This is a genomic window from Actinomycetospora endophytica (genome assembly GCF_021026375.1).
GTDB classification, from domain to species: Bacteria; Actinomycetota; Actinomycetes; order Mycobacteriales; family Pseudonocardiaceae; genus Actinomycetospora; species Actinomycetospora endophytica.
In genome coordinates, this window is the sequence record NZ_JAJNDB010000003.1 from 1 (window position 1) to 57,671 (window position 57,671).

The 57,671-nt window shown below is 74.2% G+C and carries 43 protein-coding genes, 1 tRNA gene and 1 rRNA gene (1 of these 45 running past the window's edge); 25 read left to right on the forward strand and 20 right to left on the reverse strand.

Annotated features, from left to right (window positions below):
* Positions 1-158 precede the first annotated feature (158 nt).
* Positions 159-275 (forward strand): 5S ribosomal RNA (rrf, locus tag LQ327_RS15360).
* A 387-nt stretch (positions 276-662) separates the two neighbouring features.
* On the opposite strand, the gene LQ327_RS15365 is transcribed toward rrf, so the two are convergent.
* Positions 663-1,643, reverse strand: a complete 981-nt coding sequence (locus LQ327_RS15365; protein ID WP_230735135.1) for a hypothetical protein — start codon at positions 1,641-1,643, stop codon at positions 663-665.
* Here LQ327_RS15365 and LQ327_RS15370 point away from each other — a divergent pair.
* The 11 genes from LQ327_RS15370 (at position 1,572) to xerD (ending at position 13,681) form a co-directional block, all read left to right on the forward strand.
* The gene (locus tag LQ327_RS15370) at positions 1,572-2,630 is read left to right on the forward strand and encodes a hypothetical protein (RefSeq protein WP_230735137.1); all 1,059 of its coding nucleotides are present in this window, start codon (positions 1,572-1,574) and stop codon (positions 2,628-2,630) included. The genes LQ327_RS15365 and LQ327_RS15370 overlap by 72 nt on opposite strands.
* A complete protein-coding gene (locus tag LQ327_RS15375; protein WP_230735139.1) occupies positions 2,627-3,652 on the forward strand; it encodes an HAD-IIA family hydrolase in 1,026 nt (341 codons plus the stop codon). The genes LQ327_RS15370 and LQ327_RS15375 overlap by 4 nt, the downstream gene beginning before the upstream one ends.
* 10 nt (positions 3,653-3,662) lie before the next feature.
* Positions 3,663-3,881: a hypothetical protein gene (locus tag LQ327_RS15380; RefSeq protein ID WP_230735141.1), complete on the forward strand. Its 219-nt coding sequence runs from the start codon at positions 3,663-3,665 to the stop codon at positions 3,879-3,881.
* Positions 3,882-3,885: 4 nt separating this feature from the next.
* Positions 3,886-4,713: a TlyA family RNA methyltransferase gene (locus LQ327_RS15385; protein ID WP_230735143.1), complete on the forward strand. Its 828-nt coding sequence runs from the start codon at positions 3,886-3,888 to the stop codon at positions 4,711-4,713.
* The gene (locus LQ327_RS15390) at positions 4,710-5,639 is read left to right on the forward strand and encodes an NAD kinase (RefSeq protein ID WP_230735145.1); all 930 of its coding nucleotides are present in this window, start codon (positions 4,710-4,712) and stop codon (positions 5,637-5,639) included. The genes LQ327_RS15385 and LQ327_RS15390 overlap by 4 nt, the downstream gene beginning before the upstream one ends.
* A gap of 117 nt (positions 5,640-5,756) precedes the next feature.
* Positions 5,757-7,637: a DNA repair protein RecN gene (gene recN / locus LQ327_RS15395; RefSeq protein WP_230735147.1), complete on the forward strand. Its 1,881-nt coding sequence runs from the start codon at positions 5,757-5,759 to the stop codon at positions 7,635-7,637.
* 133 nt (positions 7,638-7,770) lie between these two features.
* On the forward strand, positions 7,771-8,982 hold the full coding sequence (steA, locus tag LQ327_RS15400) for a putative cytokinetic ring protein SteA (protein WP_230735151.1): 1,212 nt from the start codon (positions 7,771-7,773) through the stop codon (positions 8,980-8,982).
* Positions 8,979-9,920, forward strand: coding sequence for a copper transporter (locus LQ327_RS15405; RefSeq protein WP_230735154.1), 942 nt, complete (start codon positions 8,979-8,981; stop codon positions 9,918-9,920). The genes steA and LQ327_RS15405 overlap by 4 nt, the downstream gene beginning before the upstream one ends.
* Before the next feature lie 156 nt (positions 9,921-10,076).
* Positions 10,077-11,864, forward strand: coding sequence for a CTP synthase (gene pyrG, locus LQ327_RS15410; RefSeq protein ID WP_230735157.1), 1,788 nt, complete (start codon positions 10,077-10,079; stop codon positions 11,862-11,864).
* A 47-nt stretch (positions 11,865-11,911) separates the two neighbouring features.
* Positions 11,912-12,580 (forward strand): NUDIX domain-containing protein, encoded by a 669-nt coding sequence (locus LQ327_RS15415; RefSeq protein ID WP_230735159.1) that lies wholly within the window; start codon positions 11,912-11,914, stop codon positions 12,578-12,580.
* Positions 12,581-12,745: 165 nt separating this feature from the next.
* Positions 12,746-13,681 (forward strand): site-specific tyrosine recombinase XerD, encoded by a 936-nt coding sequence (xerD, locus tag LQ327_RS15420; protein ID WP_230735161.1) that lies wholly within the window; start codon positions 12,746-12,748, stop codon positions 13,679-13,681.
* 51 nt (positions 13,682-13,732) lie between these two features.
* On the opposite strand, the gene LQ327_RS15425 is transcribed toward xerD, so the two are convergent.
* From LQ327_RS15425 to LQ327_RS15460, 8 genes are all read right to left on the reverse strand, one after another.
* Positions 13,733-14,902, reverse strand: a complete 1,170-nt coding sequence (locus LQ327_RS15425) for an amidase (RefSeq protein ID WP_230735163.1) — start codon at positions 14,900-14,902, stop codon at positions 13,733-13,735.
* Entirely contained in the window at positions 14,899-15,981 is a 1,083-nt protein-coding gene (locus LQ327_RS15430; protein ID WP_230735165.1) for an acetamidase/formamidase family protein, read from the reverse strand. Before LQ327_RS15430 ends, LQ327_RS15425 begins: the two co-directional genes overlap by 4 nt.
* On the reverse strand, positions 15,978-16,688 hold the full coding sequence (locus tag LQ327_RS15435) for a FadR/GntR family transcriptional regulator (RefSeq protein WP_230735168.1): 711 nt from the start codon (positions 16,686-16,688) through the stop codon (positions 15,978-15,980). Before LQ327_RS15435 ends, LQ327_RS15430 begins: the two co-directional genes overlap by 4 nt.
* An 18-nt stretch (positions 16,689-16,706) precedes the next feature.
* Positions 16,707-17,285 carry a DUF1097 domain-containing protein gene (locus LQ327_RS15440; RefSeq protein WP_230735170.1) on the reverse strand — a complete coding sequence of 193 codons (579 nt, stop codon included), beginning with the start codon at positions 17,283-17,285 and terminating at the stop codon, positions 16,707-16,709.
* Between the two features lie 22 nt (positions 17,286-17,307).
* Positions 17,308-18,579: an amidohydrolase family protein gene (locus LQ327_RS15445; RefSeq protein ID WP_230735172.1), complete on the reverse strand. Its 1,272-nt coding sequence runs from the start codon at positions 18,577-18,579 to the stop codon at positions 17,308-17,310.
* A 141-nt stretch (positions 18,580-18,720) separates the two neighbouring features.
* On the reverse strand, positions 18,721-20,616 hold the full coding sequence (locus LQ327_RS15450) for a thiamine pyrophosphate-binding protein (protein ID WP_230735174.1): 1,896 nt from the start codon (positions 20,614-20,616) through the stop codon (positions 18,721-18,723).
* 7 nt (positions 20,617-20,623) lie between these two features.
* Entirely contained in the window at positions 20,624-21,871 is a 1,248-nt protein-coding gene (locus tag LQ327_RS15455) for an MFS transporter (RefSeq protein ID WP_230735176.1), read from the reverse strand.
* Between the two features lie 130 nt (positions 21,872-22,001).
* Complete coding sequence (locus LQ327_RS15460) at positions 22,002-22,730, reverse strand: IclR family transcriptional regulator (protein WP_230735178.1); 729 nt, start codon at positions 22,728-22,730, stop codon at positions 22,002-22,004.
* Positions 22,731-22,945: 215 nt separating this feature from the next.
* On the opposite strand from LQ327_RS15460, the gene LQ327_RS15465 reads away from it, so the two are divergent.
* The 7 genes from LQ327_RS15465 to der all read left to right on the forward strand — a co-directional run bounded on the left by LQ327_RS15465 (position 22,946) and on the right by der (position 28,957).
* Positions 22,946-23,884, forward strand: a complete 939-nt coding sequence (locus tag LQ327_RS15465) for a ParA family protein (protein ID WP_230735180.1) — start codon at positions 22,946-22,948, stop codon at positions 23,882-23,884.
* A complete protein-coding gene (locus LQ327_RS15470) occupies positions 23,881-24,711 on the forward strand; it encodes a segregation and condensation protein A (RefSeq protein ID WP_230735182.1) in 831 nt (276 codons plus the stop codon). Before LQ327_RS15465 ends, LQ327_RS15470 begins: the two co-directional genes overlap by 4 nt.
* Positions 24,708-25,280, forward strand: a complete 573-nt coding sequence (scpB, locus tag LQ327_RS15475; RefSeq protein WP_230735184.1) for an SMC-Scp complex subunit ScpB — start codon at positions 24,708-24,710, stop codon at positions 25,278-25,280. Before LQ327_RS15470 ends, scpB begins: the two co-directional genes overlap by 4 nt.
* Positions 25,281-25,365: 85 nt before the next feature.
* Positions 25,366-25,980 carry an SDR family NAD(P)-dependent oxidoreductase gene (locus tag LQ327_RS15480; protein ID WP_230736208.1) on the forward strand — a complete coding sequence of 205 codons (615 nt, stop codon included), beginning with the start codon at positions 25,366-25,368 and terminating at the stop codon, positions 25,978-25,980.
* Positions 25,981-25,999: 19 nt separating this feature from the next.
* The gene (locus LQ327_RS15485) at positions 26,000-26,746 is read left to right on the forward strand and encodes a pseudouridine synthase (RefSeq protein ID WP_230735186.1); all 747 of its coding nucleotides are present in this window, start codon (positions 26,000-26,002) and stop codon (positions 26,744-26,746) included.
* Positions 26,747-26,816: 70 nt separating this feature from the next.
* Positions 26,817-27,569, forward strand: coding sequence for a (d)CMP kinase (gene cmk / locus LQ327_RS15490; RefSeq protein WP_230736211.1), 753 nt, complete (start codon positions 26,817-26,819; stop codon positions 27,567-27,569).
* A 41-nt stretch (positions 27,570-27,610) separates the two neighbouring features.
* Positions 27,611-28,957, forward strand: coding sequence for a ribosome biogenesis GTPase Der (gene der / locus LQ327_RS15495; RefSeq protein ID WP_230736213.1), 1,347 nt, complete (start codon positions 27,611-27,613; stop codon positions 28,955-28,957).
* A 9-nt stretch (positions 28,958-28,966) separates the two neighbouring features.
* Here the strand turns inward: der and LQ327_RS15500 are convergent, their stop codons facing one another.
* Together LQ327_RS15500 and LQ327_RS15505 are read right to left on the reverse strand one after the other, a co-directional pair.
* Positions 28,967-30,718, reverse strand: coding sequence for an FHA domain-containing protein (locus tag LQ327_RS15500; protein ID WP_230735187.1), 1,752 nt, complete (start codon positions 30,716-30,718; stop codon positions 28,967-28,969).
* 46 nt (positions 30,719-30,764) lie between these two features.
* Positions 30,765-39,179 carry a beta strand repeat-containing protein gene (locus LQ327_RS15505; protein ID WP_230735190.1) on the reverse strand — a complete coding sequence of 2,805 codons (8,415 nt, stop codon included), beginning with the start codon at positions 39,177-39,179 and terminating at the stop codon, positions 30,765-30,767.
* On the opposite strand from LQ327_RS15505, the gene LQ327_RS15510 reads away from it, so the two are divergent.
* Both LQ327_RS15510 and LQ327_RS15515 read left to right on the forward strand, forming a co-directional pair.
* Positions 39,148-39,660 (forward strand): hypothetical protein, encoded by a 513-nt coding sequence (locus LQ327_RS15510; protein WP_230735191.1) that lies wholly within the window; start codon positions 39,148-39,150, stop codon positions 39,658-39,660. The two genes, LQ327_RS15505 and LQ327_RS15510, sit on opposite strands and share 32 nt — an antisense overlap.
* Before the next feature lie 6 nt (positions 39,661-39,666).
* The gene (locus tag LQ327_RS15515) at positions 39,667-40,161 is read left to right on the forward strand and encodes a hypothetical protein (RefSeq protein ID WP_230735193.1); all 495 of its coding nucleotides are present in this window, start codon (positions 39,667-39,669) and stop codon (positions 40,159-40,161) included.
* Here LQ327_RS15515 and LQ327_RS15520 read toward each other — a convergent pair.
* From LQ327_RS15520 to LQ327_RS15545, 6 genes are all read right to left on the reverse strand, one after another.
* Positions 40,146-41,087 carry a hypothetical protein gene (locus LQ327_RS15520; protein ID WP_230735195.1) on the reverse strand — a complete coding sequence of 314 codons (942 nt, stop codon included), beginning with the start codon at positions 41,085-41,087 and terminating at the stop codon, positions 40,146-40,148. The two genes, LQ327_RS15515 and LQ327_RS15520, sit on opposite strands and share 16 nt — an antisense overlap.
* Before the next feature lie 56 nt (positions 41,088-41,143).
* Positions 41,144-42,982 carry a serine/threonine-protein kinase gene (locus LQ327_RS15525; RefSeq protein WP_230735197.1) on the reverse strand — a complete coding sequence of 613 codons (1,839 nt, stop codon included), beginning with the start codon at positions 42,980-42,982 and terminating at the stop codon, positions 41,144-41,146.
* A 123-nt stretch (positions 42,983-43,105) separates the two neighbouring features.
* The gene (locus LQ327_RS15530; protein ID WP_230735200.1) at positions 43,106-44,098 is read right to left on the reverse strand and encodes an HTTM domain-containing protein; all 993 of its coding nucleotides are present in this window, start codon (positions 44,096-44,098) and stop codon (positions 43,106-43,108) included.
* Positions 44,095-44,667: a hypothetical protein gene (locus LQ327_RS15535; protein WP_230735202.1), complete on the reverse strand. Its 573-nt coding sequence runs from the start codon at positions 44,665-44,667 to the stop codon at positions 44,095-44,097. The genes LQ327_RS15530 and LQ327_RS15535 overlap by 4 nt, the downstream gene beginning before the upstream one ends.
* A 152-nt stretch (positions 44,668-44,819) precedes the next feature.
* The gene (locus tag LQ327_RS15540) at positions 44,820-47,465 is read right to left on the reverse strand and encodes a helix-turn-helix transcriptional regulator (protein ID WP_230735204.1); all 2,646 of its coding nucleotides are present in this window, start codon (positions 47,463-47,465) and stop codon (positions 44,820-44,822) included.
* A gap of 132 nt (positions 47,466-47,597) precedes the next feature.
* Positions 47,598-50,222: a helix-turn-helix transcriptional regulator gene (locus LQ327_RS15545; protein ID WP_230735206.1), complete on the reverse strand. Its 2,625-nt coding sequence runs from the start codon at positions 50,220-50,222 to the stop codon at positions 47,598-47,600.
* Between the two features lie 172 nt (positions 50,223-50,394).
* Here LQ327_RS15545 and LQ327_RS15550 point away from each other — a divergent pair, with 172 nt between their 5' ends.
* From LQ327_RS15550 to LQ327_RS15560, 3 genes are all read left to right on the forward strand, one after another.
* Positions 50,395-50,961, forward strand: a complete 567-nt coding sequence (locus LQ327_RS15550; RefSeq protein WP_230735208.1) for a TIGR03086 family metal-binding protein — start codon at positions 50,395-50,397, stop codon at positions 50,959-50,961.
* A gap of 33 nt (positions 50,962-50,994) precedes the next feature.
* Positions 50,995-51,068, forward strand: a tRNA-Pro gene (locus tag LQ327_RS15555).
* A 250-nt stretch (positions 51,069-51,318) separates the two neighbouring features.
* On the forward strand, positions 51,319-52,122 hold the full coding sequence (locus LQ327_RS15560; RefSeq protein ID WP_230735217.1) for an alpha/beta fold hydrolase: 804 nt from the start codon (positions 51,319-51,321) through the stop codon (positions 52,120-52,122).
* Positions 52,123-52,150: 28 nt separating this feature from the next.
* Here LQ327_RS15560 and LQ327_RS15565 read toward each other — a convergent pair whose 3' ends face one another.
* Both LQ327_RS15565 and LQ327_RS15570 read right to left on the reverse strand, forming a co-directional pair.
* The gene (locus LQ327_RS15565) at positions 52,151-53,233 is read right to left on the reverse strand and encodes a sulfite oxidase (protein ID WP_230735221.1); all 1,083 of its coding nucleotides are present in this window, start codon (positions 53,231-53,233) and stop codon (positions 52,151-52,153) included.
* Between the two features lie 98 nt (positions 53,234-53,331).
* A complete protein-coding gene (locus LQ327_RS15570; protein ID WP_230735223.1) occupies positions 53,332-54,303 on the reverse strand; it encodes a LysR family transcriptional regulator in 972 nt (323 codons plus the stop codon).
* Positions 54,304-54,877: 574 nt separating this feature from the next.
* Between LQ327_RS15570 and LQ327_RS15575 the strand changes: the two genes are divergently transcribed.
* On the forward strand, positions 54,878-56,245 hold the full coding sequence (locus LQ327_RS15575) for a DUF1214 domain-containing protein (protein ID WP_230735226.1): 1,368 nt from the start codon (positions 54,878-54,880) through the stop codon (positions 56,243-56,245).
* Between the two features lie 91 nt (positions 56,246-56,336).
* On the opposite strand, the gene LQ327_RS15580 is transcribed toward LQ327_RS15575, so the two are convergent.
* Positions 56,337-57,671, reverse strand: the 3' portion of a protein-coding gene (locus LQ327_RS15580) for a linalool dehydratase/isomerase domain-containing protein (protein WP_230735229.1). Its footprint extends 195 nt past the window's final position; only the last 1,335 of its 1,530 coding nucleotides appear in the window; its start codon lies beyond the right edge, outside the window; the stop codon is at positions 56,337-56,339.

Here is a 57,671-nt window from a genome sequence, read left to right on the forward strand (position 1 = left end):
GGTACTAATAGGCCGAGGACTTGCCCGACACACCACCACTGCTCACACACGAGCAACCAGGTGACTGACAAGCAAACATCAAGAACAAAAGCGCTGCTCGCGTCCACACACTGCACACCCCAACCCCACCCCGAACACGGGTGGGGGTGGTTCGGTGTTCCGGTGGCCACAGCGGAGGGGAAACGCCCGGTCCCATCCCGAACCCGGAAGCTAAGCCCTCCAGCGCCGATGGTACTGCGACCGCCAGGTCGTGGGAGAGTAGGACACCGCCGGAACACCCAACCACCCCCACCACAACGGTGGAAAACATTCATAGAGTGAAATGCGCGGTCGACGATCGCGTGAGACATCGGGGCAGGACCGCTTTGGTCCTGCCCCGTTTCGTCATGTCAGGAGGACGATCGGTGACCGTGGACCCGCAGGACGGCCGACCCGACCGAACGTCCCCGACACGACAGGACTCGCGTCCCGAGTCCGGCACCCGCGGTGGCGACGCCCGCGGCGGCCGGAACCAGGGCTCCCGGGGCACCGGTGGAGCTCGTCGGGGCGACGACAACCGGTCCGGCGCGCGCGATGACCGTGGTGGCCGGCCTCGCGGCGGAGCGAACGACCGGGGCCGCGACGGTGCTCGGCGGGACAGCGCGCCGGGTCGGGACCGCGCGTCAGGTGGCGGGCCGGGCGCTGGGCGCCCGCGTTGGCGCGACGGCGACGGCGGCCCTCGCGAGGGTGGCTCTCGTGACGGCGGTGGCCGCGGGTCGCGTGACCAGGACACCCGGTCCGGGTCGGGCCGTGACGGTGGTTCCGGGCGTGGTGGCGACCGCGACCAGGGTTTCCGCGGCTCGGAGGGGCCCCGGGGCCGCGAGGGTCGGGGTGACGACACCCGGACCCGCGGCGACCGCCCGCGCGGTCATGACGACCGTTCCAGCGGCGGACCCGGACAGGGGGAGCGCTCCCGGGGGTCGGGCGACCGTCCGCGCGGTGGCGACGTGCGTTCGCGAGGCCGGGACGATCGTCCCCGGGGCCGTGACGACCGCCCGCGTGGTGGCGATGAGCGTCCGCGCGGCGACCGCCCGCGTGGGCGTGACGACCGCCCCCGCGACGACGACCGTTCCCGCCAGTCGCAGCGCCGCGAGGACGGCCCGCGAGGCGGGGGTACCGATGCGCCCGCCGGGGATCGACGGGAGTCCGGGAGCAACGACCGCCGTGGCGGCTCCCGTGACGGCCGTCAGGGCGGATATCGCGGCGACCGGCGCAACGACGGTCCGGGCCAGAACCGTGGGCCGTGGCCGTCGTCGGACCGGCGTGACGAGCGGGGTGGCGCATCCGCGGGCCGTCGTGACGAGCGTGGGGGCGCGTCCACCGGCCGCCGCGACGACCGTCCGGGCCGCGGCCGGGACGACCGCTCCCAGGGTCGGCCCGATCGCGGCCGGTCCCGGGGAACCGACGACCGCCGCAGCGACCGCGGCGACCGGCCGGACCGGCGCACCCGGGCCGAGGACCGGCCGCGTCGTCACCAGGACGCCGAGGCCCGCCCCGTCGAGCCGGCGCTGCCCGACGAGGTGACCCCGGAGATGCTCGACCAGGAGGTCCGCCGGGACCTCCGCGGGCTGCCGAAGGACCTCGCCGACATCGTCGCCCGGCATCTCGTCGCCGTCGGCGAGCTGCTCGAGGACGACACCGAGGCGGCACTGGCCCACGCGCGGTTCGCGCGGCACCGGGCGTCGCGGGTCGCCGTCGTTCGGGAGGCCTGCGGGCTCGCGGCGTACCACGCGGGCGAGTGGGCCGAGGCGCTCTCGGAGCTGCGGGCCAGCCGGCGGATGGGCGGCGCGCCGCACGTGCCGGTCATGGCGGACGCGGAGCGCGCCCTCGGGCGGCCGGAGCGCGCCCTGGAGATCGCCCGGAGCCCCGAGTCGGCCGATCTGCCGCGCGACGAGGCGATGGAACTGCTGATCGTAACGTCCGGGGCGCGGCGTGACCTCGGTGAGTACGCCGCGGCGGTCGTGGGGCTGCAGGTCCCCGAGCTCGACGTCCGCCGTGAGGACCCCTGGACGCCGCGCCTGTTCTACGCGTACGGCGAGGCCCTCGTGTCGGCCGGCCGACGCGACGACGCGGTGCGCGCGTTCCTCGACGCCGCCCAGACCGACATGGACGGCGAGACCGACGCCGAGGAGCGGGCCGCGCTGGTCGCGGCGGGGGTCGACACCCCGCCCGTCGAGCTCGACGACGCCCCGACCGACGACGAGGTGACCGCCGCCGAGCAGGCCGCGGCGGACGACGTCGCCGCGACGGACGACGCCGAGGGAGACGACGCGGGCGAGGTCGGTGACGCCGACGCCGCACCGGTTGATCAAGAGCACGAGGGGCAGGCCGAAGAGGCTGACGACCTGCCTGATGTGCCCCTCGCGGGCGACGCCGCGAGCGCCGACGCCGCACCCGCTGATCAGGAGCACACGGTGCAGGCCGAAGAGTCGGGGAACCTGCCTGATGTGCCCCTCGTGGCCGACGCCGCGGACGCCGACGCCGCACCCGCTGATCAGGAGCACGAGGGGCAGGCCGAAGAGGCTGACGACCTGCCTGACGTGCCCCTGGCGGGCGACGACCAGGACACCGCGGAGGACCCCGCCCGATGACGCGGCACGACGCGCTGCTCGTCGACCTGGACGGCACCGTCTACGCCGGCCCGGACGCGATCCCCGGCGCGGTCGAGGCACTCGAGGCGGCCCGGAAGCGCGGGCTGACCGTCTCGTACGTCACGAACAACGCGTCGCGGGCGCCGGGCGAGGTCAGCGAGCACCTCGCGCGGCTGGGGCTGACCCTCACCGAGCAGGACGTCGTCACGAGCGCCCAGGCCGGCGCGGCCGTGCTCGCGCGGCAGGTCGAGTCGGGGGCGACGGTGCTGGTCGTGGGCACCGAGGCACTCGCCGACGAGATCCGCGGGGTCGGCCTCGTCCCGGTGCGTACCGCGGACCAGGACCCGGTCGCCGTCGTGCAGGGGCACTCCCCGGACACCGGGTGGCGCGACCTCGCGGAGGCCGGCCTCGTCCTCGGCCGCGAGTCGATCTGGGTGGCGTGCAACGTGGACCCGACCCTGCCCAGCGACCGCGGTCTCCTGCCCGGCAACGGCTCGATGGTCGCGGCGCTGCGCAGCGCCAGTCGTCGGGAACCGCAGGTCGCTGGCAAGCCGGCCGCGCCGCTGCTGCGTCAGGCCGTCGAGCGGGTCGGGGCCACGACGCCGCTGGTGATCGGCGACCGGCTCGACACCGACATCGCGGGCGGCCACGCCATCGAGGCCGAGACCCTGCTGGTGCTCACCGGCGTCTCGACCCCCGCCGACGTCCTCACCGCGATCGCCGACCAGCGTCCCACCTACCTGGCAGCCGACCTCGCTGCCCTCGAGAACCTGGACGCCGCCCGCGTCGACGGTGACCAGTCGTGGCACGTCGACGTCGACGGCACGACCCTCCATCTCAGCGCCACCGACAACGCCCCCGACGACGCCACCGACCGGCCCGCCCAGCTCGCCGCCCTGCGCGCGCTCTGCCACGCGTGGTGGTCGACAGCCGCCACCGGCGACCCGACGGTGCGCCCCGGTGACCGCACGGCGGAGGCGGTCGTGACCGCGCTCGCGTTGCCCCGCGCCGGGAGCGGCTAGCGTGGGGTCCGTGGATCACGAGGCCGTCCCGGAGCCGGACCCGCTGACGCGGTTGCGCGCGGCCGCCGCGGCCGTGTCCGACCTGGACACCTCCGAACCCGCCTCCGGAGATGGGCCGCAGGACGGGCCGCGCGAGGACCCGGGGCTCGACGCCGGCGCCCAGGCCGACCGGTTCGAAGAGCTCCACGAGGCGCTCGTGGCCGTGCTCGCCGACGTCGACCGGGGCTGAGCCGGTGGCCCGCACGACGAGCCGCCGCCTGCGACTGGACGCCGAACTGGTCCGACGCGGCCTCGCCCGCTCCCGCGAGCACGCCGCGGCCCTGATCGCCGACGGCCGCGTCACCGTCGGCGGCACGGTGGCCCACAAGCCGGCGACGGCGGTGGAGACGGCGGCCGCCGTCGTCGTGACCCCCGAACCCGACGGCACGATCGACGACTGGGCCAGCCGCGGCGCGCACAAGCTGCTCGGGGCGCTGGAGGCGTTCGGCGACGTCGTGGTGCAGGACCGCCGCTGCCTCGACGCGGGCGCGTCGACCGGCGGGTTCACCGATGTCCTGCTGCGCCACGGCGCGCGGGAGGTGGTGGCCGCGGACGTCGGGTACGGCCAGCTGGTGTGGGCCCTGCGGACGGACGACCGCGTGACCGTCCTCGACCGGACCAACGTGCGGACCCTGACGGCCGACCAGATCGGCGGCCCGGTCGACCTCGTCGTCGCCGACCTCTCGTTCATCTCGCTGCGGCTGGTGCTCGACGCGCTGGCCTCGTGCCTGGCCGAGGACGGCGAGCTGCTGCCGATGGTGAAGCCGCAGTTCGAGGTGGGGAAGGAGCGCCTCGGGCACGGCGGCGTGGTGCGCGACCCCGCGCTGCGCGCCGAGGCGGTGGACACCGTCGTCGCGGCCGCCCGCCAGCGGGGCCTCGGCCTGGTGGATGTGACGGCCAGCCCGCTGCCGGGGCCGTCGGGCAACGTCGAGTTCTTCCTGCGCCTCCGGCGGGGTACGCACACCACGCCCGAGCAGGACACCGCGCAGGTGCGCCGGGCGGTTCAGGAAGGCCCTTCATGACGGGAGAGACCGTGACCCGGGACGCGCTCATCGTCGTCCACACCGGGCGGGAGGCCACCCGCAAGGTGGCCTCGACCGTCGCGTCGCGGCTGCACGCCGCCGGTTTCACGATGCGGGTGATGCCCGACGAGTACTCCACCGGCGCCGGGCTCTTCCTCGACCTGCCGGAGGACGAGCGCCCGCGTCGAGTGGATCCCGACGACGACGCGGCCAACGGCGCGGAGATCGTCATCGTCCTGGGCGGGGACGGGACGCTGCTCCGGGCGGCCGAGCTCGCCCGCACGGCCCGGGTCCCGCTGCTCGGGATCAACCTCGGGCACGTCGGGTTCCTCGCCGAGGCCGACCTGGACGACGTCGACGAGGTGCTCGACGCCGTCATCGCCCGGTCCTACCGGGTCGAGGAACGCATGACGGTGGACGTCGTCGCCTCGTCGGACGGGCAGGTCCACGGACGGACGTGGGCGCTCAACGAGGCGATCGTCGAGAAGACCAACTGGGCGAAGCTGCTCGACGTGGTCCTCGAGGTCGACCACCGGCCGGTCTCGGAGTTCGCGTGCGACGGGGTGCTGTGCGCGACGCCGACCGGCTCCACCGCGTACGCCTACTCGGCGGGCGGTCCGGTCGTCTGGCCGGAGGTGCAGGCGATGTTGCTCGTACCGTCGAACGCGCACGCGCTCTTCGCCCGGCCGCTGGTGATCTCCCCGGAGTCGCTGGTCGCCCTGGAGGTGTCCTCCCGCGGCGATGCCGGAGTGCTGGTGTGCGACGGCCGTCGGACCATGGATCTGCCGCCGGGCTCGCGGGTGGAGATCCAGCGGGGGACGGCGCCGGTGCTGCTGGTGCGGCTGCGCCGGCAACCGTTCACCGACCGGCTGGTGCGCAAGTTCGAGCTGCCGGTCCAGGGGTGGCGGGGCAGGCGCGCGGACTGAGCTCGGACCGCCGTCCCTGACCCGTCCACCGCGGTTCACCCACCGTTCGACCATGTGTTCGACTCGGATCGGCGTGTTCGGCCCCGACTGTCGGATCCCGTCGTTACAGTGACCGCCGTGCTCTCCGAGCTGAGAATCCAGGGCCTCGGCGTGATCGAGGACGCGACCCTGGAGCTGCACCCGGGGCTCACCGCGGTCACCGGCGAGACCGGCGCCGGCAAGACCATGGTGATCACCGGCCTGCACCTCCTGGGTGGCGGGCGCGCGGACTCCTCGCGCGTGCGCCGTGGGTCGTCCCGCGCGATCGTCGAGGGGCGCTTCGTGCTGCCCGACGCGGGCTCGTCGACCACCGAGGAGGACGAGGAGCGCGCCGTCGAGACGCGGGACGCCGCCGGGGTCGCGCGTGACGCGGGGGCGGCGCTCGACGACGACGGGTCGCTCATCGCCGCCCGCACCGTCTCCGCCGACGGGCGCTCGCGGGCGCACCTCGGGGGGCGATCGGTCCCGCTCGCGGTCCTCTCCGACGTCTCGGACGCCTCGCTCGCCGTCCACGGCCAGCACGAGGCGCTCCGGCTGCTCCGCCCGGCCGAGCAGCGCGCCGTGCTCGACCGGTTCGCCGGGGCGCCCGCCGAGGAGGCCCTGGCCCGCTACCGGGACATCCGGGGCCGCTGGCGCACGGCGGTCGCCGAGCTCACCGAGCGCCGCGACCACACCCGGGAGATGGCCCGCGAGGCCGACCTGCTGCGTCACGGGCTCACCGAGATCGAGGCGCTCGACCCGCAGCCCGGCGAGGACGCCGACCTCGTGGCCGAGGCCCGCCGGCTCGGTGACGTGGACGACCTGCGCTCGACGGCCCTGACTGCTCTCGCCGCCATCGCGGGCCCACCCGACGGCACCGGCGACGAGCCCGACGCGACGGCGCTCGTCGCGGAGGCCCGGCGCAGCCTCGGCGGCACCGAGGACCCACGGCTGACCGCGCTCGAGCCCCGGCTCGCCGAGGCGTCGACGCTGCTCACCGACGTGGCGGCGGAGCTGTCCGGCTATCTCGACGGTCTCGAGGCCGACCCGGAGCGGCTCGCGCAGGTGCTCGAGCGGCAGGCGGCGCTCAAAGGCCTCACGCGCAAGTACGCCGCCGACGTGAACGGGGTGCTCGAGTGGGCGGACACCGCCCGGTCGCGTCTGGAGACCCTGGACGTCTCCGACGAGGCGCTGGCCGCGCTGGCCGCCGAGGTCGACCGCCTCGCGGCTGAGCTCGCCGAACAGGCCGCCGCGCTCACCGCGGTGCGCACCGAGGCCGCCGAGCGCCTCGCGACCGCGGTGACCGCCGAGCTGGACGGGCTCGCGATGGCCGCCGCCTCGGTGCAGGTCGTGGTCGGCCAGAAGGAGGCCGGCGCCGCCGACACCGCCGGACTGGACGTGCCGGGTGCCGGACGGGTCGTGGCCGGGCCGGACGGCGTGGACGACGTCGAGCTGCTGCTCGCCCCGCACGCGGGCGCCCCGCCGCTGCCGATCGCCAAGGGCGCCTCCGGTGGTGAGCTCTCCCGGGTGATGCTGGCCGTCGAGGTGGTGCTCGCCGGGGCCGACACCATCCCCACCCTGGTGTTCGACGAGGTCGACGCCGGGGTCGGCGGGCACGCGGCGGTGGAGATCGGCCGGCGGCTGGCGCGGCTCGCGGAGACCCATCAGGTCGTCGTCGTCACGCACCTCGCCCAGGTCGCTGCCTACGCCGACCGGCAGCTCATGGTCGACAAGGGCGCCGCGAGCGAGGGCGTGACCCGCAGCTCGGTCCGGACGCTGGACGACTCCGAGCGTGTCGTCGAGCTCGCACGGATGCTGGCCGGCACCGAGGAGACCGAGACCGGCCGCGCGCACGCCGAGGAGCTGCTGGCCGCGGCCGCCGAGGACAAGCGCGGCAGCCCGCCGCCCACCCCGATCTCGAAGGGGGTCACCAAGGTCTCCCGCCGCGGCGGGCAGCGCTCCGGGCGGCGCGCCGGCTGAGACGCGGGCACACGGACACACGGAGTAATCGTGTTACCCGTGTGACGGATGTGGCGCCCGAGTCGGGTGAGACACGAGTGTTCCGTCGGCGTGGCGGCACGGTCTCCGCGCCGTCGGCGGCGACCATCGGCGCATGCGATGGCCAGGTCGGGGAGCGCGGACGACGGAGGCGCCGCCCGGCGTCAGCGGCACGGCCCGGCTGGGTCGGCGGGGGGAACGGGGCACCGGACCCGCCTACCTGCGCCGGTTGGGGCCGGGCGACGTCGCGGTGATCGACCAGGTCGACCTCGATCGCTCGACGGCGACCGCGCTGCTCGAGGCCGGGGTGGTCGGCGTCGTGAACGCCGCGCCGTCGATCTCGGGGCGTTACCCGAACCTCGGCCCGGAGATCCTCGTCGAGGCCGGTGTGGTCCTGGTCGACGACTGCGGGCCGGGGGTGTTCAGCGACCTGTCCGACGGCGCGACGATCCGGCTGCACGACGGCGCCGTGCACGTCGGGGACCGCGAGGTGCTGCGCGGGTTCGCCCAGGACCGCGACACCGTCGCCGACCTCCTCGACGAGGCCCGCGGCGGGATGTCGGCCCAGCTCGAGGCGTTCTCCGCGAACACCAGCGAGTTCCTCGGCCGCGAGCGCGGGCTGCTCGTCGACGGGCTCGGCGTCCCCGCGATCGCCACGACGATGCGCGACCGGCACGTCGTCGTGGTCGCCGGCGGCTCCGGCACGCTCGCCGAGCTCCGCTCGATCGCGGGGTACCTGCGCGAGTACAAGCCGGTGCTCGTCGGGGTCGGCGACGGCGCGGGCGCGCTGCGGGAGGCGGGCCACACCCCCGCCGTCGTGCTCGGCACCGTCGCCGAACTGGACCCCGGCCTCGCCCGGCGCGCGGACGACGTCGTCGTGCCGGCCGACACCGACGGCCACATCGCGGGCCTGGCCCGGCTGCAGGACCTCGGGGTCGACCCGGTCGCGTTCGCCAGCTCGGCCAACCCCGAGGACATGGCCCTGCTGCTCGCGCACGCGCACGGCGCCTCGCTCGTCGTGGCCGTAGGGTTCGACGCGAGCCTCGGCGGCTTCCTCGACCGGGGCCGCTCCGGGTCGATCCCGTCGACGTTCCTCACCCGGCTGCGGCTCGGCACGACGCTGGTCGACGCGCCGGCGGTGCGCGCGCTGCACCGCACCCGCGGCTCCGCGACGGTACTCGCGCTCCTGCTGGCGTCGGTGCTCGTGGCAGCCGTCGTCGCGGCGGTCGCGCTCGGCGCCGGCCCGTCCCTCCTGCAGCTCGTCGGCTCCGCCGGCGGGGCGGTCGAGGCGTGGGTCGTGGATGTCTACCGGAGCGTCATCGGATGAGGTCGTTCCGCTACCACGTGGTGTCGGTCTGCGCGGTGCTGCTGGCCCTCGGGCTCGGCGTCGCGCTCGGGGCCTCGTCGTTGTCGTCGTCGATGCTCGGCGGGGTGTCCTCCGACCGTGCCGACCTGAACGGACAGGTCGGGAGCCTCACCGCCGACCGCGACGCCGCCCGCGCGCAGCAGGCCCAGTCCGACCGGGCGCTCGCCGCGGCGGCCCCCGGCCTGCTCGCCGGGCACCTCGCCGCCCGCAGCGTCGTCCTCCTCGCCGCGCCCGACGCCGCGCCGGACGACCTCGACGCGGTGTCCGGGCTGGTCGGGCAGGCGGGCGGGCACGTCACCGGCCGGCTCGGCCTCACCGACGCCACGCTCGCGCCCGACCGCGCCGACGCCCTGCGCAGCCTGGTCACCCGCGTGCTGCCCGCGGGGGTCCAGCTGCCGCGGACCACCGACGCCGGCGCGCTGACCGGAGCGCTGCTGGGATCGCTCGTCACCAGCGGCAAGGGTCCGACGAGCAGCCCGGCCGAGGTCGGGACCGCGTTCACCGCCCTGGCCGACGGCGGGTTCCTCGCGCCGGGGGCCGCGCCGGCCCCGGCGCAGGTCGCGGTCGTCGTCACCGGCGACGGACCGGCCTCGACCCCGGACGCCGCCGGTCGCGCGAGCGCCCTGGCGAAGATCGCCGGCGCCGTGCACTCCGGGGGCGCGGGCACCGTCGTCGCGTCCCGTGCCGCCTCCGGGGAGGTCGCCGCCGTCCGCGCCGACCCGTCCCTGGGCGGGGTGTCGACGGTCGACGGGGTCGGTACGACGGCGGGTCGGATCGCCACGGTGCTCGCCGCGGGCGAGCAGGTCCAGGGACGGTCCGGCAGTTATGGCACCGCACCGGGGGCGAAAGCCCTGCCGGGTGCGGGGGCGGCGCCCGCGGCGGGGGCGCCGCCCGCTTGACCTCGCGGGTGGGCGAGTGGGGGAGTCGGGCCTGGTCACCCCGCGCCCGGTGTTACGGTGAGGTCCCGTGGACCGGTGCCCGAACGCCCGATACTCCCGGATCGACCCCCTCCGCACGCTGCTCGGCCGCCGCGCCGTGACGGGAGGGATGTGAGGATGCAGCACTCGCGCACCACGAAGCACGTCTTCGTCACCGGCGGCGTCGCGTCGTCGCTCGGCAAGGGACTCACCGCCTCGAGCCTGGGTCAGCTGCTCACCAGCCGCGGGCTGCGGGTGACGATGCAGAAGCTCGACCCGTACCTCAACGTCGACCCCGGGACGATGAACCCGTTCCAGCACGGCGAGGTCTTCGTGACCGAGGACGGCGCCGAGACCGACCTCGACATCGGGCACTACGAGCGCTTCCTCGACCGCGACCTCTCCGCCCGCGCGAACGTCACCACCGGCCAGGTGTACTCCGACGTGATCGCCAAGGAGCGCCGCGGCGAGTACCTGGGCGACACCGTGCAGGTCATCCCGCACATCACCGACGAGATCAAGTCGCGGGTGCTCGCGATGCAGGACTCCGGGGACGGGTACTCGCCCGACGTCGTCATCACCGAGATCGGCGGCACCGTCGGCGACATCGAGTCGCTGCCCTTCCTCGAGGCCGCCCGGCAGCTGCGCCACGAGATCGGCCGCGACAACTGCTTCTTCCTGCACGTCTCGCTCGTGCCGTTCCTCGCCCCGTCGGGCGAGCTCAAGACCAAGCCGACGCAGCACTCGGTCGCGGCGCTGCGCAACATCGGTATCCAGCCCGACGGCCTGGTCCTGCGCGCCGACCGGCACATCCCCGAGGAGATGACCCGCAAGATCTCCCTGATGTGCGACGTCGAGGACGACGGCGTCGTCGCCTGCCCGGACGCTCCGTCGATCTACGACATCCCCAAGGTGCTGCACTCCGAGGGCCTCGACGCCTACGTCGTGCGCCGGCTCGGGCTGCCGTTCCGCGACGTCGACTGGACGGTGTGGGGCGACCTCCTCGAGCGCGTCCACCAGCCCACCGAGACCGTCACCATCGCCGTCGTCGGGAAGTACGTCGATCTTCCCGACGCGTACCTGTCGGTGACCGAGGCGGTCCGCGCCGGCGGGTTCGCCCACCGCGCCAAGGTCGAGATCCGGTGGGTGCCGTCCGACGACTGCGCGACCACCGCCGGGGCCGCGACCGCGCTCGCCGGCGTGCACGGGGTGCTCGTGCCGGGCGGGTTCGGGGTGCGGGGCATCGAGGGCAAGATCGGCGCGCTCGACCACGCCCGCCGTCACGAGATCCCCGCGCTCGGCCTGTGCCTCGGCCTGCAATGCATGGTCATCCACGCCGCCCGCGAACTGGCCGGGCTGGACGACGCCAACTCCGCCGAGTTCGACCCGGCGACCCCGCACCCGGTGATCTCGACGATGTCCGACCAGACCGACGTCGTCGCCGGCGAGCGGGACATGGGCGGGACGATGCGTCTCGGCGCCTATCCCGCCGTGCTCGCCGCGGACACGATCACCCGCGCCGCGTACGGGACCGGCCGGGTCTCCGAGCGGCACCGGCACCGCTACGAGGTCAACAACGCCTACCGCGACCGGCTCGCCGAGGCGGGGCTGGTGTTCTCCGGGACCTCGCCGGAGGGGACGCTCGTCGAGTTCGTCGAGCTGCCGCGCTCGAAGCACCCGTTCTTCGTCGGGACCCAGGCGCACCCGGAGCTCAAGTCGCGCCCGACGCGCGCCCACCCGCTGTTCGCCGCCTTCGTCGCGGCGGCGCTGCGCCACGACGCCTCGTCGCGGCTGTTCTCGCACGGGCACGAGGAGGTCACCGCGGCGGACCCGGAGGCGCCGACGGCCGACGGCGAGGTCGCTGAGGACGCCGCGACGGTCAACGGCTCCGACGGGGTTCGCGTCCGGCAGACGGCGTCGCGGTGAGTCCGGAGCCGTCGCGGAGCGGGTCGTCGGACGCCGATGGCGCGCCGATGGCGCGGACGCCGGCGACACTGGTCGACCCGCACGACGGGCACGCGTCGCACACCTTCGAGGTCGTCTCCTCGGAGATCCTGTACGACGGTGCGATCTTCGCGCTGCGCGGCGACAAGGTGCGGATGCCGGGCGGGCGGGTGGCCACCCGGGAGAAGGTCGAGCACTTCGGCGCGGTCTCGGTGGCGGCGCTCGACGACCAGGACCGCCTGGTGATGATCTACCAGTACCGGCCTGCGATCGGGCGGCGCATCTGGGAGATGCCGGCCGGCCTGCTCGACGGCGGGTCGGACGAGGAGCCCGTCGAGGCCGCGAAGCGCGAGCTGGTCGAGGAGGTCGGGGTCACCGCCGACGACTGGTCGACGCTCGTCGACGTCGTCGGCTGCCCCGGGTTCGCCGACGAGTCGGTGCGGGTGTTCCTCGCCCGGGGGCTGCACGAGGTCGATCGACCCGAGGCGGCCGACGACGAGGAGGCCGACCTGGTCGTGCGGCGGGTGCCGCTGGCCGACCTGGTGACCGGGGCTATGTCGGGCGACCTGGTCAACGGCCCGTGCATCGCCGGGGTGTTCGCGGCGGCCGAGGTGGTGGCGGGCCGGTTCAGCCCCCGCCCGGTCGACGCGGAGTGGATCGACCGGCCGACGCAGTACGCCGCTCGTCGTCAGGGCTGAGTGTCGGGGGTCGCATGACGGCTCCCGAGAGCCGGACGAGGGGCACTGGGGCATCGGCGACGGCCATCCCGCATGCGTGGCGTGCTGATGATCAACGGCGAGATCGCGTCGTTCCCGTGTCCGTCGGTAGCCGCGGGTTAGCGTCGGTCCCGGGGAGGTGGCGGGATGGCGGTGAGCGAGGCGGCACCCGAGCTCGTCGACGCCGTCACCACCTACCTCGACCACCTCGACGTCGAACGCGGCATGTCGCCGCACACGCTGTCGAACTACCGCCGCGACCTCGAGCGGTACCTGGAGCACCTCACCCGGGCGGGTCGGGCCGAGCTCGCCGAGGTCCGTGGGGGCGACGTCGGCGAGTTCCTGATCGCGCTGCGCCGGGGCGACGACGAGCACCGGCCGCTGGCGACGTCGTCGGCCACCCGCGCCGTCGTCGCCGTCCGCGGGCTGCACCGGTTCGCGCTGGCCGAGGGGCTCGTGGTCCGCGACGTCGCCGCCGACGTGCACCCGCCGTCGTCGGCCAAGCGCCTGCCGAAGGCCCTCGACGTCACGACGGTGACGCGGCTCCTGGAGGCGCCGCCCGACGACGACCCGCGCGGGGTCCGCGACCGCGCGCTGCTCGAGATGCTCTATTCGACCGGGGCCCGGATCACCGAGATCACCGACCTCGACGTCGACGACGTGGACGCCGAGCAGCGGACCGTCGTGCTCACCGGCAAGGGCGGCAAGCAGCGGCTGGTGCCGGTCGGGCGCCCGGCGCTCGCGGCGCTGGAGGCCTACCGGGTGCGGGCGCGGCCGGGATTCGCGACGCGCGGCCGCGGCACCCCGGCCCTGTTCCTCAACGCGCGCGGGGCGCGGCTCTCGCGGCAGAGCGCGTGGAACGTGATCCGCGAGGCGGCCGAGCGGGCGGGACTGACGCAGTCGATCTCCCCGCACACCCTGCGGCACTCGTTCGCGACGCACCTGCTCGACGGCGGCGCCGACCTGCGCGTGGTGCAGGAGCTGCTCGGGCACGCGTCGGTGACGACGACGCAGATCTACACGCTGGTCACGGTCGACACGCTGCGCGAGGTGTTCGCGACGTCGCATCCGCGGTCCCGATAGGTGCGCTTCGCGCCTGTGAGCAGTAATTGACGCCAGAGCGTCAATTACTGCTCACGAGCGCGTCAGCGCACCCAGGGACGAATCGGAACCGGGCGCCGCGATCGCCGACAGCCCCACCGGTGCGCCGTCGACCGTCATCAGCGGCATCGACAGCGCGGGCGCCCCGGCCAGACCGGCGAGGCAGGTCAGTCCCAGGGTCGCGGCGCGGGCGGCCTCGACCTCGGGGGCGCCTGGGACGACATCGCGTCGGGGCGCCGGGCCGGACGCCGACGGCAGGAGCAGCACGACGCCGGGTGCGAGGATCTCCCGCAGCGCGCTCCGCGCCTCGGCGACGACCGCGCGGGCCGCCACTGCCTCGTCGCCGGAGATCGTCGACGCCGTGGCGAACCGCGACGCGACGTCCGGCCCGAGCGCGTCCGGGTGCGCGGCCACCCACGCGCCGTGCGCGGCCCACGCCTCGTGCCCCTGCACCGTCCGGAACGCCGCGGCCCAGCGCGCCAGCAGGTCAGCGGCCACCGCCACGGTCCCCACCGACGACAGCCCCAGACCGGCCACGGCCTCGTCGAACGCCGACCGCACCGGGCCGGGCAACCCCGCGATCAGCGCCGGCACGACCACCCCACACACCACCGGCGCCACCCCGGCCGACGGCAGCAACGCCGTCGTGACCCGTCGCAGCGTCCCCGCGTCGCGCGTCAGCCAGCCGACGGCGTCGAAGCTCGGCGCCAGCGGCAGCATCCCGGCGCGGGACACGGCGCCGTGCGTGGTCCGCAGCCCGTAGAGCCCCTGGTAGGAGGCGGGGACGCGGATCGAGCCCGCCGTGTCGGTGCCGAGCCCGACGTCGACCAGCCCGGCCGCCACCGCCGACGCCGGGCCGCTGCTGGAGCCGCCGGGGATGCGGTCGGGCGCTGCCGGGTTGGGCGGGGCGCCGTGGTGGGCGTTGGTGCCGGCGAGGCTGTAGGCGAGCTCGTCGGTGCGGGCGATGCCGGTGACGTCGGCCCCGGCCGCGAGCAGGGTCCCGACGACGGCGGCGTGCTCGGCGGACAGCGGCGCCTGAGCGAGCCACGTCGGGTTGCCCGCGCCGATCGGGTGCCCGCGCACGGCGAACACGTCCTTCACCGCCACGGTCGTCCCGGCCAGCGGCCCGCCCCGCACCCCGGCCGCCAGGGGATCCCCGACGACACGCCACACCGACGTGTCCACCGGGGACGCGACGGTCACCGGAAGTCTGCCTTGCGGATGGACCCGTGCACGCCCTTGGTGCCGTCGACGACCTGCGAGACCGCGTAGTCCGTCGCCACCGACAGGTAGGCGTAGGCCTGGCGACGGTCCATCCCGTAGCAGCGGGTGAGGAGGTCCAGCGAGCCCCGGACGGCGTCGCGCATGGCCTCGTCGAGGTCCGGGTCGAGACCGATCGGGATCCACAGGTCGGGGGTCTCGCCGAGCGGCCCGGACAATGCCCCGAACCGCGCCGCGGCCTCGTCGGCGGGCACCAGGTCGAGGCGCAGAGAAGCACGTAGCGGCGCCTCGAACGCCGTCAGGGCCACCTCGCCGTCGCCCTGGGCGAAGTGCGGGTCCCCGACCCCGACGAGTGCCTCCGGCACCTGGACCGGCAGGTGCAGCGTGGCGCCGACCCCGAGCAGCCGGACGTCGATGTTGCCGCCGTGCCGCGCGGGCGCCACCGAGTGCACCCGTTCGGCCTCGGCCACGCCCATGAACCCGAGGAACGGGGACAGCGGGAACCGGGCCCGCCGTTCCGGGTCGTCCGCACGCAGGGCGATCGACCCGACCCCGTCCTCGACCAGGCAGAACGCGCTGAACACCGGGTCGTCGCCGATGACCTCACCCGGTAGGGCCCCGAGACCGTGCCGGGTGGAGACGATCCCGTAGGGCACGCGCGGGACGAGGTCGAGCACAGTGATCGAGACGACGTCGCCGGGCCGGGCGCCGGTGACCGCGATCGGGCCGGTGACGACGTGCGGCCCGTCCGCGGAGGGGTCGTGCGACAGCGGCGAGGAGGCGATCGCCGCGGCATCGTCGAGCACCGCCTCCCCGGGCACCCCGAACCCGCCGAAGAAACGGACCGGGTCGCGGCCCTGGTCGCCGAGGATGCCCTCGTGGCTCACGGTGTCGACGGACACCACGGACCCCGGCGCGACCTCGAGCACCGGTCCGTCGCCGGCCCCGGGCATCCAGCCCCAGGAGACGGTCTCGGGGGTGGACGGCAGGTCGGCGCCGGAACCGTCCAGTGGTGGGACGGCGGCGAGTGCTTTCGCGAGGCGTTCCGGGGCCACGGTCATGAGCCGGCTCCTTCGTCGGTGGCCAGACGGGTCAGGGCGGCGACGGCGCGCAGGTGGTCGGCCATCGCCGCCCGCGCCGCCTCGCCGTCGCGGGCCCGGACTGCCGCGAGGATCGCCCGGTGCCCCTCGACCGAGACCCGGCGCGCGCGGCGGGTGGTGTGCGAGCGGCGCCGCACGTCGGGGGTCCACGAGCAGGCGAGCGTGTTGACGGTCGCGAGCAGCGGGTTCTGGCTCGCGCGGGCGAGCGCGGAGTGGAACTCGACGTCGAGGCGCACCGAGTCCGCGGTGACCAGCCCGTCGTGCGAGCGGGCGAGGATGTCGTCGAGCTGCAGCAGGTCCGACGCGGTGGCCCGCAGCGCCGCGAACTCGGCGATCCGGGGCTCGACGACGGCCCGCAGTTCGGCGACGTCGGCGAGCTCCTTCTCGGTCTCGTCCAGCCCGGCGTGGAGCTCGCCGACCTGCGCGGGCGGCAGGCAGACGACGGTGCCGCGGCCCTGCACCCGTTCGACGAGGCTCTTCGACTCGAGGTGCCCCAGCGCGTCGCGCACCGAGCCCCGCGACACGGTGAGGGACTCGGCCAGCTCCCGCTCGGGCGGCAGCTTCGCGCCCGGGGCGAGCTCCCCGGTCGCGATGAGGCGCTCGAGGTGCGCGGCGATCTCGACCCCGACGCCGCGGGTGCGGCGCTGCGGGAGCGGGGGAACGGTCATCGACGGGCTCCAGGGGTCTCAGTGCTGCGGGGCGGGATCGCCCGACGACGGGGCGGGGCGCGGCACCGCGTCGTGGGCGGCGGCCCCGGTGTCGGTCGCCGGCGCGGACCGAGTGGCGATCGCGTGCGCGACGAGCGCGAACACCGGGCCGAGCGCGTTCATCGCCAGCACCGACACCCACGCGGCCCACGGATTCGACGGCGCGAAGCCGAACCCGCCGAACATCGTCGCGAAGTACGACGCGAACCCCAGGAACATGCCGGGGATCAGCGCGAGCGCCCGCGTCCGGCCCGCGTACATCAGCGCGGTGTTGACCACCAGGATGATCACGGCGAGCACCGCGTCCTGCGCGAGCTGCCCGGACCCCGGCTTCAGTGCCGTGTCCAGCAGGACGATGACCAGCGCGAACGTCGACCCGGCGGCCATCGTCGGCCAGAGCTTCACCAGCGTCGCCCGGGTCGGTCCGCCGGCGAGGAAGGTCGCCGCCCAGCCGATGAAGATCCCCCACACCGGGAGGTTCAGGGCGTTGCCGCCGATGAAGGCGGTGGTGGCGGCCAGGATCGAGGAGACGATCTCGTTCGGGAGTCGCAGTCGCATGGGTCCCCCTGGAGGGGTCGGGTCAGCGGCGACGGTGCAGCTGGACGGTGCGTTCAGTGGTGGCGACGACCCGGCCGCGCTTGAGCACGTACCGGCGGTCGGCGCGGGCCAGCAGCGCCTCGGTGGCGTTGGGCGCCGCGAGGACGACGAGGTCGGCGTCGGCACCGACGTGCAGGCCGTGACGGTCGCCGCGGCCGACGATGGCCGCGGCGTCGTCGGTGGCCATCGTGACGAGGCGGGCCATGTCGTCGGGCCCGGCGAGGTGGGAGGTCTGGGCGAGGAAGAGCGCGACGTCGAGGACGTCGGCGATGCCGAACGGGGTGAACGCGTTGCGGACGTTGTTCGACGAGAGCCCGGTGCGGACCCCGGCGTCGAGCAGGGCGCGGACCGGCGCGATCCCGCGGCGGACGTTGACCTCGTCGTTCCGGCCGCCGAGGTGCATGTCGGTCATCGGCAGGACGACCACCGCGACGCCCGCGTCGGCGAGCTCGCCCAGGACCCGCTTGCGGGCGTCGGGCACCAGGCTCGCCAGCGACGTCATGTGCCCGACCGTCACGCGACCGCCCATCCCGTGAGCCCGCGTCCGGTCGGCGATGTGCTCGGCGAGCGCGTAGCGGGGGTCGGAGGTGTCGTCGGCGAGGTCGGCGTGGATGTCGACGGGCACCCCGAAGCGCTCGGCCAGCGCGAAGACCCGGTCGACGTGCTCACGGCACTCGTCGAGGGTCGCCTCCTGGTAGCTGCAGCCCCCGACGACGTCGGCGCCCGCCCGCAGGCCCTCGACCAGCAGGTCCTCGGTGCCGGGCGAGCGCAGGATGCCCTCCTGCGGGAAGGCCACGACCTGCAGGTCGACCAGGTCGGCGTAGGACTCGCGCAGCGCCAGCATCGCCTCGAGCCCGGTGAGGCCGACGATCGGGTCGACGTCGGGCTGGGCCCGGATCACGGTGGTGCCGTGGGTGACGGCCTGCTCGAGCAGGCGCCCGGCGCGCTCGGCCACCGACTCCCGGGTGAACGCGGCCTTGAGCCGGCCGGTGATCTCGATGGCGGCGGCGAGCGTGCCGTCCGGGTTGGGCTCCTCGGCGTCGAGCAGCGCCTTGTCGAGGTGCAGATGGGGCTCGATGAGCCCGGGGATCACCGCGTCACCGGAGCAGTCGATCACCGTCGTCGCCGTGGTGGAGGTGCCGATCGCGGTGATGCGGCCGTCGTCGACGGTGATGTCGACAGGCCCGCTGCCGTCGGGCAGCCGGGCGTCGCGCAGCACGACGTCGGGCGGCGGCGGGCTCGACGGTGTGGTCACGGCCTTCTCCAGTGGTTCGAGTGGTCGAGTGGTCCGACCAATCTCGACCACGAGTCAGCCATGCGTCGAGTCGGGGGAGAAGGGGTGTTGCACCGTGTTCACGAGACGGTGACGCCGGGCGCGATCCGCGACCCGCCGTCGTCACACGGCTGTGAGGTCCAGCGAGCAGACGACGACGAGCGGGGTCTCGCGGTCGGCGAGCCCGGGCACCACGTCGTCGAGCACCTCGGTCAGCTCTCCGTGCGTGCCCACCCGGCGGGACGGGCAGCCGAGCGAGGTCGCGAGCCCGGCCACGTCGACCTCGGCGAACCCCGGCCACGGCGCCTTCCCGCCCGCCTCGGACGCCAGCCGGTCCATGATCGCGTAGCGGCCGTTGTCCATCACGAGCACGAGCACCCCGACGCCGTAGTGCGCCGCCGACCAGAGCGCCTGCACGCCGTAGAGCGTCGAGCCGTCACCGACCACCGCGACGACCGGCCGCGTCGGTGCCCCCATCCGGACGCCGATCGCGGCGGGCACGCCGAACCCGAGCCCGCCCTGCGCCGCGGACAGGAACCCGAGCGGCGCCCGCGCGGGGACCAGCCGGTGCAGGTCCGGGCGCGACGACGGGGTCTCCTCGACGACGACCGCGTCGGCCGGCAGCCGGGCCGCGAGCTCGGTGAAGACGACGGGCGGGTCGAGCGGCGCGTCCGGACCACGAGGGGAGGATTCGGTCGTTCTATCCGGCCGAGGGTTCCCCTCGTGCGGGGCGGGCGGGGCGCAGCAGGGATGCGACGCGGCGGGGAGCGCCGCGGTCAGGGCGGTCACGGTGAGCGCCGGGTCGGCGAGCAGGGCGAGGTCGGCGCGGCTGTGGTGGACGTCCTCGGGGTCGTCGCCGACGAGCACGATCGTCGTGCCCGGCTCCACGAGCTCGCCGGGCGAGTACTGGTACTGCCGGAACACCGGCGCCCCGACGACGAGCAGCAGGTCGTAGGCGCCGAGCGCCGCGCGGAGGGTGGCGCGCTCCGGGGGGAGGTGCCCGGCGAAGAGCGGGTGGTCCTGCGGGAACCCGGCGCGCGCGGCGAACGCCTCCTGCCACACCGGCGCGAGCAGGTGCTCGGCGAGGCCGACGAGCGCGTCCCAGGCTCGCGGGGTGTCGGCGTCGGCGCCCACGACGATCGCCGGGCACCGGGCGTTCCCGACGACGGCGGCCAGCTCGGCCACCGCCTCCGGGTCCGGGGCGTACCCGCGGCGCACCGCGACCGGGCTCGGCAGCGTGCGGTGGTCGGCGGGCTCGGCCCAGTCGTCGCTCGGTACGACGACGACCGCGGGGCCGCGGGACGTCTGCGCCTCGTGGAACGCCCGGTCCAGGGCACCGGGGACGTCCTGGGGCCGGACCGGTGTCGTGGTCCACACCGGGTACGAGCCGCCCAGCCCGTCGAGATCGCCGGCGAGGAACGGTTGCGACGCCAGGTGGCGGCGGTCCTGCTGGCCCACGACGACGACGAGCGGCGTCCGGTTCACCCGGGCCGTCGCGAGCGCGCCGACGGCGTTGCCCAGACCCGCCGTGGTGTGCAGGACGACGAGCGCGGGCCGGTCGGTCGCCGTCGCGTAGCCGGTGGCCAGCCCGACGACGGAGCCCTCGTGCAGGGCGAGCACGAACTCGAGGTCGTCGGGCAGATCGGTCAGCAGGCTGATCTCGGTGGAGCCCGGGTTGGCGAAGATCCGGTCGAGGCCGCGGCGGCGCAGCACGTCGAAGGCGGCGTCGCGGACGGTGCGCCCGGCGGGATCGGGGACGGGGTCGGGCGGCGGGTCGTGCTCGGCTCGGACGTCCGCCCCGGAGCGAGCTATCGGCGTGCTCCCCTCATGGCGCTCGTCAGCTGACAGGAATGCGCCACTGCTGCCGCGGGGGGAGGGGCTGACCCGGGGCGGGGGGCTGACCGGGGGAGGGCCGGCCGTCAGGTCCGCTGCCCACGCGGTCACCGAGAACGGTCCGGTCGGCGAGGCACCCGCACGGGCGAGGGTCCGGCGCGGGGGTGGGAAGGGCGGATCGTCCACGGGCACCTCAGCTCGTCGTCCGGTCGGGCTCGGCCGCCACCGCCACTTCCGCCGGTTCCCGGGTCCGGCCCACGAAGAGGACGGCGACCGCGCCCAGCGCCGCGACCAGCGCGAACGCGTAGAAGCCCCAGGGGTTCGCGAGGCCGGCCGAGAGCAGCGCCCCGCCGAGCGCCGGGCCGGTGATCGCTCCGAGGCGCCCGACGCCGCTCGCTGCGCCCAGCGCCGACCCGCGGATCGCGGCCGGGTACAGCCGGCCGACCCACGCGTAGACCAGCACCTGCGCGGAGAACACGAAGATGCCCGCGAGCAGCACGACCGCGTACACCCCGACTCCCGGGAGGCGCACCGAGAGCAGGGCGAGGAACACCGCCCCGAGCGCGAACCAGGTGATCGTCGCGGTCCGCACCCCGATCCGGTCGGCGACGCCGCCGCCGATGAGCAGCCCGATCACCGCGCCCACGTTCAGCGTCAGCAGCAGCGCGAGGGCGGCGCCGAGCGGGTAGCCGGCGCTGCGCATGATCTCCGGCAGCCAGGTGTTGAGCCCGTAGACCAGCAGCAGGCCCATGAACGACGCCACCCAGAACGCGATCGTCGGGCGGGCGTAGCCGTCGCGGAAGAGCTCGCCGACCGGGTTGCGGACGCGCCGGGCCGACTCCGCGCCCCGCGCCGGAGCCGTGTCCCGCGGCAGGCGGGTGAGCATCAGCGGCACCAGCGCGAGGGCGGGCACGGCGCCGAGCGCGAACATCACCGGCCACCCGAGCGGGCCGATCAACCAGATCCCGAGCAGCGAGGCCGCGACCGCCCCGACGTGGTAGCCGGTCATCATGATCGTCGTCGCGGCGTTGCCCCGGCGGGCCGGAGCATGCTCGGCGACCATCGCGAGGGCCACCGGCAGCACCCCGCCGAGCCCGAGGCCGGCGAGGAACCGGAGCACGATCAGCGTCGTGACCCCCGGGGCCGCCGCGCAGGCCAGGCTCAGCACCGAGAACACGACGACGGTGGCGACGAGGGTGCGGCGCCGCCCGACCAGGTCGGACACCGGGCCCACCGCCAGCGCGCCGATCATGACGCCGACCAGGCCGATCGTGGCCACGAGCGAGGCGCTCGCGGGCGTGAGCGCCCAGGTCGGGTCCCGTAGCAGGACGGGGATGACCACGCCGAGCACGACGAGGTCGTAGCCCTCCAGCGCGACCGCGGACCAGCACAGCCCGCGCACCCAGCCGGAGGCCGCCGGAGCGGTCGTCGGTGCGGACATGAGCCACCTCCCAGCCGGGCGTGACGGCTCAGTCACGACCCGTGCCCGGAGTATGGGAGCGGTCGACGACGACGGTCAGCCGGTCCTCTCAGTCACCGGAACATCACCGGCACATCACCGGCTCATCGGCTCAGTCCGCCCGACGGCTCATCCGCCGCGACGCCGCCGCGGCGGCCATCTGCACGGCCGGGAGGAACGGCGGCAGGGCGGCCGTGACCGGGACGACGACGGCGAGCGAGGCCACCACGCGGCCCTCGGCGTCCCTGATCGGGGCGGCGACCGAGGCCGTGCCCTCGGTCATCTCCTCCCGGGAGAGGCAGTAGCCGGTGCGGCGGATGTCGTCGAGCGCGTCGCGCAACTGGCCGGCGTCGGTGATGGTGCCGGGGGCCAGCCGCGGCAGGCCCCGGGCCAGGACCTCGTCGACCAGGCGCGACGGCGAGTGCGCGAGCAGCACCTTGCCGGGTCCGCTCGCGTGCAGCGGCATGTCGCGCCCGACCCGGGAGCGCACCGTCGTGTCGTGCTGCCCGGCGAGGCGCTCGACGAACAGCGCCCGGTGCCCGTCGAGGACGACCAGGTGCACCACGTGCCCGGTCGCCGCCGCGAGATCCTGCATCGGGGGCAGGGCGGCCTCGCGCAGGTTGCGGGCGTGCGGGGCGAGGGCGCCGATGCGCCAGAGCCGCATGCCGATCCGGTAGCGGCCCCGGCCGACCCGCTCGAGGGCGCCCCACTCGACGAGCTCGGCGACGAACCGGTGCGCGGTGGCCGGGGGCAGACCGGTCGCGGCGACGATGTCGGCGAGGGCGAGCTCGGGCGAGGCGTCGGTGAACGACTCCAGGACGCCGAGGGCGCGGCCCAGCACGGACCGCGGCGGTGCACCCTCGGTGACGGATCCTGTGACGCGAGTCATTCGGTGGACGTGCCCGAACGGCGAACGTGCCACACCCGGCGAGTCGCGATGGCTCCGCTCGGACCGTCTGCCTAGCCTGAGCGGTGACCGGGTCACGGCGTGTCCACCCAGTCGGGGTGGTCCGGTCGGAGGACCCGACGGGACGGGGCAGGAGGAGGTTCGGGGGCATGTCGGCACCGCTGTTCGACGCCGAGTCCCTCCGCATGGGCCCGCCGCCCGACCCGGCCCGGCCGGAGGCGGGCACCGGGACCGGGTCCACGGGCGGCTCGCCGGTGGACCCGCTCGACCCGACGGTCCGGCCCCGTCGGGAGATCCCCGAACCGACGCCGCTGTCCTCCCACGGGCCGGCGACCGTCCTCGCGATGTGCAACCAGAAGGGCGGGGTCGGCAAGACCACCTCGACGATCAATCTCGGTGCCGCGCTTGCGGAGTACGGCCGCCGGGTGCTGCTCGTCGACTTCGACCCGCAGGGCGCGCTCTCGGTCGGCCTGGGCGTCCAGCCCCATGAGCTCGACATCACGATCTACAACCTGATCATGGAACGGCGGGTGACGATCGACGACGTCATCCGGCCGACCGGCGTCGAGGGCCTCGACCTGCTGCCCTCGAACATCGACCTCTCCGCCGCCGAGGTGCAGCTGGTCACCGAGGTCGGGCGCGAGCAGACGCTCGGGCGCACGATCGCGCCCGCGCTCGACCGTTACGACTACGTCCTCGTCGACTGCCAGCCCTCGCTCGGGCTGCTCACCGTCAACGCGCTGGCCTGCGCGGACGGGGTGCTGATCCCCTTGGAGTGCGAGTTCTTCTCGCTGCGCGGCGTGGCGCTGCTCATGGACACGATCGAGAAGGTGCAGGACCGGCTGAATCCCGAGCTGGCGATCACCGGCATCCTGGCCACCATGTACGACCCGCGCACCCTGCACACCCGCGAGGTGATGGCCCGCGTGGTGGAGGCGTTCGGCGAGCTGGTGTTCGACACCGTCATCAACCGGACCGTCCGTTTCCCGGAGACGACGGTGGCCGGCGAGCCGATCACCCGGTGGGCGACCCGCTCGCAGGGCGCGCAGGCCTACCGGGCGCTGGCACGAGAGGTCATCGCCCGGTGACGGCACTCTCCGAGCCGTTCGACCCGGCCGCCCCGGACCCCGACGAGGAGCGGGCCGGCTTCCAGGTCTCCCTGGAGAACTTCACCGGCCCGTTCGACCTGCTGCTCCAGCTTATCGGCCGCCACGAGCTGGACGTGACCGAGGTCGCGCTGCACCGGGTGACCGACGACTTCATCGCCTACACCGCGGCCCTCGGCGACGGCGCCGACCTCGAGGAGACCACCGGCTTCCTCGTCGTCGCCGCGACCCTGCTCGACCTCAAGGCGGCCCGCCTGCTCCCGGCCGCGGAGGTCGAGGACGAGGACGACCTCGCGCTGCTCGAGGCGCGCGACGTGCTGTTCGCCCGGCTGCTGCAGTACCGCGCCTACCAGCAGGTCGCGGCCCTGTTCCGCGAGCTCGAGGGGACCGCGCGACGCCGCTGGCCCCGGGCGGTGTCGCTGCCCCCCGAGCTCGCCGAGCTGCTGCCGCCGGTGGAGCTGGGTGTCGACGCGGCCGGGTTCGCCGAGATCGCCGCGGCGGTGTTCCGTCCGGCGCCCCCGCCGACGGTCGGGATCGACCACCTGCACGCCTCCACGGTCTCGGTGCCCGAGCAGGTGGAGATCATGGCCGGCTGGCTGCAGGACGCCGGCCGGATGACGTTCGCGCAGCTGTGCGAGAACGCGACCGAGGGGATCGAGGTCGTCGGGCGGTTCCTCGGGGTGCTGGAGATGTACCGGTCGCGCCAGGTCGCGCTGGACCAGGACGAGGCGTTCGCCGAGCTCGCCGTCCGGTGGGCGCCGGGTTCCGACGACCGCGGGACGGCGGCCCTGGACCCGGAGGCCCCGTGAGCACGCCGGACGACGACGAGGACCTCCCGTCGCTGGGCGAGGACGCCCAGCTGGACGCCGCGATCGAGGCGGTGCTCATGGTCGTGGACGCCCCGGTGCCCGCGGGCCAGCTCGCCGAGGTCCTCGAGGAGCCGGCGGCGCGGGTGACCGAGGCCCTGCAGCGGCTCGCCGAGTCCTTAGAGACGCACGGCTTCGAGCTGCGGCGCACCGACGAGGGCTGGCGCTACGCGTCGCGGGCGCGGTTCGCGCCGTACGTGGAGCGCTTCGTGCTCGACGGCCAGCGCGCGCGGCTGACCCGGGCGGCGCTGGAGACCCTCGCCGTCGTCGCCTACCGGCAGCCGGTCACGCGGTCGCGGGTGGCGGCGGTGCGCGGGGTCAACGTCGACGGCGTCATGCGCACGCTGACCGCGCGCGGGCTGATCGTCGAGGCGGGCCTGGACCCGTCGACCGGCGGCACGCTCTACCGGACCACCGAGATGTTCCTGGAGCGGCTGGGCCTGGGCTCGCTCGACGAGCTCCCGCCGATCGCCCCGCTGCTGCCCGAGGTGGACGACATCGACGAGCTGTGAGGGCGCTGGGATGTCAGCGATGGACCATCGCTGCCACAGGACGTCAGAAAGGCGCCATCCTGACATCGGGAGAACCGTGCCGAGCATGATCATCGTCGGGGTCGGCCCCGGCCTCGGGACCGCCGTCGCCCGCCGCTTCGCCCGGGAGGGCTTCGTCGTCGGGCTGATCGCCCGCAGCGAGGCCACCCTGACGACGGCGGCCGCAGCGCTCGGCGACGACGTCACCACCTGGACCCGCACCGCCGACGCGACCGACGAAGCGGCTCTGAAGGATGCGCTCGCGGCCTTCGTCGGGACCCACGGCGTGCCCGACGCCGTCGTCTACAACGCGGCGATCATCCGTCAGGACGAGCCGGGCGAGCTCGACCAGGCGGCGATGCTCGACACCTACGCGGTCAACGTCGTCGGCGCGATCACGACCGCGGGGGTGCTCCTCCCGCGGATGACCGGCGGCAGCTTCGTGATCACCTCGGGGATGCCGACGCCGCTCCCCGGCCTGACCAGCCTCTCGCTCGGCAAGGTCGGGGTACGCGGGCTGGTGGAGATCCTCACCGGCTGGCAGGACCGGGTCCACGTCGCGTCGGTGACCGTCGGCGGCCCCGTCGCCTCCGGCACCGACTACGACCCCGACGAGATCGCCGAGCACTACTGGCGCCTGCACACCCGCGAGGTCACCGACCACGAGGTCCGGCACGGCTGACCGACTACCCTGGGGCACTGTGACCGAGGGTGAGCAGGGGATCCGCCTGCAGAAGGTGCTCGCCGAGGCCGGGGTGGCCTCGCGGCGGCAGGCAGAGATCCTGATGCGCCAGGGTCGGGTGGAGGTCGACGGCGAGGTCGTCCAGGAGATGGGCCGCCGCGTCGACCCGGACGTCAACGTCATCCACGTGGACGGCGCCCGCGTCGTCACCGACGTCGAGACCGTCCACCTCGCGCTGAACAAGCCCGAGGGGATGCTCTCGACGATGTGGGACGAGCACGGCCGCCGCTGCGTCGGCGACGTGGTGCTCGAGAAGGCCGGCAGCACGAAGGGCCTGTTCCACGTCGGACGCCTCGACGCCGCGACCGAGGGCCTGCTGCTGCTCACCAACGACGGCGAGCTGGCCAACCGGCTGATGCACCCGTCATACGAGATCCCGAAGACCTACCTCGCCGAGATCCGCACCCCGATCGCGAAGGACCTCGGCAAGCAGCTGCGGACCGGCGTCGAGCTCGACGACGGGCCCGCGGCGGTCGACAGCTTCCGCGTGATCGACCGGTCCGGCTCGCGGGTCATGGTGGAAGTGGTGCTGCACGAGGGCCGGAACCGCATCGTGCGGCGGATCTTCGAGGCGGTCGACAAACCGGTCGAACGCCTGGTCCGCACGGCCGTCGGGGACGTGCACCTCGGCAACCAGCGGGTGGGCACGCTGCGCCGGCTGGGACGTGACGAGGTCGGGGCGCTCTACAAGGCGGTCGGCCTCTAGCCGTAAGGCACAATGGTCTTCCGGACGGGTGTCGTAGAACGCTGGGAGGCGTGCCGTGGACCGGCCGGAGATGGTGCTCCAGGGAGTCGTGGCGGTCGACGGACCCTCCGGCACCGGAAAGTCCACCACGGCACGGGGCCTGGCAATGCGTCTCGGCGCCCGCTACCTCGACACCGGCGCGATGTACCGGGCGGCCACCCTCGCGGTGATGCGGGCCGGGATCACGCTCGACGCCACCCGGACCGACGCCGAGGGGCACGACGACGCGGTCGCCGTCGCCACCACTGCGGATCTCCAGATGTCCACCGATCCCGCGGAGCCGCGGGTGCGGCTCGCCGGTGAGGACGTCGGCGCCGAGATTCGAGGCGCGGACGTCACCCGGAACGTCTCGGCGGTGTCCGCGTTCGCGAAGGTCCGCGAGCACCTGGTGGCGGAGCAGCGGCGCATCGTCGCCGAGACCGTCGCCGACGGCGCCGGGATCGTCGTCGAGGGGCGCGACATCGGCACCGTCGTCGAGCCCGACGCCCCGCTGAAGATCTATCTGGTGGCGTCGGACCACGTCCGCGCCGGCCGCCGCAGCGCCGAGGACACCTCGGCGGGCCGCGCGGCCGACACCAGCACGACGGGCGCCGACCTCGCCCGCCGCGACCGCCTCGACTCGTCGCGCGCCGCCTCACCGCTGCGGGCCGCCGACGACGCCGTCGAGGTGGATACCTCGGTCCTGGACGTCGACGGCGTCCTGGACCGACTCGAGGACCTGGCCGCGGACCGCGGCATGCTCATCCCGGCGCTCGTGCAGTCCGGGATGCCGAACGGAGGATGAACGTGACGCAGGAACTCCCCGCCGAGCTCGGCGCGGAGGCGATGTCCGACGACGACGGACGCCCGGCCCAGCCGGTCCTCGCCGTCGTCGGGCGCCCCAACGTCGGCAAGTCGACGCTGGTCAACCGCATTCTCGGCCGCCGCGAGGCGGTCGTGCAGGACGTGCCGGGCGTGACGCGCGACCGCGTCGCCTACGACGCGCTGTGGAACGGCCGACGGTTCACGCTGCTCGACACCGGCGGCTGGGTCCCGGACGCCAAGGGCATGCAGGCCGCGATCTCCGCCCAGGCCGAGACCGCCATGCGCACCGCCGACGCGATCCTGCTCGTCGTCGACGGCCAGGTCGGCTCGACGACCGTCGACGAGGCCGCCGCCCGCACGCTGCGCCGCTCGGACCGGCCGGTGCTGCTCGCCGCGACGAAGGTCGACGACGAGCGCGGCATGGGCGAGATCCCGGCGCTGTGGCGGCTCGGACTCGGTGAGCCGTACCCGGTGTCGGGCCTGCACGGCCGCGGCTCGGGCGACCTGCTCGACGCGGTGCTCGACGTGCTGCCGGAGTCCCCGCGCGACGACGTCGACCTCGAGGGCGGACCGCGGCGCGTGGCGCTCGTCGGGAAGCCCAACGTCGGCAAGTCGTCGCTGCTCAACCAGCTCACCGGCGAGGACCGGGCGGTCGTCGACTCCACGGCGGGCACGACGACGGACCCGGTCGACTCGTTCGTCGAGATCGACGGCGAGACCTGGCAGCTCGTCGACACCGCCGGCCTGCGCCGCAAGGTCAACCAGGCATCCGGCATGGAGTACTACGCCAGCCTGCGCACCAAGGCCGCGATCGAGGCGGCCGAGGTCACGGTGCTGCTGCTCGACGCGTCGGAGCCGATCGCCGAGCAGGACCTGCGGGTGGCCACGCAGGTCGCCGAGGCCGGCCGCGCGCTGGTGCTCGCGATGAACAAGTGGGACCTCGTCGACGAGGACCGCCGGTACGCGATGAAGCGCGAGCTCGAGCGGGCACTGGTGCGGTTCCCGTGGGTGGAGCGGGTGAACATCTCGGCCCGCACCGGCCGGGCGGTGCAGAAGCTCGCCCCCGCGATGCGCACCGCCCTGGACAACTGGGACCGCCGCGTGCCGACGGGCCAGCTCAACCAGTGGCTCGCCGACGTCGTCGCCGCGACCCCGCCGCCGGTGCGCGGCGGGAAGCAGCCGAAGATCCTCTACGCGACGCAGGCCCAGAACCGGCCGCCGACGTTCGTGCTGTTCACGTCCGGGTTCCTCGAGGCGGGCTACCGGCGCTTCCTGGAGCGCAAGCTGCGCGAGACCTTCCCGCTGACCGGCACCCCGGTGCAGATCAACGTGCGTGTCCGGGAGAAGCGGGTCCGCGGGAAGCGGTAGCCCGCGGGGTCAGGCGGCCTGCGTCGCCGGCTCCGCGGGGGCCTCCTTGCGCCGGCTGCGGCCCTCGCGCCACCGCCGCACCAGGGTGCGGGCGCGCGGGTACCAGACCGGGAAGATCACCACGGCGACGACCGCGACCACCACCAGCGTCAGCCAGGGCTGGGGCACGTTCGCGCGCAGCAGGCCGCCGACGCGGCTGTTCCAGGTCATCACCGACATCGCGAGCATGCCGTAGAGGCAGATCATCGAGGCGACCGCGAAGACGACCAGCCCGATCTGCTTCGCGCCCGGTCGGCGGCGGGACCGCAGGTCGCGCAGGAACCCGCCCGAGAAGTACTCCTTGGCCTCCTCCTTCAGCCGCGGCGTGCGCAGGGCGTCCGCGAGCGCCTGGTACCCGTCCAGCGGGACCAGCGGGATGAGGTTGAACAGCGTGTTGACGTAGAGGCCCGCGGCGAGGGTGTAGCAGATCCCCGCGGCCCGCGGGTCCGGCACGGTGATCGCCGCGACGCTCGCCGCCCCGGCCAGCCCCGTCGTCGTCAGGGGACCGGAGACCGCGACGACGATGCGCGACCAGGACGTGCCGAACCACATGTCGCTGGTGTCCACGAACGCGAACGGCATGCCCATCATCAGCAGGAACCCGCCGCGGTTGACCCGTCGCCCGTAGGACTTCACCGCGAGCGCGTGTGCTCCCTCGTGCAGGGCGGTGGCGACGAGGTAGCCGGCGAAGGTGGCCACGGCGCCGATCCACCCGGCCCCGCCGAAGTCGAACAGCGGACGCTCCGAGCCCGCGCGGACGAAGGCGACCAGCCCGCCGAGGGTGAGGATCCACAGCAGGAACACCGCGATCGGCGTGAACAGCCGCCACCCGACGCGGTGGTAGACGCGCTCCACGAACGGGTCTAAGCCCTTGATCGACAGCTCGACGCGGATGAGGTTCTTGACCAGCGCCCGCCCGAGCCGGCGCCACATCCCGACCTCCTCGACGTCGCCGGGGAGCCCGCGCACGAGGCCGGCGTCGGCGAACGACCGCACCGTCGACTCGATCCGCGGCAGCGCGAGCTCGCCGTACTCCTCGAGATAGGCGAAGAGCAGGTCGCGCATCGAGTTCTCCCCGTCGAGGCGCTCCCAGAGGAAGACGTCGCGCTCGTCGAGGGTCAGGTACTGGTTGGTGCGGGTGCTGCGCAGCACCCACTGCCCCTGGTTCCCGGGCACGTCCTTCAGGGCCCAGCCGCTGCGCCGCCGCGGGCGGGCGTCCAGCGGCTCGGTCGCCGTCGGGGCGTCGTCGGGGCCGGCCGCGGGCGCGACCCCGAGCATCGTGTGCTCGGTCCCGCGCAGCTGGGTGCGGGACCCGATCGCCGCCGAGCGGGGCTGTTCGAAGCGGACGTCGACGTCGCCGACGGCGATCGTCGTGGCGTCGGCGAGCGTCGCGGTCTCGCCGGATCCGAGCTCGCGTTCCCGGCCGCCGAGCGGGGTGACCGCGGTGCCGTTCGACGAGCCCAGGTCCGCTACCGCGAACCCCTCCGCGGTGCGGGTGATGCGGGCGTGGTGGCGGGAGACGCTCGGGTGGTCGACGACGACGTCGTTGTCGGGCTCGCGCCCGATGGTGATCGTCGCGGCCTGCAGCGGGACGCGCTGGTCGCCCCAGGTCAGGATCGGGGCGTCGAACGCGGCGACGCTCGCGCCCTTGCGGAGAGTCCCGCAGCGCAGGCAGTACGGGAAGTCGCGGCGGACGTGGACATGGCAGGCCCGGCACAGCATCGTCAGTTCTCCCGCACGGTCTCGAGGGGGTGGGGCTCGCGGACGGTCACCAGTTCCACGGCAGGATCTTTCCGGCCTCGTCGACGACGTCCTCGGCGACATCGGCGATCGTCCCGATGCCCTTGCCGATCTCGCTGACCCCGTCGCCGATCACGCCGAGCACCTCGCCGCCGACCTTGATGCTCTCGCCGGTGATCCCGCCGACGTTGTGGAGCGCGAACGCGGCCGTGTCACCGAGGAACGAGCCGTCGCGCGCGTCGTCCCCCAGATCGTCGAACCCGCTCTCGATCGCGCCGCCGAGCTTCTCGGAGCCCTCCCCGATGGCGTGGGTGACGCCGCCGACGAGCTTCACCCCGTCGGACGCGAGGTCCACCTGCCACATCCCGGTGAGCGCGTCCGACCCGACCCGCGAGGTGTTGATGGAGGCGTCGACGTCGATGTTGAGACCCACCCCGAGCGTCGCCCCGGCGTCGATGTGGAAGCCGATCTTGCTCAGGGAGAGGTCCGCGCCGGCCTCGAAGTTCGCCCCGATGCCCGCGCTGACCCCCGCGCCGAACGTCCCCTGACCGAGCCCGAGGTCGGCGTTCGCGCTGGCATCGGCCTGGGCGCCCGCGAACGCCTCACCGCCGGCCGTCAGGTCGATGCCGCTCAGGCCGAGCTTGGCGGCCGCCAGGCCTTCCGCATCGACGCCGGCCATCCCCTCCGCGGCGCCTCGCAGGCTCGTGCCCCCGGAGACGATCGCGCCGTGAATCTCGCCGTCGGCCCCGACCCACACCTTGCCCTCGGCCATCGCGGTGATCCCGGACGGCCCGAGCGTGGCGGTCGCCATCGCGCTGATCCCGCCGCCGACCTCGCCCGACATCCCGCCCTCGAACAGCACGCCATCGATCGTCGTGGAGCCCTCGAGCGAGCCGGCGAGCCCGAACGACCCGTCGAACGACGCCGTGTACGTGTGACGGCCGACCGCCCCGCCCAGGAGGTCCAGACCCCCGCCCGCCACGTTGTCGAGGTTGTCGCCGGTCATCAGGGAATCGAGGGCGTCGCTGCCCTTGTCGAAGCCCCTGTCGAGCAGCGCGCCCGGGTCCGAGAGTCCGCCGGCCACCTGCTGCTCGACGTCTCCGGCCTTGTCGAGGGCGCCGTTCACCATGCCCGTGCCCTTGTCGAGGAGGCCGGTACCGGTCTTCTCGAGGCCGGCGACGCCGTTGGACAACGCACCCGACGGGTCGCTCAGGGCCTGCTGCCCCTGGGCCAGCACGCTTCCCGGATCGCCGAGGACCGTGCCGGCGGTGCCGACGGGATCGGCCATGGCCCCGGTGATGGTGTTCCTGGCGTCGCCGATGGCGGTGGTGACCTCGTCGGCGCCGTGGGTGAGGGTGCCGGTGACCTGGTTCTCCGCACCGGTGAGGGCTCCGGTGACCTGGTTCCCGGCACTGGTGAGGGCTCCGGTCGCGGCGGTCCCGCCCGTGCCAGCCAGGTTGGTGGCGGCTCCGGTGCCCGCCGCGACCAGGCCGGCCGGGGTGGCCGGGCTTGCCGTGCCGCTCGGGAGACCGGTGTTGGCCGGGGCGGTCGCGGCGGCCGGGGCAGCTCCAGTGGCCGGAGCAGCTCCAGTGACCGGGGCAGCTGTGGTGGTTGCGGTGGCCGGGGTCGTCGTAGCGACCGCGTGACCCGTCTGCGAGCCCGGCACCGTGATGGTGGTGTCGTACGTCGAGCCGGCCGGGCCGACCACGGACGCGGTGCTCGACGGCACCGTGGGGATCGTGCTGTCCGTGACGGCGGTGGGAACCGCCGTGGTCGCTGCCGTCGCGGCCGCCCGCCCCAGCTGGACGGTCGAGGTGTCCGCGGGGTCGGTGCTGAGACCTTGGCGGACGGTCCCGATGTCACTGTGGTGGTTCTCGGTGGTGACCTTGCCGGTGGCGGCGACGAACCTGACGATCTGGGTGTCGGTGCCGTTGCCGGAGACGGTCTGGTCCTCGTAGTCGCCGTTCTGGTGCTGCCACAGCGTGACGGTCGAGTAGTCGGGATACGTCGTCTGGCTGACCGTCGTTCCGTCGGCCTGATGCTGCAGCACGAAGTGCTGGCCGCTCGAGTCCGCGGTGCCGATCACTTCGCCGTTCGGTGCCGTCGTCGTCCTGGTCCAGCTGTTCTCGCCGGCGACGTGCATCTCGACCGTGTTGCCGCCCGTGAACGGGTCGGTCTCCGTCGAGACGGTGCGCCCGTCCGCGTACACGGTGGTGTGGATCGTCCGGGTGGTGTTGCCCGGGTCCCACTGGCCGATGCCGGTCGCGCTGTAGATCGCGTTCCTGGCGTCGACGGCGGGATCCTGGTGCGGATAGATCGTGGTGACCGTCGTTGCGCTGACGTCGCCGTAGCCCTGGTTCGGGGTGATCACGGTCATCGTCGACGACCCGTCGTCGGCGATGTCCAGCCGCGTGATCGTGCCGGAGGCGTCGTTCGACGTGATCACGGTGTGCTGCCCGGTGAAGTCGTCCTTCTCGGTGGACACCGAGTGGTCCGTGCCGGGGTCCTTGATCGAGATCGTGCGACCGTCCGATGTCGTCACGGTCGCCGAGGTCTTGTCGGCCGAGGAGTGGGTCGAGGTCCAGGTCCCGTCGGGTGCGGTGTCCATCCGGTCGACCGACTTGTCGACGTTGTTCGTCGTGACGATGGAGTGGTTGTCGGTGGAGGCGTCCTGCTCGCTCCACCGCGACGAGCCGTCCCCGTTCACCACCCCGTTGATCGTCCGGTTGCCGCTCGTCGTGATGAGGACGGTGGTCGGGCCGGTGCCACCGTCCGCGTCCGGTGTGGTGACCGTCCTGGTCCAGCTCTGGTCGGCAGCGGTGGCGAGCTCGGTCGACGAGCCGCCGGGGCCCGCGGTGGTGACGACGGTGCTCGTGTCCGCGTTCGTCACGGTGGTCACCGAGTGGTCGGTGTTCGCGTCGGCCACGTGAACCGTCCGGGTGACGGTGCCGTCGGCGGCCTTCGTCGTGGCGTCCACGGTGGCCTTGTCGGCCGAGACCTGCTGGGTGGTGGTACTCCCGTCGGCCGCGGTGTCGACCTGGGTCGCCGAGCCGTCGGGGCTCTTGGTGGTGACGACGGTGTGCGTGGTCTGACCGTCGGAGATGTCCTGCTCGGTGGACACGGAGTGGTCGGTGCCCGGGTCCTGGATGTGGATGGTCCTGGTGGTGGCGCCGTTGCCGTCGACGACCGTGACGTCCGCAGCGGACTTGTCGGCCGCCTGGACGACCTGGCTGTACGAACCGTCGGGTGCGGTGTCCCGCTGGGTGACACTGCCGTCGTGGGCCTGGGTCGTCACCACGCGGTGCTCGGTCGTGCCGTCCACGGCCGTCGTCGTGACGGTGCCGTCGGGCGCCGTCGCCTGGGTGACGCTGGAACCGTCCGCGGTCCCGTTCGCGATCGTCTTCGTGCCGTCCGGACCCAGGGTCACGGACGTGAAGGAGCCGTCGGGGTCGGTGACCGACTCGCTCTGCGTGCCGTCCTTGGCCAGGGACTTGACCTCGACGTGCCCGTCGGTGGTGCGGGTGGTCTCGCTCCCGGTCCCGTCCGCGGCGCGGGTGGTGTCGACGGTGTTGCCCTGGGCATCCGTCACCTGCTGGATCACGGTGCCGTCGGCGTGCCTCTCGGCGGTGAGGACGCTGCCGTCGGACCTGGTGTCGGTGTAGGAGACGGTGCCTTCACCGTCGAGCGACTTCTGGATGGTCTGTCCGCTGGCGGCGTCGTGCCGCATCGCCGACCAGGTCCCGTCGTCGTGCACCGTCTCCGCGGAGCGGGAGCCGTCGGCGGTCTGGACAGCGGTGGTCTTCGCGCCGTCGGCGTGCTGGGTGAGGCTGCCGGTGGAACCGTCGGCCGTCGTGACGGTGCGCGAGAGCGTGCCGTCGGCGGCGACGACGGTCACCGTGGTGCGGCCGGTCGTGGCGCTCTTGGCCAGGGTCTCGACGCTGCCGTCCGTGTGATAGGTGACCTGTGCGGTGGAGCCGTCGGCGGTGGCGGTGGTCTCCACGCGTGACCCGTCCGTCGCGGTGATCACGACGGTGTGGGGCACGGCCGCGGTGGCCGCCGTGGCCGGACCCGCCTCGGTGGCGTGCGTCGTCGCGGCGTCGGTGGGCGCGGTGTGGGTCGTGCCGGCGGTCGCGTCCTCGGCGGTGCCGTGGGGAACGCTGCTCCCGTGGGCAACCCCGGGGTCCGCGTGCTGATCGCCCTGGCCCAGGTGCAGCGCGCCGACGAGGAACTGTGCGACGTCGCCGGCCCACGGGGCGTTCGGCAGCCCCTCCGGACCGGACTTGAGGGCGGTGCTGACGAACTGGGCGACTCCGTTGATCATGGAGTGGTACGCGTCGCCGGCCGGCGCGGTCTTCCCGTTCATCGCGTCGAGAACGGCGCCGCGGAGGTCCTGGGCCCAGTGGTCGAGCCGGCCCTTCTGATGCTGGTGCCGGCCGGGCTCGCCGGCGTGGCCCGACTGGTCCGGGTGGGTCGACCGACCGTCGGCCTCGGCATCGGGGTTCGCGTGCTGATCGTCGGTGCCCCGGGGGTCCGTGGCCTGGGTGGTGGCGCGGGCGTCGGCCGCGTGTTCGGCCGGCTGGGGCGGTGCGATGGTCTGGTGGGCGACCGGGGTGCCGCCGGCGTCGAACGTGAACGCCTCAGAGTGCCCGTCGGGGAACCCGAAGACGCGGGTGTGCGAGCCGTCGGAGTTCGCGATCTCCGTGACGGTGAGTCGGGCGGTCGCCGAGTCACCGGCGGCGTCCGTGGCGGTGGCGACCGCGCCGCCGTCGGCGGTCGCGTTGATCGTCGTGGTGACCGCGGCACTCTCGGCGCCGGTGGTCTTGATCGAGAACAGCTCCTGGCCGGGCGTGCCCTGCATGGTGGAGCTCCAGCCGAACTCCCGAGTGACACCTGCGGCGTCGGTGTCCGCCTCGTGCAGACCCGTGCCGTCCCAGGTGCGCACGATGCTGGAGCCGTCGGTGCCGACGACCGTGGTGTGGCCGGTTCCGGCGTCGGTGCCCGTCCCGACCGAGGTGACCACTTCGGAGCCGTCGGTGTCCTGGTAGGAGTCGACGTTCTGGCCCGACGCGTTCACCACCCGGTGGACCTGCACGGACGTGCCGTCGGCCCGCGTGACGAGCAGGACCTTGCTGCCGTCGGTGTTGGTGGCCAGCACCTTCGTGGCGACGTCACCGCCGTGGGTCGCGCCGATCGGACCGGCGCTCGCGGTCACGGCCGCCGCTGGCGCGAGGACCGGGGCGGCCGTGCCCGCCGTCGTGACGGGAGTGTCGGTGGCGGTGGTCGCGTGCTGTTCACCGCCCGACGTCGAGGCCGCGGAGGACTCGTGACCGGTCGATCCGGTGTCCGTCGTGGCGCCGGCCTGGGCGCCGTCCGTCCCGGTCGCGGCGGGCTGGGTGCCGCCCGGCTCGGTGGGCGACGACGACGACGTCGTCGCGCCGGGGTCGGGCGTTGCCGCGCCGGGGTCGGGCGTCGTCGCGCCCGCGTCGGGCGTCCCGGCGCCCACCTCGGGCGTTCCCGCGGTCGTGGCGACCGGGCCGTCGTCGACCGCCGTCGCCTGCGTCCCCGTCACGGGCGGCTCAGGAGGCGGCAGGGGAGGCAGGTGGGCCTCGTGGGCGACGGCCCGGCCGGCGGCGTCGAACGTGAAGGCGTCGGTGTGGCCGTCGGGGTAGGTGAACACGCGGGTGTGGGTGCCGTCGACGTTGTCGGTCTCGGTGACGTCGAGCCGGACGTGCTCGACCTGACCGTTCGGGCCCTGCATCACCGCCGTCGCCCCGCCGTCGGGTGCGGCCACGACGCTGGTGTAGGTGTCGAAGTCGCCCGCGCGTCCGGAGACGTGGAACAGTTCCTGGCCGGGGGTCCCCTCCATGGGGGACGACCACATCGTCGTCTGCGACACCTGGCCGTTGATCCCGACCTTCTCGATCAACGAGTCGGCCGTCCACTGCGTGAAGGTGGTCGTGCCACCGGGGACGTCGATGCGGGTGGCACCGCCGTCGGCGCTCGTGGCGTCCTTGATCGAGACGCCGTCGGCGCGGGTGTAGAAGATGAAGGGGTCGCCGTTGGCGGCGATGGCGCGTCCACCGTCGAGGGTGGTGCCGTCGCCGAAGGTCAACCGCAGCTTCACCGTGCCGTCGGAATTGTTGCCGAGATACTGCTGGCCGACGATCCCGCCGTGGTAGTCGGCGGTGGCCGGGGTGGTCTCCTGCGGGGCGGGGGTCGCGCCGGGGTCGGTGGCGGGGTGGGCCTCGTGGGCGACGGGTCGGCCGGACGTGTCGAAGGTGAAGGCGTCGGTGCGTCCGTCGGGCTGGGTGAAGACGCGGGTGGTGGTGCCGTCGGGGTTGTCGATCTGCGCGACGTCGAGCCGGACGGTCTGGGTGGCCCCGCCGCCGGGGGCGAAGGTGGTGGCGACGGCGCCACCACCGGGGGTGGCGACGACGCTCGTGTAGGGCCCGTTGGCCTCGGTGACGTGGAACAGCTCCTGGCCGGGGGTGGCCTCCAGGGGCGAGGACCACGCCGTCGAGCTCGTCTCGGCGCCGTCGGACCCGTAGTCGGTCTCGGACAGTGTGGTGCCGGTCCAGGTGGTGTAGCTGCCCGAGTCGCCGGGGTGGGCGATCATCCGGGTGCCGCTGTCGGCGTGGGTGATGTCGACGACGTGGGTGCCGTCGGCCCGGACGAAGTCGTCCGTGGGGTAGCCGTCGGTGTCGAGGGTGCGGGAGACCTCCTGGGTGCTCCCGTCGCCGTAGGTGATCTCGACGGTGGTCGAGCCGTCGTCGTTGGTCGCGATGTCGTGCTGGTCGACGATTCCGCCGCGGTACTCCGCGGTGGCGGGCATGGTCTCCTGCGGGGCGGGCCCGGCGCCGGGGTCGGTCGCGGGGTGGGACTCGTGGGCGACGGGGTTGCCGGCGGTGTCGAAGGTGAAGGCGTCGGTGTGGCCGTCGGGGTAGGTGAAGACTCGGGTGGTGGTGCCGTCCGGGTTGTCGAGCTGGGCGACGTCGAGGCGGACGCTCTGGGCGGCGCCACCGCCCGGGGCGAGGGTGAAGGCGGCGGCTCCGCCGTCCGGGGTCGCGACGATGCTGGTGTAGGGGCCGTCCGGTTCGCTGATGTGGAAGAGCTCCTGGCCCGGGACGGGAGCCAGGGCGGAGTTCCACTGGAGGTCCTGGGTGGTGCCGTCGGGCCGGACCGTGAACTCGTTGAACTCCGTGCCGTTCCAGGAGGACTCGGCACCGCTGCCGTCGGGACCCTGGGCCGAGTGGGTGCCGCCCCCGTCGGCGAGCGTCCCCATGCTGATCTCGGTGCCGTCGGGCTGCGTGTAGGTGGTGACCGACCCGGACGCGTCGGTCGTGCGGTGGGCGTCGACACCGGTGCCGTCGCCGAAGATCAGGTGCACGGTGTCCGACCCGTCGGCGTTGCTGCCGACGAGCTGCTGGCTCACGACGCCCCCGTGGTACGCGGCGGTGGCGTCCGTGGTGGCCTGGGGGACCGGTGCGGCGTCGGGCTCGGTGGCGGGGTGGCCCTCGTGGCCGACGGGATGACCGGCGGAGTCGAAGGTGAAGGCGTCGGTGCGGCCGTCCGGGTAGGTGAAGACCCGGGTGGTGCTCCCGTCGGGGTTGTCGACCTGGGCGACGTCGAGCCGGACCGTCTGCGTCACGCCGTCGGGGTGGACGACGGTGGCCACGGCGCCGCCGTCGGGGGCGGCGACCACGCTGGTGGCGATGCCGTCGGCCCCGGAGGAGTGGAAGAGCTCCTCTCCGGGGGTCCCGGCGCGGGGCGCCGACCAGTCGGTCCGGGAGACGGTGCCGTCGGGGGCGGTCACCTCCTGCGTGAGGCTGGTCCCGGACCACGAGGTGGAGGTGGTCGTGCCGTCCGGGGCGCCGACGGTGGTGTCGCCGCTGGTGAGGCCCTGGGAGTCCTTCACCGTGGTGCCGTCGGCCAGCGTGTACTCGGTGTGGGACGCGCCCCCGCCGTCGTAGTAGTGCATGCCGTCCGCGGTGCTGCCGTCGCCGAAGGTCAGGCGGACGTCGCGCATGTTGTCGCCGGCGTGCTGTCCCAGATCCTGCTGGTCGACGATGCCGCCGTGATACGAGGCGTTGGCGTCCGCCGCGCCGTCGGCGGGGTCCGCGCCGGTGAACTCGATGTTCTGGTCCGGGGCGAGGCCGCTCGTGTCCGCGGGGGCGGTGAGCGCGTGGAAGGACGTGCCGGGCTCGCCGACGACGAGGGTGTCCGACGACGACGTCGTCGTGGCCCGCCCGTCGGGCTGCGCGGTCGCGGCGGCCTGGCCGGGGCCGGGCGTGACACTCGTGGTGCTGTGCTGGGTGTTGCCGAACGAGGCGGACGCCACCGTCGTGCCGGACGCGGCCGGTGCCGCGACGGTGCCGACCGTGGTCGTCGCGCCGGGGACGACGGGGATCGAGGTGACCGGCGCGACGCCGCTGGTCGAGGTCACGGGCCCCGGTGCCCCGGTGATGCCGCCGCTCCCCGAGGAGGTGGGGTGCTCGCCTGTGGTCGGTGCGGTTTGTCCGGAACCGGACGAGTTCGACGGGGTGCCCTCGCCGTGGCCGGTCGACCCGGAGTCCGGGTGGGTGGTGTCGTCCGTGGTGGGGGCGCCGCTGGCGGCGGTGGACGCGCTGGTCGGGGCCGTCGTCGTCCCGGCGCTCTGGTCGGTGGTGGTGTGCGCGGCGCCGGCCTGTCCTGCGCTGCCCTCGGTGGGTGCGGGCTGGCCGGCGCCGTCCGCGGTGGTGGCGCTCGCCGGCGTGGCCGACGCCGCCGGGCCCGTGGTCTGCGACGAGGCGGACGCCTGGGAGGAGCCGTGCTCGGACCCGTTCGCCGGGGCCGCGCTCGTCGTGTGCGCGGCGGAACCGCTCGTGGCGGAGCTGCTCGCGTGGGACCCGGTCGCCTGGGACCCGTTCGCGTGGCTGGTCGAGTGACCGGCGTTGCTCGCCTGGCCGGAGTCGGCCGTCGAGCTGCTGGAGTGCCCGGAGCTGCTGGAGTGCCCGGAGTCGCTCGAGTGTCCCGAGCTGCCGGAGTGCCCGGAGTCTCCGCCGGAACCGGTCGAGTGGCTCGAGCTGCTGCTCGAGTGTCCCGAGCTACTCGAATTGCTGCTGGAGTGCGAGCTGCCGCCCGAATCGCCGCTGTGTCCGGAGTCCCCGCCCGAGTCGTGGCCGCTCGTGTGCAGCTCGCTGCCGAAGAAGAGACCGGAGCGCGACAGGCGCTCCTCGAGGCGACGGGGGCGCCGCGACGAGGTGTCCACCGTCATCGAGGCGAGCTTCGCGACGTCGTCGTCGCTGAGGCCGTACTCCTCGGCCACCGCGTCGGGCGCCGACTGGACGCTGCGCGCGAAGTCGGCGTCGAGCGCCATCCGCGTGATCAACGTGTGCAGCATCGATTCGGTCATCGGAACCCGTTCCCTCGACTACGAGCAGGAGTAGGTGAACCCACCGGCCGACTCCATCGGGGTGGGCTCGAGGACGCGCAGGATCGCCTGGGCCGGGAACCGGCCACGGCCGCTGACGCTCCACTGCAGGTGGACCTGGGTGGTCGTCGCCTTGTCCGGCACCGTCTGGGAGAGCACGGCGGTCGTCTCGCCGTCGCTGCGCTGCCACTGGTAGCGCAGCGTCCCGCCGTGGCCGTCGGTGGCGACGGTGCCGACGACGTCGACGACGGTGTCGCAGGTCCCGGGGGCGAGCGACGCGTCGACGTGCACCGACTGCACCACCATCGGGTCGCCCTGGCGCAGGAACAGGAAGGCGAGGATCGCGGCGAGCAGCCCGACGGTCAGCAGGCCCCCGATCCACGGACGACGCCGCCGTCGGGCCCTGGCCGCGCCGCCGCGTCCCGCGGACCACGACGGCGCCGCGGGATCGCGCACCGGCACCCCAGGACCGAACCGGACCACCTCGTCGTCCTGCGGCGGCCGGGACGACGGCGCCGCCGTGGCGTCACCGTCCCGCTCCTGTCGACGGGCGCCGAGTGAGGTCCCGGCGCCGACCGGCACCGGGTCGTCCCCGGGCGCCGCGCGGCGACGGGCCCCCAGGGCGGTTCCCAGGGTGGCGGGCGCCTCCGTGTCGTCGTCGGCGGTGCGAGGTCGTTCCCCGAGCGAGGTCGGCGCGGAGCCGCCGGCCGTGGTCGTGGGCGCGCGGTGCTGCCGGGCGCCGAGGCGGGTGTCGGCGGTCGGAGCGGCAGCCTCGTCGGGCGAACCGCCGGAGCGTCGTGCTCCCAGCCGGGTCGCCGTCGCGGGAACGGCCGTCCCGGGCTCCGCCGCCGCAGGGGCTGCCGGCTCCTCGGCTGCGGGTGTGCCGGGTTCCTCCCGACGGCGCCGCCCGATCTGGGTCGACCGCTCGTCTGCTGCGTCCACCGAATCCTCCGTCGTGACGTGCTCGATGCCCTGGGCGATCCGCGCCGCGGAGCGCGTCAGGGCGTGGTGGGCGAGTTGCCGGAGCCGCCGTTGACCGTGTTGAAGCCGGAGCTGCCGCCGGTGGTGGGGGAGTTGCCGGAGCCGCCGTTGACCGTGTTGGAGCCGGAGCTGCCGCCGGTGGTGGGGGAGTTGCCGGAGCCGCCGTTGACGGTGCTGGCGCCGGAACTGCCGCCCGTCGTCGAGCCGGTGGTGGAACCCGTCGTCGATCCGGTGGTGGAGCCGGTCGTCGAACCGGTGGTGGAGCCGCCCGTGCTCGAGCCCGTCGTGGAGCTGCCGGTGGTGGAGCCGCCCGTGCTCGAGCCCGTCGTGGAGCCGCCGGTCGTGGAACCACCCGTCGTCGAACCGGTGGTGGAACCCGTCGTCGAGCCCGTCGTCGAGCCCGTGGTGGGACCGGTCGTCGAACCGGAGGCCGGCGGGGCCGGTGGCGGCGGCACGGGCGCCGGCGGCGCGGGAGCAGGCGGCGCGGGAGCGGACTGCGCCGGAGCCGGAGCCGGAGCCGGAGCCGGAGCCGGAGCAGCCGGCGCCGGCGGGAGCGGCGCGGACACCGGTGCTGCGGGGGCCGGGTCGCCGGGGTCGGCGGGCAGCACGATGGCGAAACCGTCGTCGACCTCGCCCCCGCCACCGACCCGGGCAGCCGACCCGGCGGTTCCGTTCCCGGCGCCCCCTGCCACGGCGGGCAGCGCCGCCACGGACCCGCCGGTGGAGTTCGCGACGAGCCCTGGCCCGCCGCCCGACAGCGGTCCGCCGACGAGCGCCGGGCCCGCCGCCGCGGCCGTCGCCGTCGTCGCCCCGCTGCCGCCGAGCGTGGTCACGGCCGCGAACGAGCCCCCGACGACGATCAGCGTCGCCGCCGCGATCCCGAGCCCCACCCGGGCCCGCGGGCTGGAGAAGAAGCCGGCGACGGCCCTGACGCCGGCGCCACCCAGCACCGTCGTGGCCACGGCGGTCCCGCCGACGGCGCCGGCGGCGAGCGGGAACAGCAGGGCCAGCAGCGCCGCGCGCTCGGCGAGCCGCCGCCGTCCGCGCTCCTCCCAGTCCTCGCCGTAGGCCTCCCGCGCCAGCTCGTCGAGCTCGGCGGCGAACAGGAGTGCGTCCGAGGGCCGCTCGGCGGGGTCTTTGGCCAGTCCGCGGCGCACCAGGTCGCGCACCGGCTCGGGCACGGACTCCACCGGGATCGGGGCGTTCTCGTGCTGGCGACGCAGCAGGCCGTCGTCGGGCGCGGTGAACGGCGGCCGGCCGGTCAGGCACTCCACGAACGTCGCGGTCGCGGCGTACACGTCGCTGCGGCGGGTGGCCGTCCCGTCGCCCCACTGCTCGGGGGCCATGTAGGGAGCGGTGCCCGCCGAGGTCATCGCGTCGCCCTGCCGGCCCGCGATGCCGAAGTCGGTCAGGACGGTCTCGCCGTCGCGGGTGACCAGCACGTTCTCGGGCTTGTAGTCGCGGTGCACGACGTCGCGCCCGTGAGCGGCCCCGAGACCGAGCAGCGACCCGCGCAGCACGTGCAGCGCGGGCTCCGGCTCGGTCGGGCCCTGCTCGGCGAGCATCCGGCGCAGGGTCACCCCGTCGACGAGGTCCATGACGATCGCGGCGCCGTCCCGGGCCTGGACGTACTCCCACAGGGAGACGACGTGCGGGTCGTCGATGCTGCCCAGGAGCTCGGCCTCGTACCGGAAGTCGTCGAGGAACTCTCCGGAGGCCCAGAGCTCCTCGGAGAGGTACTTGACGGCCACCGCGGTCCCGGTGGCGTCGTGATGGGCGAGCACCACGACTCCCGTCGCGCCCTGGCCCAGTTCGCGGACATCGGTATATCCGCGCAACGAAAAGCGGCGTGTCACGTCAAACCCCCCGTTACTCGCTTGCGGGGAGATCGTGGGCCTGACGCCGCAGAGCGTCTGCAGTAGTCCACTACTGCTTCACCGGCACGGACCTGGTCCGCGTTGCCGTAGCGATACGTCCGCTCAGGGTCGCCGGTCGAGCACCGGCTCGACGACCGGCTCGACGACCGGCTCGGCGACCGGTTCGGCGACCGGCTCGGGCCCGGCGTCGGCCTCGGCTTCGCGGTGCGGCCAAGTCCGGTCCCGGACGGTCCCGACCAGCCGCGCGGCGGTCTCCGGCGGCACGAACGCGAGGTACACCGCGAGGATCGTGAGCGAGAAGAAGCCGACCATGATGAACAGCGCGATCCCGAGATGGAGGGTGATGCCTGCGCCGAGGACCCACGGGCGCAACGTCCGGTTCCACACGAAGAGCGCGATCGAGAGCTCGACGGCCAGCGTCCCGAAGGTGAGCAGCTCGACGATCGTCGGGGAGCTCGTGATGAACCCCGGGACCGGGGCGCGGTGGATGTCCTCGATCTGCAGGGCGAAGGACACGGCGGTCCCGCTGCGCCACGTCTCCCCGTTGATCTTGCTCCAGACGGTGCCGAGGTAGAGCACGCTGAGCTGGATCTGGATCAGCCGCAGTGCCCAGGGTGCGCGCGCGGGGAACTCCCAGAACCGGTCGCGGTGGGCGCGGTAGCGGTCGAGCGAGAGCGCGGCGCCGGCGGGCGCGAGGGCCAGGTAGAGCACGACGACGCGCAGCAGGACGTCGCCGGCGTTCACCACCATCGGGTCGCGGCGCTCGAACGACAGGATCCCGAGGAACAGCAGGATCGCCGCGAGCCGGGTGTGCAGGCCGACGGTGAGCGCGATCGCGCTGAGCAGGGTGACCACCCAGGCCCCTACGACGACCGCCGACGGTGCCCCGACGGTGAGCAGGCCCCAGATCCCGGGCGCCTCGTCGGGCAGGGCCGGCATGACGCCGTTCGGGCCGTAGAAGGTGAGCAAGGTCGGGAGCTGCGAGGCGGTCCACCCGGTGGCGACGAGCCCCACCGCGATGCGGACCAGCGCGAGAGTGGAGGTCGGCTGTGGCTGGAACCAGAAGCGGTTCCAGGCGGCGACGGCGCGGGTCATCCGATCACCACCGGCCGGGAGAAGAAGGTCTGCTCGTGCCAGGGGCCGCGCACCGTCGGGGTGCCGGGCGGGGCGGAGTCCGACCAGTGCCGCACCAGGCTCACCCGGCTGGGCCGGTGCCCGGCCGCGCGGTCCTGCTGGGCGACCCAGCGCGCGTAGCCCGCCCAGGACCACGAGGCCCCGGGGTCGAGCCACATGTCCTCCTCGAACTTGTGCCACCGGTAGTCGGTGTACTCGCCGAGGAACCGGTCGGTGATGATCGGCCATGTCGTCACCGACCCGTCGGGATGGTCGACGCGGGCCTCGACGTACACCGCGGACCGGCGCGGGTCCGGGGAGAAGATCGCCCAGTTCTGGTCCAGCCCCGTGGCCCGCAGGACCGGGTCCGCGGCGACCGAGAGGTGGGTCCGGATCGTCGAGGCGGGCATGGTCGTCACCCCGACGGCCGCCAGCACGACCAGGATGACGGCGCTGATCATCACGCGGCCCGCCGTCGAGCTCTCGAGCCGCTCCTGCAGATCCGTCGTCGAGCCGCCGAGCCGTGGCCGCCGGCCCGCACCCAGTCGCATCCGACCGCTTCCCTCCGCCGCCGCCCTCCGGCGTGCGCGCGGACTGTGGCTCACGACGCCCCGGCGCGTCGTCAGTAGTCCACTACTGCATCTGCCTGCGTCTGGTCGGCGCCCCGTCCGTGCCCACCGGTCGAGGCGGCGACGGCGGGTGGCTACTGCTTGCGTCCGCCGGCAACGACGACGAGGGCGGCCCGGTCGGAGAGGCCCAGCCGCGCGCACGCCCGGTAGACGTGCGACTCCACGGTGCGCACCGAGACGTGCAGCCGCTCGGCGATCTGACGGTTGGTGAGCCCCTCGCCGGCGAGGACGGCGACCTCGCGCTCGCGGGCGCTCAGCGGTACCGGGGCGCCCGCGTCGCGCAGGGCCGGGGTCCGGGCGTCCTCGCAGGCGACCGCGAGCCGCTGCGCGAGCTCCTCCGCCCGGGCTGCCACGACCGTGCGACTCGCGGCCCGGGCGGTCGTTGCGGACTGGCCGGCGGCGTCGGCCGCCTCGAGACCCAGGCCCGCGTCCTCGAGCTCCTCCGCGACGGCGAGCAGGCGTTCCGGGTCGGGCGCCGCGAGGGCGGCCGCGTGGGCGGCGGCGAGGCGGGCGCGGGCGGTGCCGAGCTGCCGGTCGAGCTCGGCGAGGCGGGTGGCCTGCTCGCGGTCACCGAACCGGACGGCGGTGTGGCGGAGCACGATCTCGAATGCCAGGACCCCGGTCTGCCGGCACCGGGCCGCGGCCCGGCGGCAGGTCTCGATCGCGGTGCGCTGGTTCCCCGAGGCTGCGGCCGTCCACGCGCGGGCGAGCTCCAGCTCGACGTCGAGCAGCGGGATGCGCGGGTGACGGCGCGCCTCGGCGTCGTCGAGTGCCACCCGTGCGGCCCGCGCGTCGCCGAGCATCCCGTGGCACTGGGTCACCATCGCCGCCAGCCACGACCCGTATCCGCCGCCCGCCCCGGGGAAGGTGGGCAGCGCCCCGGCGAACGCGCGCAGCGCGGCCCGGACCCGCCCGGCACTGCGCGCCATCCGGCCCTCGTAGAGCGCGACGAGGACCGCGGCCTGCGGGCCGGTCAGGCCGTGGACCCAGGTGAGCCGGTCGCGGGCGAGGTCGGCGCGGCCGCGCAGGTCGGCGTCGACGATCTGCGAGTACCCGATGTTCGACTGCATCGCGACGGTCTCCGGGTTGCGCCGGGCCGCCTCGATACCGCGGTCGACCACCGACCCCTCCACCGCGCCCCGCCCGGAGAAGGCCCGCGCCATGCACAGCGCCCACGTCGCGAGGACCAGCGCCTGGTCGGAGCCGGTCCCCTCGACGAGGACCCGCTCGCCGCGCTCGATGGCCTCGTCGACCCGTTCCCGGCAGATCGCGATCGCCGCGCGCATGCCGTCGAACTCACGGAGCTCCGGGGGCGTCGAATCCTCCGGCGCCGAGCCCTGCGGTGTCGAAGTCGTCGGTGCGGCGCGGCGCTCGGCCTCGGCGAGCACCTCGCTGCCGTCGCCGCCGACCTGCGCCCCGAAGTGGACCAGCATCGTCCGGACCGTCACTGCCCGGGCGTACTCGGTCGGGGTGCTCGCCGCCGCGACGGCCTCGGCGAGCATCGCGTCGGCCTCGTCGTCGCGCATGAGGTACACGAGCAGGTGGGAGAGGCCCGCGCGTGCCTCGAAGCCGCCGCCGGCGCCGACCGCCGCCCGCAAGAGCCGCTCGGCGAGGGTGAAGTCCCCCAGCCCGGAGGCCTGCATCGCCGCGGTGAGCAGCACCGACGGGTCGAGGGGGCGGTCACTGCCGAGGTCGAGCACGGCGCGCCGCAGCCCGTCCCCGACCCGCCTACCGCCCGTCCTCGCCAGCGCCGCGGACAGCTCGCTGCGCAGCCGGCGCGCCCGCGGCACGCTCGTCCGGGCCCGCACCGACTCGCCGTAGAGCGGGTGCCCGAGGCGGACCTCCCACCGCCCGCCGTCGGGCTCGACGCTCACCAGACCCCGTTGCGAGACCTCCTCGACGGCGGCCGCCCCGGCCAGCTCCTCGATCATCCCGAGCCCCAGCGGCTCGGAGACCGACAGCAGCTCCAGCACCCGCCGCTGCTCGCCGGTGAGCGTGCCGATCCGGCTCGCGACGAGGTCGTCCAGCGCGGGGGACAGGGTCACGGCGCCGTGCCACGCCCAGCTCCCGTCCTCGAGATGCAGCCGCCCGGCGGCGCGCTCGCCGTCGACCAGGTGCCGCAGCCAGAGCACGTTGCCCCGCGCGGTGTCGTGCAGCCGCGCCGCGGTGCCGGCCTCGAGGTCGGTGCCGAGCACCGCGGCGAGGACCGCGTCGGTCTGTTCCTGGTCGAACGGCGCGAGCTCGAGGCGGGCCGCGGACCCGTCCTTCCACAGCGCGGTCACCGCGTCCGGGGCCGGATCCCCGGTGCGTACCGTGAGCACCAGCCGGGCCTGTTTCCCGGTCGCGAGCTGGTGGACGACGGTGGCCGACACGGCGTCGAGCCGGTGGGCGTCGTCGACGACGAGCAGGCGGTCACCCTCCGGACTCCCGAGGGCCGCGACGGCCTCGCGCACGTGGGCGAGGTCCGGCGACGCCCTGCCGGGATCGACACCGGGGACGACGTCCGCGAAGGCGCCCAGCGGGATCTCCTGCGCCGACGCGGTGGCCCGGACGACGCCGATCATCTGCTCCGGGTCCTCCCGGGCCGTGATCTCCCGGGCCAGGCGGCTCTTGCCCACCCCGGCGGGACCACCGATGACGACGGTGCCCTGCTCGTCGAGGGCAGCGAGCGCGGCGGTCAGCTCGCCGTCGCGTGCGGTGAAAGGCCACGCCTCCGCCATGAACCGCGCTCCTCCGTCCGGGTCCGTCCGGAGGAGTGTCCGCCATTCGGGGAATCGATGGTGAAGCGCCCGTGAGGTCGTCACGCCACGTTCCGAAGCCGGACCGGTCCGGCGCGGAGCGTGACGAAGCGGTCAGCGCGACGGTCCGGTTCCGGACGACCCTCGTCCGGTGGCCGCGACCGCGACCAGGGCCGACCGGTCGGGGAGCCCGAGGCGCGTGCAGGCGCGGTACACGTGCGACTCGACGGTGCGGACCGAGACGTGCAGCCGGGCGGCGATCTGGCGGTTGGTGAGCCCCTCGCCCGCGAGCACCGCGACCTCGCGCTCCCGGGCGCTGAGCGGGATCGGGGCGCCCGCGGCCTGCAGGGCGGGCGTCGTCGCGTCCTCGCACGGCGCCGCGAGCGCCCTCGCCCGTTCCTCGGCCCGGGCCGCGACGACGAGCCGCTGGGCGCTCCGGGCGGTGGTGGCGGCCTGTCCGGCGGCGTCGGCGGCCTCGAGGTTCATGCCCGCGTCGTGGAGCTGCTCGGCCACCGCGAGCAGGCGTTCCGCGTCGGAGCGGGCGAGCGCGGCGGCGTGGGCGGCCGCGAGCCGGGACCGCGGCGTGGCGAGGAGCCGGTCGAGCTCGGCCAGGCGCCCGGCCTGCTCCCGGTCGCCGAAGCGCACACTCGTCTGGCGCAGCACCACCTCGGCCGCGTGGATGCCCCTGCCGCGGCACCGTTCCGCGCCGGCCCGGGTGCGCTCGATTCCTTCCCGGGTGCTGCCGGCGGCGACCGCGGCCCACGCCTGCGCGAGATCGTTCTCGAACCCGATGATCGGGATGTGCGGGTGTCGGCGCCGCTCGGCCTCCTCGACCCAGGTGCGCGCCGCGGCCGCGTCGCCGAGCGTGCCGTAGGACTGCGCGATCATCGCCGACGCCCACGCGCCCCAGCCGCCGCCGTGACCGGGAAAGGCGGGCAGGGCGGACTCGAGGGCACCGATCGCGGTGCGCGGCCGCCCCGCGCTGAGCGCCATCCGGCCCTCGTAGAGCGCGACGAACGGCGGCGCCTGCGGGCCGCCGAGGCCGCGGACCCACTCGAGGCGGTGCCGGGCCGTCTCCCGGTGCCCGCCGAGGTCGGCGTCGACGATCTCCATGTACCCGACGTTGCAGGCGACGGCGGCGGTCTCCGGGTTGTGCGCGGCCGTCTCGATGCCGCGCTCGATCGTCGCCGCCAGGTCCCGGGCGCCGCCGGTCAGCGAGCGCACGTGCCCGACGACGAAGGCCGCGAGCGCCTGCTGCTGCATCGGGCGGGTGTCGTCGGCGAGGACGGCCCCGGCGAGCTCGATCGACTCGTGCACGCGCCCGGAGACCCCGAGGAACATGGCCCGCAGCGGATCGAAGGCGGGATTGCGGCTCCCGCCGTGGTGCTCGGCCTCCTCCGCGGCGAGCAGCTCCTCGCCCGAGCGCGGCGGGTCGGCCTGGAAGTGCCAGGCGAGCCCCCGCAGGATGACCGCCTGCTCGCGCTCGCCGGGGGTGGCGGCGACGTCCGCGGTCTCCTCGAGGACGGCGTCCGCCTCCTCGCCGCGCATCTCGTAGTCCAGCAGGTGCGCCAGGCCGAGCCGGGCCGGGAACCCGCCGCCCGCGGCGATCGCGGCCCGCAGCAGTCGCTCCGCCAGCCGGAAGTCGCGCAGGCCCGAGGCCTGGACGGAGGCGGCGACCAGCTCGTCGGGATCGTGCGGCCGGTCGCTGCCGAGGTCGAGCACGGCGCGCCGCAGCCCGTCCCCGGCGCGGCGGCCGCCGGTCCTCGCGAGGGCGTCGGACAGCTCGCTGCGCAGCCGGCGCGCGCGGGGCACGCTCGTCCGGGCCCGGACCGACTCGCCGTAGAGCGGGTGGCCGAGGCGGACCTCCCAGCGCTCGCCGTCGGGCTCGACGCTCACCAGGCCCCGCTGCGAGACCTCCTCGACGGCGGCCGCGCCGGCCAGCCGCTCGAGCATCCCGAGGCCGAGCGGCTCGGAGACCGAGAGCAGCTCCAGGACGCGCCGCTCGTCATCGGTGAGCGTGCCGATCCGGGTCGCGACGAGGTCGTCGAGGGCGGGGGAGAGGGCGACGGTCCCCTCCCAGATCCAGCTGCCGCCGTCCTGCCGGAGGCGTCCGGCGGCGCGCTCGCCGTCGACGAGGTGGTGCAGCCAGAGCACGTTGCCCCGCGCGGTGTCGTGGAGCCGCCGCGCGGTGCCCGCCTCGAGGTGGGTGTCGAGCACGCTGGCGAGGACGGCGTGGGTCTGGTGCTCCTCGAACGGGGCGAGGTCGAGGCGGGCCGCGGTGCCGTCCTTCCACAGCGCTGTCACCGCGTCCGGGGCGGGCTCGCCGCTGCGGACGGTGAGCACCAGCCGGGCCTGCCGGCCGGCCGCGATCTGGTGGACGACGGTGGCCGAGGCCGGGTCGAGCAGGTGGGCGTCGTCGACGACGAGCAGCCGATCGGCCTCACCCCCGGCGAGGGCGGCCACCGCGTCGCGCACGTGGGACAGGTCGACGGACGTCGTCGCCGGGTCGAGGTCGGGCAGGACGTCCAGCAGGGCCCCGAGCGGGATCTCCTGCGCCGAGGCGGTCGCTCGCACGACGCCGAGCACGGCCCCGTGGTCGCGGGCCGCGAGTTCCCGCGCGAGCCTGCTCTTCCCCACCCCCGCGGGACCCCCGAGCACGACGGTGCCGTGCTCGCCGAGCGCCTTCTCGGCCGCCGCGAGGTCGTCGTCACGTGCCGCGAAGGGCCAGGCCTCCGCCACGACACCCACCTCCTCCGTGATCCCCTCACGACCGGCGCCCGAGTGTCCACCATTCGTGCTAGCCGTGGTGACGTCCGTGTGAAGCAACCGGGTCGGGCCTCCGTCCGGTGATCGTGCGCGAGAACCGGGAGACTGATCCCCGGAGATGTGTCCCGCACCACAGGAGGACCGGATGCACGACTTCCACCCCGCGTCGGCGGCCACCGCCCGCGTCGTCGCGCTGGTGACCGACGAGCACCTCGACCTGCCGACCCCCTGCGAGGCCTGGGCGGTGCGTGACCTGCTCGAGCACATCGTCGGGTTCACGGCCCACTTCGCGGCCATCGGGCGCCAGGAGGAGTTGAAGGAGGAACCGCCGGCCTCCGGGCTCCCGGACGGCTGGCGCACGATGGTGGCCGACGCGCTGGAGGACCTGACGATCGCCTGGCGCACCCCGGGAGCCTGGGACGGGCAGGACACGGCCGGGGGGACGACGATGCCGCGGGCGGCCCTGGGGGTCGTCGCGCTCGACGAGCTCATCCTCCACGGCTGGGACCTCGCGACGGCGATCACGGTGCCGTTCGCCGCCTCCGCGGACGACGTGCAGATCTGCCTGCCGTTCGTCGAGCAGTTCTCCGGGATGCAGGGCGGACCCTTCGGCGCACCCCTCGCGGGAGCCCAGGAGGCCGCCGGACTGAACCGCTTGCTGCTGCTCTCCGGGCGCGACCCGGCGATCGGGCCGGACGGCGGCGTGGGGTAGTGTTCGGAGCGCTGCAGCGGTCGGGCAGCGGTTCGGGACGTGGCGCAGCTTGGTAGCGCACTTGACTGGGGGTCAAGGGGTCGCAGGTTCAAATCCTGTCGTCCCGACACACACGACAAGCCCCGTTGACACAGGTCAGCGGGGCTTTCGTCTGTCCGCACCACGATCATTCGTGATCACACCGCCCGGAGTACGGGGCCACTGTGGGACCCGCGCAGGTAGTTGGTCAGCAGCCCGCCCGCACCGAGGACGGCGTCGTGGTCCGGGTGCAGGTACCGCTGGGGGGTCGTGAGAGAGCCGTGTCCGGCGATCTTGCGGAGGGGATGGACCGGGACTCCGGCGGGTAAGCGAAGGATCATGACCGACGCAACGTTGAATCACGTCCGCCGGGGAACCGGTCCGCCGCTCCTGCTCGTTCACGGCCTCGGAGGGTCATGGCGGTCGTGGGACACCGTCATCGACGACCTCGCCGCGCACCGAGAGGTCATCGCTGTGGACCTGCCCGGCTTCGGCGCTACGCCGCCGCTCGCGGGTGAGGTGTCGATCGCGACGCTGACCGACGCGCTGCAGACCTTCATGCAGGACCAGGGTCTGGCCGAGGCCGACACCGTCGGAAGCTCGATGGGCGCCCGCATCGTGCTCGAACTGGCGCGTCGCGGGACCGGGGGCGACACCGTCGCGCTCGACCCCGGCGGGTTCTGGACCCCCGCCGAGCGCCGGGTGTTCAGCGCGTCGCTGCGGGCGTCGATGGCGCTGGTGCGGCGGATCGCGCCCGCGCTGCCGACCCTGTTGGGCAATCCTGTCGGTCGGACGGCGTTGCTCGCCCAGTTCTCCGCGCGGCCGTGGGCGTTGCGACCTGAGGTCCCGCTCGAGGAGCTGCGTCGGTTCCTGGCCTCGCCGTCGTTCGACGCCGCCCTCGACGCTCTGACCGACGGCCCGACCCAGGACGGCGCCCCGCAGGGCACCGTGCCCGGTCGGGTCACGATCGGCTGGGGCCGCCGGGACGGGGTGACGCTGCCCCGTCAGGCCGCGCGTGCTCAACGGGCGTTTCCCGACGCCACCCTGCGCTGGTTCGACGCCTGCGGGCACTTCCCCCAGTGGGACGCCCCGACCGAGACCGTGGCACTGATCCTCGCCTCGACCGGGGCCCGAGTCGGCTGAGCGCACGCGGCCGACCCATGTGGTTCGGTCAGGGGTGGATGCTGACGGTGATCGAGGGCCAGGCGTTGTTGATGTAGCCCTTGGGGTTCCAGAGGCTGGCGGCGTGCTCGGGTTGCAGGGCAGCGGTGCTGTCCCAGGCACGGGCGACGATCTGGTGCTGCCCGGCGGGCAGGGTCACCGTGGTATGCCAGAGCCGCCAGGCCCAGCGGCCGAGACGCCGGTCGAGGTCGGCCTGGGCCCAGCTGCGTCCGCCGTCGACCGAGACGTCGACCCGGACGACGTCGCGGTCGCCGCCGGCGTAGGCGTAGCCGCTGATCTCGACGGGTCCGGCCGGTAGCACGGCCTGGTCATCGGGTCGCAGGATCTCCGAGTTCAGCGCGACCGCGGTGAGTGCCACCCCGTCACCCGGGGCGGGGTCGTCGTTCTCGGGCGGCAGCAGCCGGTAGGCGCTCTGCTGGAAGAAGTTGTCCGAGGGGTGGTCCTGGGCGGTGATCCGCTCGATCCACTTCACGCTGCGGGCCCCGATCCAGCCCGGGACCACCACCCGCACGGGCGCGCCGTGCGCGTCCGGCAGTGGCTGGCCGTTCATCTGCCAGGCCAGCAGGACCTCGCCGGAGACGGCCTTGTCGGTCGAGATGGAGCCGCCGTACGGCGCCGGCGGCTGGGCTTCGGGGGCGACGTCGGGGGCGAGGAACGCGATTTCAGAGGCGTCCGAGCGCAGCCCGGCCGCGGCCAGCACGTCGGCCAGGCGGGCGCCGCGCCAGCGGGCGGTCGAGGTGGCGGCCGGCCCCCAGGGGTGCTGGCCGGGGATGTCGCGCACCGCCAGCAGCCCGGCGCGGCGGTTGCCCGCGCACTGCAGCGTGGCCACGACCTCGTGGGCCTCGAAGCGGGTCTGCAGCTCCTCGAGGGAGAGCGTCAGGGCGCGATCAACCAGCCCGTCGACCACGAGACGCCACGTGTCGGGATCGGTGGTCGGCATCCTGCCGTGGTTGCGGCCGTAGAAGCTCTCGATCGGGGTGATCGCCTCGCCGGCCAGCGCTCCGCGGGGCGGCTCGGCGTTGTAGGGCTCCTGCTCGTGGACCACCATGTCAGCGCGCTTGGTGATCGTCATCGTCGTCACCTCCTCCGCCAGCCCGTCCCGGGCCGGTCGTCTACCCTTCACGGTGGCGGTGCGCAGCCCACGGCGGTAGCCGTCGCGGTGTTGCGGGGTCACAAGCTCAGGTTGTGGCCCGCTCCGGTGCGCCACGTCGCCCGCGCGGGCCGTGTCCGGTGCTCGTGGGCAGCCCGGGCGCGGGCGAGCAGCGCGGCGGCGGCGCCATCGGGTGCCCGTCCGCGACGCCAGATCGCGGTCAGCCGGCGTCCGAGCGCCACGCCGCGCACCGGCAGCGTGACCAGCGTGCCCGCCTCGAGCTCGCCGGCCACGGCCAACGAGCTCAGCACCGCCGGCGCGACACCGTCGGCCACCGCCGCCTTGATCGCGGTGGTCGAGGCCAGCTCCAGCACCGGGGCCGCCGTCGGGCCTGCGCCCGCGGTCTCGAGGGCGCGCTCGAGGAACTCCCGGGTACCCGATCCCGTCTCGCGGGTCACCAGCGGCGTGGCGGCCAGCTGCGCGGGGATGACCGCGCGGCGCCGGGCCCACCGATGGGTCGGCGCCATCACCAGCACCAGCTCATCATGGCCCATGACCTGGGAGTCGAGATCGTCGCCGATCTCGGGGCCTTCGACGAACCCGAGGTCGGCTGCTCCGGTACGCACGTCGTCGGCGACCTCGGTGGAGTTGCGCGTGGTCAGCGACACCGAGGTCTCGGGCAGCTCGGTGCGCAGCGCGACCAGCCACCGCGGCAGCAGGTACTCGGCCACGGTCAAGCTCGCCGCCACCCGCAGCCGGCCGGTGTGCTCTGCCTGTAGCGCGGCCACGCCCTCTTCCATCGCCCACGCGGCGTCGACCGCGCCGCGGGCCCAGTCCGCGACCAGCGACCCGGCCGGGGTCAGCCGGGTGCCCTGCGGTGAGCGTTCGAACAAGGTCAGCCCGAGCGCCTCCTCCAGCGCCCGGACGCGGGCACTGACCGCGGCCTGGGAGACGCCGTGCTCGGTCGCGGCCCGTCCCATGCTGCCCAGGGCAGCCACCGACAGGGCCATCTCGTACACCGCGAGATCGGCGACCCGCCTCGGCAACGCCACAACCACAGCTTATGGGTCGCAGTGGGCTTCTCGGCAGCTGGTGGTCAGGGGCGGTATCCGGCGAGCCGGGCGGTGGAGGCAGCAAGCGCCTCCACCCGCCGTGGTGCGAACGACCGGCTACACCAGGCCTCTCCAGGTACGTGGAGACATTCGGGCGAGACCCGAGGCCCTGGCAGAAGCTGTAGGACACGCCGTCCGACACTCTGGGGGTCAAGGGGTCGCAGGTTCACATCCTGTCGTCCCGACACACACGACAAGCTCGTTGACGCAGGTCAACGGGGCTTTCGTCTGTCCGCACCACGATCATTCGTGATCCCGCCCCGGAGTACAGGTCCGCTGTGGGACCCGCGCCTGTAGGTGGCCAGCAGTAGCCCGTCCGCGCCGCGGACGGCGCGGCGCGGCGCGCTCGGGTCGGGTTGACCGTTCGGCACCCTCTCTCCCCGGGCTCACTCCTGACGCGGTGTCCCGACCAAGGTCACCCGCGCTGGGTGAGGTGACGGTCGCGCCGACTGACGACGATGACGGACGGCTCCACAGCGGTCCGGCGACGTCGATACAGAGGATGTTGATCACGATGGCAGGCGATCTGGGCAGGCCGAGGATTCATCCGTCCTACGCGGCCGAGGTCGGTCGGGTGGCGTATCTGTGGGGCTGGCCGCTCGTGAACATGCACAACCGCCGGGTGTTCCTGGAGCAGTTGCCCGGTCCATGTCTCATGTCCGGAATCGTTCCCGCCGGGCCTCCTGGGCACATCGGGATGCTCCGGGACTACATCCGACCTGAGGAACGCCTGGTGGCCTGCCCCAACCAGGACGTCGTCTACGGCTTCGGCGCCCTCGACGCGCAGCGGGGCCCGTCGGTGGTGCAGGTGCCTGACTTCGGTGACCGGTTCTGGGTCTATCAAGCCGTCGACCAGCGTACGGACTCGTTCGTCGAGCTCGGCAAGATGTACGGGACGCCCCCTGGTCATTACCTCCTCGCCCCGACCGGCTGGGAAGGTGAAGTACCCGAAGGAATCATCAAGGTCTTCCGATACGACACCCGGGTTGCGGTCGTGATCCCCCGGGTCTTCATGGACGACACCGAAGCGGATCGTGTCGCCGTGGGTCCGCTGGTCGACCAGATCACCGTCTATCCACTCGAGGACTACGACGGGACCATGAAGACCGTCGACTGGGGTGGCGTCCCCTCCTTCGGCGAGGAAGCGGACTCCGGCGGCGAGACCGAGACCCAGTGGGTGGACCCGGCGACTTTCTTCGACGTCCTGGGCGAGGTGCTCGAGGAGGTACCTCCGCGGGCCGGCGAGGAAGCCCTCTACGACTGGTTCCGCCCGGTGCTGGAAGCAGCGTCTCGAGAACCGCAGATCGCTGCCGTGCTGAAGCAGGCCGCCATGGACGCCGATGCGACGGTGGACGAGCTTTTCGAGTTCCGTCACTATGGCCTCCCTGCCGGCCATTTCTGGAGTACTCAGCGCTCCGGCGCCGCCTTCGGGACCGACTATCTCATGCGCACCGCGGTCGGAAAGTCCAACATCTTCGTCAATACCGCGAACGAGACGACCTATTACTATCTCGATCTCGACGCCGCGGGTGAGCGGCTGGACGGCAGGCATACCTATTCCGTGCACTTCGCGGCGGAGCGCATCCCGCCGGTTCGGGGCTTCTGGTCGCTCACCGTCTACAACAAGCACCACTTCTTCCATCCGAACCCGCTCGACCGCTACTCGCTCGGAACCAAGAACCAACACCTCCATGTCGGGGCCGACGGCTCGCTGACTCTCACCGCGGGCGGTGACGCCCCGAGTGACCCCGCGCAGCTCTCCAACTGGCTCCCGGCACCCGCCGACGAGTTCACGCTCTACCTGCGTGCCTACTGGCCCGAGCAGTCGATCGTCGACGGCGTCTGGGAGCCTCCGGCCGTGGTGCGCATCGACACGGCCTGAGTCACTTCGCGGTGGTTCGAATCCTGGCGTCCCGTCCGTGTTCCGATCGTCGACCGGTGCCGGGTGGTGGTGGGCGGGAAGCGTCGATCGGTCAGAACCACACGCGAAGTCGACAATGGTCCACCGGGAGATCGACCTCGATCGCGTCGGAGCCGGTCACCCGCCAGGCGGTGTGGGGCCGGTCGTCGAGTTCGACGGTCGCCAGCGACGGCGCGGGGAGCCGGTCGACGGTGACCGCGGTCGTCGCCTGTGGCTCGGGGCGGGAGACGGCGGTGACGACGTCGAGGGTGCGCGCGGTCATGTCATTGCGGGCCTGGCGGATCGCGACGCGGGGGAAGTCGACGTCGCGCAGCGTCGGCTCGGCGTGGACATCGGTCTGAGGCTGATCGAACACGCGACTCCAGGCGCCGGGTGGGGCGGCGTCGGCCATGGCGAGGATGGCGTTGAGCTGCCCGCGGGGCCAGGGCTCGTCGAGGCCGAACCAGTAGCCGAAGCGGTCGTCGTGCTCGCCGAAGAACCGTGGCTGGAAGTGCTCCTCGACCTCGTCGCGCAGGCGGGCCTCGGTGGTGGTGTCGCCGAGCTCGCGGGCGAGCACGAGCGCGGTGACGATCATGCGGGGGTCCTTGGCCAGGTGGACGACCGGGTGTCGGCGGTCGCTGAACCCGATCGCCCGGGTGCACAGCTCGTAGAGCTGGGTGGCCCACGCCGGCTCCTGGGGCAGGAGGACGTGCAGGAAGATCAGCGCGTTGTAGGGCTCGTGGAGGGTGGCGACCTTGTCCTCGACGGGGTCGTAGTAGAAGGCGAACCAGTCGAGGTCGCCGTCGGGCTTGAGGCCCATGTAGTGGGTGCGGGCGTATTCGGCCCAGGCGGGGAACGGTGCGTGCAGATCGGTGCCGCGCAGGCTGTCGTAGAGCTGCAGTCCGAGCCCGGCGGCGGTGACGCAGGTGGGCCAGATCTTGGTGTTCTCGCAGTGGGGGCCCTGCGGCCGGGTCGCGAGCTGGTTGGACAGGTGGCGGGCGACGCGGTCGTGGGTCCAGGGGAACTGGCGGTTCCGGTATCCGGTGACCTGGAACGTGTCGTGCTCGGTCGCTTCGCCGGCCACGTAGCGGCGGATGCCCAGGGTGAGGTTGAGCCAGGCCCGGTAGAACAGGTTCCCGTCGGCGCCGACCGGGTCGGGCTGCAGGCCCCAGGGTTCGACGCCGTTGCCGGTCCAGCCGGGCAGCGGGTAGGCGCCGCGTAGTGGTTCGGGGGCGCAGCAGAGCCATTCCGGGCTGTAGCGGTCGACGTTCGGGTCCGGGCCGATGAGCGTGTTCCAGTCGATGCCGCCCCAGAAGCTGACGAAGCGCCAGATCAGTTCGTCGGCGATGCGGGTGTAGGCCTCCCGCCAGGCCGGGGTCGACTCCATGAGCATCGGCAGCGTGTAGGC

Excerpts from the sequence above, each read along its gene's own strand:
- LQ327_RS15370 (WP_230735137.1), top strand. The coding sequence starts at position 1,572 with ATGCTCGACCAGGAGGTCCGCCGGGACCTCCGCGGGCTGCCGAAGGAC.
- LQ327_RS15365 (WP_230735135.1), bottom strand. The coding sequence starts at position 1,643 with ATGCCGGGCGACGATGTCGGCGAGGTCCTTCGGCAGCCCGCGGAGGTC.
- LQ327_RS15375 (WP_230735139.1), top strand. The coding sequence starts at position 2,627 with ATGACGCGGCACGACGCGCTGCTCGTCGACCTGGACGGCACCGTCTAC.
- LQ327_RS15390 (WP_230735145.1), top strand. The coding sequence starts at position 4,710 with ATGACGGGAGAGACCGTGACCCGGGACGCGCTCATCGTCGTCCACACC.
- steA (WP_230735151.1), top strand. The coding sequence starts at position 7,771 with ATGCGATGGCCAGGTCGGGGAGCGCGGACGACGGAGGCGCCGCCCGGC.
- LQ327_RS15405 (WP_230735154.1), top strand. The coding sequence starts at position 8,979 with ATGAGGTCGTTCCGCTACCACGTGGTGTCGGTCTGCGCGGTGCTGCTG.
- pyrG (WP_230735157.1), top strand. The coding sequence starts at position 10,077 with ATGCAGCACTCGCGCACCACGAAGCACGTCTTCGTCACCGGCGGCGTC.
- LQ327_RS15415 (WP_230735159.1), top strand. The coding sequence starts at position 11,912 with ATGGCGCGGACGCCGGCGACACTGGTCGACCCGCACGACGGGCACGCG.
- xerD (WP_230735161.1), top strand. The coding sequence starts at position 12,746 with ATGGCGGTGAGCGAGGCGGCACCCGAGCTCGTCGACGCCGTCACCACC.
- LQ327_RS15430 (WP_230735165.1), bottom strand. The coding sequence starts at position 15,981 with ATGACCGTGGCCCCGGAACGCCTCGCGAAAGCACTCGCCGCCGTCCCA.
- LQ327_RS15435 (WP_230735168.1), bottom strand. The coding sequence starts at position 16,688 with ATGACCGTTCCCCCGCTCCCGCAGCGCCGCACCCGCGGCGTCGGGGTC.
- LQ327_RS15440 (WP_230735170.1), bottom strand. The coding sequence starts at position 17,285 with ATGCGACTGCGACTCCCGAACGAGATCGTCTCCTCGATCCTGGCCGCC.
- LQ327_RS15455 (WP_230735176.1), bottom strand. The coding sequence starts at position 21,871 with ATGTCCGCACCGACGACCGCTCCGGCGGCCTCCGGCTGGGTGCGCGGG.
- LQ327_RS15465 (WP_230735180.1), top strand. The coding sequence starts at position 22,946 with ATGTCGGCACCGCTGTTCGACGCCGAGTCCCTCCGCATGGGCCCGCCG.
- LQ327_RS15480 (WP_230736208.1), top strand. The coding sequence starts at position 25,366 with ATGATCATCGTCGGGGTCGGCCCCGGCCTCGGGACCGCCGTCGCCCGC.
- cmk (WP_230736211.1), top strand. The coding sequence starts at position 26,817 with ATGGTGCTCCAGGGAGTCGTGGCGGTCGACGGACCCTCCGGCACCGGA.
- der (WP_230736213.1), top strand. The coding sequence starts at position 27,611 with ATGTCCGACGACGACGGACGCCCGGCCCAGCCGGTCCTCGCCGTCGTC.
- LQ327_RS15500 (WP_230735187.1), bottom strand. The coding sequence starts at position 30,718 with ATGCTGTGCCGGGCCTGCCATGTCCACGTCCGCCGCGACTTCCCGTAC.
- LQ327_RS15530 (WP_230735200.1), bottom strand. The coding sequence starts at position 44,098 with ATGACCCGCGCCGTCGCCGCCTGGAACCGCTTCTGGTTCCAGCCACAG.
- LQ327_RS15535 (WP_230735202.1), bottom strand. The coding sequence starts at position 44,667 with ATGCGACTGGGTGCGGGCCGGCGGCCACGGCTCGGCGGCTCGACGACG.
- LQ327_RS15540 (WP_230735204.1), bottom strand. The coding sequence starts at position 47,465 with ATGGCGGAGGCGTGGCCTTTCACCGCACGCGACGGCGAGCTGACCGCC.
- LQ327_RS15550 (WP_230735208.1), top strand. The coding sequence starts at position 50,395 with ATGCACGACTTCCACCCCGCGTCGGCGGCCACCGCCCGCGTCGTCGCG.
- LQ327_RS15560 (WP_230735217.1), top strand. The coding sequence starts at position 51,319 with ATGACCGACGCAACGTTGAATCACGTCCGCCGGGGAACCGGTCCGCCG.
- LQ327_RS15565 (WP_230735221.1), bottom strand. The coding sequence starts at position 53,233 with ATGACGATCACCAAGCGCGCTGACATGGTGGTCCACGAGCAGGAGCCC.
- LQ327_RS15575 (WP_230735226.1), top strand. The coding sequence starts at position 54,878 with ATGGCAGGCGATCTGGGCAGGCCGAGGATTCATCCGTCCTACGCGGCC.